The organism is Marinobacter sp. EhC06 (assembly GCF_001650915.1).
Classification (GTDB): Bacteria; Pseudomonadota; Gammaproteobacteria; order Pseudomonadales; family Oleiphilaceae; genus Marinobacter.
Genome location: NZ_LXYO01000012.1, coordinates 115,344 through 173,014 on the forward strand (window position 1 = coordinate 115,344; position 57,671 = coordinate 173,014).

The following is a 57,671-nucleotide window of genomic DNA, read 5'->3' on the forward strand; positions in this document are numbered from 1 at the left end:
TGATACTGCTGGCACTTCTTCTGCTCATCCAGACAACGGAACTGCCCCAACGCCTTGATTACTGGCTGTACGATCAGGCCATTACTTCAAATCCCGTGAAAGCCTCAGACGAGGTTGTGCTGGTAACCATTGACGAGCTCAGCCTGAACCGCCTGGGGCGCTGGCCGTGGCCTCGTAACCTGCACGCCGAGCTTATTGGCAAGCTTGAGCAGGCAGGCGCGAAAACCATTGTCTTCGATATCCTGTTCGCGGAACCGTCACCCGACGATCAGCAACTGGCAGAACAGATGCGCAACCATGGCAACGTAATCCTGCCGGTCTATCTGTCTCCACCCACATCCCAGTACCTGTTAAGTGAACAATTGCCGGTTGGACAGCTGGCGTCAGCGGCCGCGGGACTTGGCCACGCTCACGTGGAACTGGATAGCGACGGTGTCGCTCGTGGTCTTTACCTGTTCAATGGCCTCGGGCATCAGTTGTGGCCGAGTCTTGCCCTGGCCGCCAGCGGGGTCGGGCCACAGAATTCAGCGACTGAAGAAGCCCTTCCCTATGTGAATGTTCGCGATCAATATCGGGCCGTGCCTCTGATCGGTGGCGCGGGTTCCCTGCAGGCTTACCCCTTTGCACAAGTTCTGACACAACCGCCCGCACCGGAACGTTTCAGGGGTAAAACCGTCTTTGTCGGCGCCACGGCCGCAGGTTTTGGAGACATACTACCGACTCCTTTCTCAGGCCTGAGTCGTCCAATGTCCGGCGTTGAATTTCACGCCAACGTGTTTTCGGCCAGGACACAGGGGCTACTGATTCACCCAGCGCCGGAGTGGGCTTCTGCCCTTCTTTCGATTACAACCATTCTGATACTCGCGCTGGCGCTGCCTAAGATGCGCCCGGCCCGCACCCTGCTGGCCTGTGCAGCGGCCCTGATCGGGCTGGCCGGCCTCTATCTGTTTATGCTTCTGGCGATGAAATGGTGGATCCCCCTGGCGAACGCTTTGCTGGTGCCGCTCCTGGCATTTCCGGTTTCGAGCGGCCTTCGACTCGCCATGACCAACCGATTTCTGAACCGGCAGCTGGACGATCTTGCCAGGAGCCCCCAGGTTGCCCTACCCGCGCCCTCGGGAAGGAACCCAACGCAACTTCTGGAGCACTTCCAGGCGCTTTTCCGACCCACTGGGTGGATTTTGACAGAGGAGAGCGAGATTCTTTCGGCCCGAGGTTTGTCGCGGGGCGATATTCCGGCTGATCTGACCCCAGGCCACTGGTTCCACGACAGCAACCGCAGCTGGATTCAGCTCTTGCGCTCCGGCACCCGCTATCACCTGGGCCTGATGCTGCCCAATGACCTCGGTCGCGAGGCCATTCAGCGCTATTTGCGCAGACTTCATCTAGAGCAGACTGTACCAGCGGATTCAGCCGCAAGACCCAGCGAAAATATTTCAGCACGAATTGAGCGGGTCCGCATTGCCACAGATCGACTGAATCATATGCAACAGTTTATTCGCAGAAGCTTCGAGCGCATGCCAGACGGTATCATCGTGACCGATGAGCTGGGCGTTATCCGCTTTGCCAACGGCCATATTGAGGAATGGTTCCGTGAACCCATGCCCAGCCTCGCAGGCCTGCCCCTGGTAAGACTGCTCGAAGGACACGACCCTCGGGAAACGCCGCCCTGGCACGAAACTGTTTCCGATACCTTGACCCTGCAGCAGAGCCGGACCGTGGACCTGAGAATCCGTGACAAGGATTTCCTGATCCACTTCGCGCCGTTCTCACTGCCCGACAGTGACCAGCAAGGCATCATCGCCAACATTTCGGACATTTCAGAATTGCGGGAGCAGCAACGCCAGCATCGCGAAGCCATCGACTTTATTTCCCACGACGTGCGTTCGCCACTGGTGTCCCAGCTTGCCCTGATTGAACAGTTGAAACGGGACCCAAGCCACATTGAACAGGAACAACTGGAACAGCTGGGCCGACTGGCCCGGAGGAGCTACCACTTGGCCGAGGAATTCGTGCAGCTGGCACGGGCCGAACAGCTAACGGAAACCCGGTTCTATGAATGTGAATTTCTTGCCATTGTCGAAAACGCCCGGGACAGCGTCAGTGAGCAAGCCATCGAGAAACAAATACAACTACAGTTACAGGGCACCGAGGACCTTTGGCTGAAAGGCAATGCGGAGCTTCTGGAGCGGGCCGTTATTAACCTGCTGACCAATGCTGTTCAATACAGCCCGAGTGGATCAGACGTCAGCATTCAGGTATTCCGCGCTGGCCATCAGGCCTGTTTGACGATCGCCGATGAAGGCACAGGAATCGATCCGGAAGAACTGCCGCATCTGTTTGACCGCTACCGACGCCAGAAGAGCACTGAACTGGCCGGAGTGCACGGCACCGGGCTCGGACTATCCTTCGTGAAGACTGTTGTGGAAAAACACAGGGGAGAGATTTCGGTGTCGTCAACACCGGGAGAAGGCTCTGCTTTCACTCTCAAACTTCCGATTGCAGATCCTCTGGCCTGAGACTTCAGACTTCAGGCCGGGGATTCCCTTCTCAGGACCGGATTGATTTGCTCACAACATCAGAGGGCTCACTGATCAGCCCGTTGGTATCCTGAACCTGAATGGTGAAATACCAGGTGCCAGTGTCCAGACCGCTTACTTCGTAGGACATTTCCGCCTCGGCCTGGGCATTGGTGACGACAACCTCTTCGCTCAGCTCGTCAGCATCCTGGCCATAACGGATTACGTATCTATCCAGCTCGCCCATCGGGATGCTCTCGCCGTTAACGCGAGTCAGGGGTGCACTCCAGCTCAATACAGCGGACCGCTCTGGAGAAGAAGTCTCTCCGCTGGAACCGGTTTGTGTACCTGCAGACTCGGAAGAACCACCACCGCCACACCCTGTGAGTAGTGCTCCCAAAATAAACGCGGCAATCCATGCCTGTGACACTTTGATGACGCGCTTCATGTGTATTTAGCACCATTTTTTCGTCGACTTTGTGAAATTGTATAAAACGGGGCTGATTATCGATGTGAAGCCTGTCATTTCCCTAGTTACGAAATTGTCAATTTCCCGTCAGGGATCGGTAATGAAGTAAGGGAAGTTACTGATTAGGCGAGCAAAATTTTGCCTGGGGAAGGTGATAGAAGCGGACGGTACTGTAAAAAGGTCTAAGCCCGGAAAGAGATAGGAGGGGGGGGGGTATATAGCAATAAAGCCCGCAAAAGCGGGCTTTATTTGAATAATGGTAGCGGGGGCTGGATTCGAACCAACGACCTTCGGGTTATGAGCCCGACGAGCTACCAGACTGCTCCACCCCGCATCAAAACTGGTTGTTTACCGGGCTGCCCCGATCAACGTGCGCGTATATTAAGGATTGGACGCACCACTGTCAATCGATATCTTCAAAAAGGTCGCCTCTATACTGGAGTTGCTCAGGCTCTTTAGTCACATCCTCTCGATAGAAACCCACCTGCTCAATCACCTCCTGAACCGGGCGGAAGGAGCGACGGTGCTCAGGGGTTGCACCCAGCCGGCGCAAGGCTTCCAGATGGATGGGCGTTGGGTATCCCTTATGCTGCGCCAGGCCGAATCCGGGGAAGCGCGCTTCGAGCGCTTCCATCTCTCTGTCACGGGTTACTTTGGCAATAATAGAGGCGGCGCTGATGGCTTCTACACGGCTGTCGCCTTTGATGACCGGCTCTGATGGCCAGTGCCACCTGGGGCAGCGATTACCATCCACCAGAACGTATTCAGGCACAATGGCCAACCCCGCAACCGCGCGCTCCATGGCCAGCATTGTGGCCTGATAGATATTCAGCTCGTCGATCTCATAGGCCTCGCAGCGACCGATGCTCCAGGCCTTGGCATGCTCAAGAATCTGCTCATAGAGGGCGCTACGGCGTTTTTCTGTCAGCTTCTTCGAGTCAGCAAGGCCCGCGATCGGCCGATCTGGATCCAGAATCACCGCAGCGGTCACGACAGCCCCGATCAGCGGGCCTCGACCGACCTCGTCCACACCAGCCAGGAGAGAACCGGTGTAGCGACATTCGAAGGGTGGCAACGGAGTCTTTGGCATCAGTGGGCACCCTGCTCCATCAGGTCTGATATCGCCTGGGCAGCTTTTTCATCGGCACCCTGCTTCAGAGTAAGATGCAAGTCGGTAAAGGCTTCTCTGAGCCTCTCACGCTCCTCAGTATTCTCGAGGCGCTCAAGCACCGCTGCCCCCAGACTTTCCGGAGTGGCATCGTCCTGGAGCAGTTCAGGCACCAGCTGGCGCTTGGCGAGCAGATTGGGCAACGCTACGTGAGGAACCTTCACCAGCTTGGACAGGAGCGCATAGCTGAATCCACTCAGGCGGTAACCTACAACCATCGGCTTTTTCAGCAGCATGGCTTCCAGGGTTGCCGTTCCGGAAGCCAGCAGCACCACATCGGAGGCGGCCATCACGTCTCTGGACCGGCCTCGCACAATAGTAACCGGCAGCTTCACATCAAGCGCATCAACCAGATCGCGCACCTGCTTCTCACGTTCCCGGTTTACACAGGGAATCACCAGCTGAAGATCCGGACGTCTTTCCTGGATCCAGCGAGATGCCTCCAGAAACAGAGTGCCCAGCCTGTCCACTTCCCCTGCCCGACTGCCTGGCAGAACCGCCAGCACCGACGCATCAGGATCTATACCCAGCGACTCCCGCATCTTGAGGGTATCAGGCTCCAGGGGAATACGATCCGCCAGGGGGTGACCCACAAATGCCACAGGCACCTGATGCTCCTCATAGAATCTGGCTTCGAACGGGAACAGGGTCAGCATGAGGTTGACGGACTTGGCGATCTTGAAGATCCGCTTCTGCCGCCAGGCCCACACCGACGGACTGACATAATGGACAGAAAGAATGCCGGCCTCGCGGCAGCGCCGCTCGATTGCGAGAGTGAAATCCGGGGAATCGATTCCTATGACCACATCCGGAGGGGTGGTGAAGAAATAGTCCAGCAATCGAGCCCTGATACTGAAAAGCTCGCGGATTCGCCCGAGGACTTCCACCAGCCCCATGACCGACAGGCGCTCCATCTGCACCAGGGAATGAAAACCCTCCGCGACCATCTCTTCACCGCCAATTCCAACGAAACGGGCATGAGGATAGCGTTGACGGAGCGAACGGATCAGACCGGCACCCAGGATATCCCCCGATGCCTCGCCGGCAATAATTCCAAATGTGATTTTGCGTTGGCTGATGGTCGCGTGAGAAAGATCTGTCACCGACAGGCTCCTGCCGGGTTAGCGGATGATGCCGCGGTGTGCTCCACGCAGGGAGTCGATGAGAGGCCGTATCTCCGCCACATCGGAATAAGACTTCTCGAGCTCTTCGACGGCCTGCTCGGTCGTGAGTCCCTGGCGGTAGATGACCTTGTAGGCCCGGCGCAAGGCTAGCAGAACGTCCTTACTGAAACCACGGCGCTTGAGGCCTTCGACGTTCATGCCGTGTGGCTCGGCTGACTGACCACTGGCCATCACATAGGCCGGGATGTCCTTGAGTACGATGCTGCCACCGGCCGCCATACTGTGCGGACCAATATGGCAGAATTGATGCACCATGGTACCGCCACCGAGGATGGCAAAATCACCGACCGAAACATGGCCCGCCAGGGTCGCACAATTGGCCAGGATAGTGTTATCCCCCACGATACAGTCATGGGCGACATGCACGTAGGCCATCAAAAGATTGCCGCTGCCAATTCGGGTTTCACCACGATCCTGGACTGTGCCGCGGTGGATGGTGCAATTCTCGCGAATCACATTATCGTCACCAATCGCCAGTGTGGTGGGCTCGCCCGCGTATTTCTTGTCCTGGCACTCTTCACCGATACTGGAGAACTGGAAAATGCGGTTGTTTCGGCCGATGACCGTAGGCCCCTTAACAACCACATGGGACAGAATCTCGGTACCATCGCCGATTTCCACATCCGGACCAATATAACTCCAGGGCCCAACCGTGACGTTGTCCCCGAGCCTGGCTGACGGGTCTACAATCGCCTGAGGATGGACACCCGACCAGTCATTTGTCGCCATCAAACTTCTCTCTCAGCGGTCAGAATCTCTGCCACGCAAACGACTTCTCCGTCGACCAGGGCGCGACACTCGAATTTGTAAATACCCCGTTTACCGGAGATAAGTTCCGACTCCATGCACAGTTGATCCCCTGGCAATACCGGGCGTTTGAACCGGGCCTTGCTCGAACCGGCGAGGTATTGTACCACGCCGTCAGAAGGTTTCCGGCCCACTGTCACAAAACCAAGGATGCCTGACAGCTGGGCCATGGCCTCAATGATTAATACGCCCGGCATGATCGGATTATTGGGGAAGTGGCCCTGGAAGAACGACTCGTTAAACGAAATATTCTTGTAGCCCTTGATCGATTTTCCTTTTTCGACCTCCGTTACCCGATCCACCAGCAAAAACGGGTATCGGTGCGGCAGGTATTCCAGAATTTCGTCGATGTTCATCATGTTGATCGGCCTCAGCCCTCTAATTTCTTTTCCAGTTCTTTTACCCGTCGCGCCAGAGCATCCAGCTGCCGGAAGCGCACAGCATTTTTGCGCCACTGGCGGTTGGTATCGGCACTGGTGCCTGATGAATAAACCCCTGGCTCCCGGATATCACCGGTTACCAGTGTCATGCCAGTGAGATGGACCTGATCGGCGATCTCCAGGTGGCCAGCCACGCCGGAGGCGCCACCGAAAACACAGTGCCGGCCAATGCGCGTGCTGCCGGCAATGCCAACCATCGCAGCCATGGCGCTGTGATCGCCGATACATACGTTATGGGCAATCTGGATGAGGTTATCGAGCTTCACCCCGTTGCCAATCACGGTATCGTCCAATGCCCCTCGATCGATGGTGGTGTTGGCACCCACTTCCACATCATTCCCGAGAACAACCCGCCCGAGCTGTGCGATACGGTGCCATACGCCCTTTTCATTTGCGAAACCGAATCCGTCGGAGCCTATGACGGCACCGCTGAGTATGTGGCAACGTTCGCCAATCACCACGTCGTGGGCCAGAGTCACCCGGGGTCGGATCAGGGTTCGGGCTCCGATTCTGGCGCGGGCACCGATAATCGAGCCGGCTCCGACAACAACCTTCTCACCAATGTCTGCACCGGCCTCCACCACCACGTTAGGACCGATACTGGCATCCTCAGCGATTGTAGCGGAGGGGTCTACTACTGCAGTTGCGTGAACGCCGGGCGAAGCAACGGGTGCGGGATCAAACCAATGACTCAGTTGAGCATATCCGAGATATGGGTTATCCAGTAACAGGACGTTGGTAGGAGCATCTTTCGCCCCGGCAGGCGAGGCAATAACAGCCGAAGCACGTGTATCCGCAAGGTATTTGCCATAGGACGGATTCGCCAGGAAGCTGATCTGTCCTGGACCAGCCGCCTGCAACGTCGCCAGACCCGATACCTTTACATCAGGATCACCCCGTAGCTCCGCACCCAGGGCATTGGCAATATCCCCAAGGCGATAGGACCTTTCTGTCATTGCGAACTCCCAAGCAACGATCAGGGCACCGGGGTGCCCGTCACAGATTAACGGTTCAGTTTTTCGAGAAGCTGAGAGGTCAGATTCATTTCCGGCTTTACATAAACAACCGCTTCGCTTGGCAGGATCAGATCGAGGTTATTTTCCTCAAGAAGCTCCTTGACCGCTGCGTCCACCTCGGGGCGGGCCTGCTCAAGAAACGCCTGCTTCCGCTGATTCACAGTAGAATCCAGCCGTTGCTTCAGGAAGTTGAATTCCTTCACCTTTTCCTGGAACTCGCCGGCCAGCTTGTTGCGCTCACTCTCGTTCATCATGGCACCGTCTTTTTCCAGGCGCTCCTGAAGTTTTCGCGCTTCTTCCTGCGCTTCACGCACCCGGGCTTCGTCGCCTGCAAAATCTTTCTGAAGCGATTCGCTGAAGGTTTTGGCATCGTCAGACGAGAAAAGTGCCTGGCGCAGATCGACGACACCGATCCGGGTTTCGGCCATCGCCGGAAATGAAAACGCCATGATCACTGCAGCGAACATCAACACAAATCGGGACATTGGTTTTCTCCTGGTTTTCATCCGTAGATTATTATTATCCATTCTTTAGAAGGTCTGGCCCAGTGAGAACTGGAACACCTGGGTATCGTCGCCAGCCTTGTCGTTCAGAGGGTAAGCGAGGCTGAATGCCAATGGACCAACTGCCGTTATCCATTGGAAGCCAACACCGGCTGCCATCCTGATTTCGCTCAATTCCGGATCAAAACCGCGTGCCGTGTCAAATACCTGGCCGGCATCCAGGAAGAATGCCGTCCTCATCGAGCGGGTATCGCCGGCAAATGGCGTCGGGAAAATCAGCTCAAAGCCACCCTCGGTCAGCAGGTTGCCCCCGAACGGATCAGGATCCGACAGGTCGTTGACATTATTGGTCGCTCTTAGGCCCAGGGAATTGGCTTCGTAACCACGAACCGAGCCATAGCCGCCGGTATAGAAATGTTCGTAGAACGGCATCTGGGAACGATCGCCGTAGCCATCCCCATAACCAATCTCGGACCGTGCCCGGAAGACCCAGCGATTGTTGTCAGTCACAGGGTAGTAGAAATCGGTTTTATGAGTGGCTTTGTAAAAGGTCAGGTCACTACCCGGCACCGCCACATCCAGCGACAGCGAGTGGCTGTAACCATCAGTCGGCAGCACGCCACGGTTCAGGGTACTGCGGCGCCAGCTTCCGAACAGGAAGAAGTTGGTGAACGAGTCACCCTCCTCATCAATAAAGTCACTCACCTCCTGTGAGGTGAACAGGCCTTCCTTCAGGTTTGACTGGGTCACACCAGCACCGAAGTTCAGGCGGGTAATACTGTCCGTAGGATAGCCAAAGGTAACGCGGCCACCGTACTCGTCGAGAAGGAATGAGGAAATATCTTCCTCTTCATAGTCAGTCTCCCGGGCGAATAAGCTGAACCCGCGGCTCACTCCATCAACTGTATAGTAGGGGTCCAGGTAGGAGATGTTGGCACTCTTGATGGCATCACTGACATTCACGCCAAACGACACCCGCTTACCGGTACCAAAGAAGTTATTCTCGGAGACATTGGCACCGAGAATCACCCCGGAATCCTGGGAAAAGCCAATAGAGGCGGAAAGACTACCCGTTGGCTGCTCCTCAACGGAGTAATTAACATCCACCAGGTCATCGGTGCCGGGCACTGGAACGGTATCCACATTGACTGTCTGGAAGAAGCCAAGACGCTCAAGCTTGGTCTTGGAAAATTCGATGCGGTCGGAAGACGCAACACCGCCCTCCATCTGCGTCATTTCCTGGCGCAGCACATCATCACGGGTAGAAACGTTGCCGTCGAAATTGATTCTACGCACATAAGCCCGCTTACCAGGCTCCACAAAGAAAGTGACTGCGGCCGTGTTGTTTTCGGCGGGTTCGGGAACGGCGTTGACGTTGGCAAAGGCATAGCCTTCCCGGCCAAGCCGGAATGCCAGGGATTCAGAAATGGCTGTCATGCGGGATCGGGAAAATACGTCGCCTTCCTCTACCGGAATCAGCGAGCGCAACTCCTCTTCACCCACGATCAGCTCACCACGAAGGTTAATCTCGGAAATGGTGTACTGAGGACCTTCATTCAGGGCAATCGCAATGAAGACTTTTTGCTTGTCCGGCGAAATAGAGACCTGACTGGATTCCACATTGAAATCAAGGTAGCCCCGATCGAGATAGAATGAACGCAGCGACTCCAGATCACCACTCAGACGCTCTCTGGCGTACTTGTCTGCATTGGTTATTGAATTCCACCAGCTCGTGGTCTGCAGCTCAAACAGTTCCTGCAGCTCCTCGTCGCTGAAATCCTGGTTGCCAATAAGGTTGATGTGGTGAATCGCGGCGACAGAACCTTCGTTAATATCCAGACGGATCGCAACCCGGTTTCTGGGCAGTTCTTCAGCCGTCGCCTTTACCCGGGCATTGTAGCGCCCCTGAGCAATGTATGAGCGCAGAATTTCCAGCTCCAGACGTTCAAGGGTCGCGCGTCGGAATACCTGGCCTTCCTGAAGCCCGGCACCTGCGAGGGCATCCATCAACATCTCGGTTTCGATGTTCTTGTTGCCCTCAATCTCGATGTCACTGATGGAAGGGCGTTCGCGAACTGTCAGGATAAGTACGCCGGCATCCCGGCTGGCCTCAATATCAGTAAAAAGCCCGGTCCGGAACAGCGATTTGATCGCTTCAGCCAGCTCGGTCTCGTCCACCTGCTCACCAATGTTGACAGGGAACGCGGAAAAAACAGTACCCGCAGATACCCTCTGCAGGCCCTCCACCTCAATATCCGCAACAGTGAACTGATCAGCAAGTGCTGGCTTCAGGCCGGACACGGCTACAGCGAGGCCAACGGCTACACCTAGAAGAGAACGTCTCATTCAAATATTTCGCCTGGTTAATGCGCGTAAGGAGCTCGCAATTCTCACAACCGCATCAGGTCGTTGTAAAGAGCAAACACCATTAATGTGAGGATCATTGCCATACCAATTCGTAATCCAAACGCCTGAGCCTGCTCGGAAAGCGGCTTTCCGCGGAGGGCTTCGATGGTGTAGTAAACGATATGACCACCATCAAGCACCGGCACAGGCAGAAGGTTCAGAATGCCCAGACTCACGCTCAGATAGGCAAGAAAACGCACGAAGTCTTCGAACCCGGAGCTGACACTGGCTTCAGCAACCCGGGCAATGGTAATCGGACCACTGAGATTGGTAGGTGACAAAAGGCCGGTGACCATCTTCTTGATGGCCACCAGTGTCAAGCGGGTATCCGCCCAGGTTTCGCTGAGGGCGACCGGAACGGCGGCGAATGGGCCGTAGCTGACATCACGCAGCACCTCTTCCGGCCATGAGATAGCTTCCACACCGGCACCGACAAAACCGATTGACTCACCACTTTCCTGAGTCTTCGCTTCCGGTGTCACGCTGACAGATTGTTCCTCGCCATTACGCTCGATGGTTACCTGAAGTGTTTGCTCCGGGGCATTGCGAATAAATTCGACCAGCTCAAACCAGCTGCTGATCGGCTCACCGTCCACGGCCACAATGCGATCCCCGGGCTGCAGGCCAGCAGCCTGAGCACGGCCACCATCTGAAATCTGCCCCAATACCGGCGGAACAGCCGGGCGCCATGGCGTAATGCCGAACTCGGCTAACGGATTGGGAGTATCGTCACTCAGGCCCCAACCGGAAAGCTCGCCGCTGACTGTGCCGCGGGCGCCATCCTCTGACACCTCCATGGAAATCACACCATGCTCGCCGGTCCGCTCCAGAATACGCATATTCACATCGCGCCAGGAACTGACACGATGGCCATCCACAGCGTGAATCTCCATGCCTTCCTGCAGCCCTACCCGCTCGGCCACACTCTCGTCAGTAATCTGCCCGACAATGGGCGCAACATGGGTAACGCCTACCACGCTCAACAGCCAGTAGGCGAAAATGGCGAACAGGAAGTTGGCCACGGGGCCGGCCGCGGCAATGGCAATACGCTGGCCGGGAGGCTTGGCGGTAAAGGCCTGGTCTCTTAACTCCTCTGGTACCGGTCCCTCGCGCTCATCCAGCATCTTGACGTAGCCGCCCAGGGGAATGGCCGCGACTGCAAACTCGGTTCCATGCTTGTCATACCAGGAGAACATCGGTTTCCCGAAACCCACGGAAAAGCGAAGCACCTTTACGCCACAGCGCCTGGCAACCCAGAAATGACCGTATTCGTGAAGGGTCACCAGGATGCCCAGGGTAAGCGCAAGTGCGAGGACGGTTTCAATAATCTGCATAGCGTTCCTGATTGAATGGCTTCAGCCGGGCAGCATTCTGCTGCGGCTATCAGACAGTTAACAGACCTATCTGTTCCCGTGCACGGCTCCGTGCTTCTTTATCCTTGGCAAAGATAACGTCAAAGCTGTCGGCTGGCTCAACGGCAGTCGCCGCAAGCGTTCGCTCTATGATAACGGGGATATCCGAAAAACACAGGGTACCGTCCAGAAAAGCGGCAACGGCCACTTCATTGGCGGCATTCAGAACCGCCGGCGCAGTGCCACCTGCCTCAAACGCTTCCGCGGCAAGGCGGAGGCAGGGGAAGCGCACCAGGTCCGGGCGCTCGAAGTGAAAGCGTCCGATGGCGAACAAATCCAATGGTGCAACACCGGCGTCAATGCGCTCCGGCCAGGCCAGGCCATTGGCGATCGGCGTTCTCATATCCGGGCTGCCAAGTTGGGCCAACACAGAGCCGTCCGCATACTCAACCATGGAGTGAACAATGCTCTCGGGGTGAACATGCACCTCGACCTTCTGGGGTGTTGTATTGAACAGCCAGCAGGCTTCAATCAGCTCCAGGCCCTTGTTCATCAGGGTCGCGGAGTCCACGGAAATCTTCTGCCCCATGGACCAGTTCGGATGGGCACAGGCCTGGGCCGGTGTTACCGACCGGAGGTCCTCGGCGGAATGCTCGCGGAAGGGGCCGCCGGACGCTGTCAGCAGTATACGAGTGATACCGGCACCGACAGGATCCCGAACCTTGTCTGCCGGCATACACTGGAAAATCGCGTTGTGCTCGGAGTCGATCGGCAGAAGTTCCGCTCCGGCCTCGGCCACGGCATCCATAAACAGTTTGCCGGACATTACCAGGGCTTCTTTATTGGCAAGCAATACCCGCTTCCCTGCCCTTACCGCCGAGAGCGTCGGCGACAACCCCGCCGCCCCGACTATGGCTGCCATTACGGTATCAACCGCAGGAGCCGAGGCTACCTGGCATAACCCATCCAGGCCAGCAAGCACCTCGGTATCTGGCAAGTCGGCCAGCAGCTCAGAGAGTTCATTGGCAGCCGCAGGATCAGCCATAACAGCCACCCTGGGACGAAATTCGCGGCACAATACCGCCAGCTCCTCGGCCCGGGTGCTGGCCGTCAATGCATAAACCGAGAAACGTTCCGGGTGACGCCGAACAACATCCAGGGTGCTGAGACCGATGGAACCTGTGGCTCCGAGAACACTGATAGAGCGGGTTAACATAGTCACCAGTGCCCGGTTGTCAGCCAACCAAGTTGGGTAATGATCAACGCAAATACCGGAATGGCCGCTGTCAGGCTGTCGATCCGATCCATAATCCCGCCGTGCCCCGGAAGCAACTGGCTACTGTCCTTGATGCCACGGTGCCGCTTGAGCATGCTTTCCAGCAGATCACCCAACACGGAAACCAGGCCTGTGGCAAGACTGGCAACGATCAAGAGCAGTGTCTGGCCAGAGCCTGCCGAAGCCAGGAAGCTGACCACCAGGGCAAAAGCTCCTACGGCTACCAGACCACCCCAGACACCTGCCCAGGACTTACCAGGACTGACCCGGGGCGCCAGCTTCGCTTTACCGAAGGCCCGACCGGCAAAGTAAGCGCCGATATCGGCGACCCAGACCACACAGAACACATAAAGAATGAGCAAAAGGTTATTGGTGCTATCCCCAAACTGGAAGCCACCGGTGCGCAAATGATTAAGGCCCACCCAGGCGGGCACCAGCACAAACAGCCCCATCACCGCCCTTGCGGGCAGACTGCCCCATTTCTCGGAGCCGGCGGGGTAACTACGTACCAGAAGAAAGCACACGCACCACCAGAGCAGCGACAGCCAGAGCACTGCCACAAAGGGGACGTTCAGCAAACCGTAAAGAATTAGCGCGGTAGCCAGGGCGTAGCCAATCCTGCCGGCAGGATTGCCAATACCGGACATGTTCGCCCATTCCCAGGCACCCACAGTGATAATGGCCCCGGTAAAGAGCGCGAACCCCAGCGGCGGGAGAAAGAAGATCCCGCCAATGGCGATAGGGGCGAGGATCAGTGCGGTGATAATTCGGGTTTTTAACACGGTTGACGTCGCTATCGTTCGTTATTGTTGTAGAGCCTTGGCCGCAATCTGATCATCTGTCTGGCCAAAACGACGCTGTCGACCGGCATATGCCTGCAGGGCCTTGAGCATCTCTTCCTGCTGGAAATCAGGCCAGTACACCGGGGAAAAGTAGAGCTCTGTATAAGCCAGGTGCCACAGCATGAAATTGCTGATTCTCTGTTCACCCGCGGTACGAATCATGAGATCAGGCATTGGCAGGTCGCCAATACTCAGGTGCTGCTGAATCAGGTCATCGGTAATATCAGATGGAGCCAACTGCCCGGTACGAACCTGCTCAGCAACCTTGCGCGTGGCCTGAGTGATATCCCAGTGACCGCCGTAATTGGCTGCAATTACCAGTGTCATCCGGGAATTGTTACGGGTCAGCTCTTCAGCCGCTTCCATATGCTCGCGAAGCGCAGAACTGAATGCAGACCGGTCACCAATAATGCGCAGCCGGATGTCATTTCTATGAAGCTTGCGCACCTCCCGCTCCAGCGCGAACAGGAATAGCTTCATCAGTGCCGACACCTCGTCCTTGGGCCGGCGCCAGTTTTCACTGGAAAAGGCAAACAGGGTGAGGACTTCCACACCTTCGCGGGCACAGGTTTCCACCACTGCCCTGACCGCATCCACACCGGCCTTGTGGCCAGCCACTCCCTTTAGACGACGGGCCTTGGCCCATCGGTTATTCCCGTCCATGATGATGGCCACATGCCGGGGCCGGCTGTCTGCCGACACCGGAATCTCTGCGGATACAGTTCCCGTCATGAAATCCCCTGTGCGGCCGGAGCGCTTCAGTGCCGCGGCCTTTCAATTCGCTTGCAAGTGAACCCGAACGGTTAAACCGCCATCAGGTCCTCTTCTTTGGCCTTGAGCATCTTCTCGACTTCGGCAATGTAGCGGTCGGTCAGCTTCTGGATATCGTCTTCGCCCTTGCGCTCATCGTCTTCGGTGATTTCCTTTTCCTTCAATAGATCCTTGATCATGCTGTTAGCGTCACGACGGGCATTACGGATGGAAACACGACCATGCTCGGCATCGGCTTTCGCCTGCTTGACCATTTCCCTACGGGTTTCTTCGGTCAGCATGGGCATCGGAATGCGGATGATATCGCCGCTGGTAGCCGGGTTCAGACCCAGGTCTGACGCCATGATGGCCTTCTCGATGGTCGGCATCAGGTTTTTCTCCCAGGGGGAGACCGTCAGCGTGCGGTTATCCTCGACGTTGACACTCGCCACCTGCTTCAGCGGTGTCTCCTGGCCGTAGTAGTTCACCATGACACTATCCAGGATAGAGGGGTGGGCCCGGCCGGTGCGAATCTTGTTGAACGCGGAGTTCAGGGACTCCAGGCTCTTTTTCATTTTCTTTTCGGCTTCTGCTTTGATGTCGTTGATCACTTCAGCATCCTCAATTCGTTCGTCATGTCATTCTGTAATCTGGCCCCAATATCCTATGGGGCCGGGACAGCGGTTCATTCAATCAGTGTACCTTCTTTCTCGCCGGTTACGATGCGAGTCAGCGCGCCTGCGCGGTTCATATCGAATACCCGCAACGGCATGCCATGATCCCGAGCGAGACAGATGGCTGTCAGATCCATCACGCCCAGCTTCTTGTCCAGAACCTCATCATAGGTGAGGTAATCGTATTTCTCTGCACTGCTGTCCAGGTGTGGATCTGCTGAGTATACGCCATCCACCTTGGTGGCTTTGAGCACGGCATCGGCCTCGATCTCAATACCACGCAGACAGGCAGCGGAATCGGTCGTGAAGAAGGGGTTGCCGGTACCGGCACAGAAGATCACGACATCGCCGTCCTTGAGATCCCGCACCGCGCGACGGCGATCGTAATGCTCGACGATTCCACTCATCGGGATTGCCGACATCACGCGGGTCCGGATATTCGAGCGCTCAAGGGCATCACGCATGGCCAGACCGTTCATAACGGTGGCCAGCATTCCCATATGATCACCGGTCACCCGGTCCATGCCGGCAGCATTCAGGGCTGCTCCACGGAACAGGTTACCGCCGCCAATCACCAAGCCAACCTGTACGCCAATACCAATCAGCGCACCGATTTCCAGTGCCATGCGGTCAAGAACTTTGGGATCAATACCGAAATCGTGCTCTCCCATCAGGGCCTCGCCGCTGAGTTTGAGCAGAACACGCTTGTATCTGGGCTGGGTTTTCGATGATGTCGGCATGATGATCCCCTTGTCGTCTGTTGGCTGCTATCCGGCGTGATACCCGTTGCAGGCTTGTATCTGACATACTCCTCGCGAAAAGGGGTATCTCAGATACAAGCCCGCCACGAGAGCCGGGAATTCCCGGCTAACGTGGCAGACTCAGGTGATGCAGAGGCTAAATGCCGGCTGCATCAAACGAAGGATCAGGCCTTGCCTGTGCCGGCTGCAGCAGCAACCTCGGCAGCAAAGTCCACTTCTTCCTTCTCAATGCCTTCACCCACTTCCAGGCGAACAAAACCAACCAGCTCGCCACCGTTGGACTTGATCAACTCGCCCACGGTCTGATCCGGGTTCTTGACGAAAGGCTGCTCAACAAGGCTGTTTTCCTTGAGGAACTTCTTGATGCGGCCACCCATCATCTTCTCGACGATCTCGGCGGGCTTGCCTTCCATGTCCGGCTGAGCCTTGATCACTTCCTTCTCTTTCTCAAGCTCTTCTGCCGGCATATCTTCCGGCTTGCCAACGCGCGGGTTAACGGCAGCGGCGTGCATGGCAATGTCACGTGCGACTTCAGGATCGCCGGCAGTCAGGGCGACAACCGAAGCAATCTTGTTGTTGCTGTGGACATAACCACCAACAACCGGACCTTCAACCTTGACGATACGACGAACAGTGATGTTCTCGCCGATCTTCTGAACCAACGCTTCACGCTTGGCTTCCAGATCGCCTTCCATCAGCTTGGCTACGTCGGTTTCGCCTTTTTCAAATGCAACGCTCAGCACGTCGTTGGCAAAGTTCAGGAAGTTGTCATCGCGAGCGACGAAGTCGGTCTCGGAGTTCACTTCCAGAATGTAGGCAACGGTGTTGTCGTCAGAAATCTTGATCAGTGAAGCGCCTTCAGCAGCGGTACGGCCTGCTTTCTTGGCAGCTTTCAGACCAGAAGACTTTCGCAGCTCTTCGATTGCAGCGTCTACACTGCCTTCGGCTTCAACGAGCGCCTTCTTGCACTCCATCATGCCAAGGCCGGTACGCTCACGCAGCTCTTTGACCATTGCAGCGGTAATTGCAGCCATGTTCAATCCTCTCAACTGTTCCGAATTCGGTGGGGAGGTGTGCCCGGGGCAACCCGGGGCACACCTTACATCTCAAACGTGAAGGTAAAGCGTCACTCAGCGGCTGGAGCAGCGCCTTCAGCGTCTTCGCTGACTTCAACAAACTCGTCAGCGCCGGCACCGGCAGACTGGGCGGCTTCCATGCAGGTGTCAGCAACAGCTTTCACGTAAATCTGGATCGCGCGAATGGCGTCATCGTTGCCCGGGATCACGTAATCAACACCGTCAGGATCACTGTTGGTGTCCACAACGCCGATTACAGGAATGCCCAGCTTGTTGGCTTCCTTGATAGCGATACGCTCGTGGTCAACGTCGATCACGAACATGGCGTCCGGCAGGCCGCCCATGTCCTTGATACCACCGATGGAGCGCTCAAGGCGGTCCATTTCACGGGTGCGATCCAGGGCTTCTTTCTTGGTCAGCTTGTCGAAAGTACCGTCCTGGCTCTGGGTTTCCAGATCACGGTAGCGACGGATAGACTGACGGATGGTCTTGTAGTTGGTCAGCATGCCACCGAGCCAGCGGTGATTGACGAACGGCTGACCGGCACGCTCGGCTTCTTCCTTGATGATCTTGGCCGCGGCACGCTTGGTACCAACGAACAGGATCTTGTTCTTGTTCTCTGCCAGCTGCTGAACGAATTTCAGCGCATCGTTCATGGCAGGAACAGTCTGCTCAAGGTTGATGATATGAATCTTGTTACGGGCGCCGAAGATAAACTTCGACATTTTCGGGTTCCAGTAGCGGGTCTGGTGACCGAAGTGAGCACCTGCCTTCAGCAGGTCACGCATATTTACCTGAGCCATGATAGTTACCTTTTTAGCTTCGGGTTAGTCCTCCACGTATCCGATTACCCCAACCTGGCTCCTTGAAAAGCAGAAGCAGGCACCCTGGGATAACGTGCCGACACGTGTGTGAATTTGCCGGATTCGTTTCCAGCGGGCGCGTTTATACCATATTCGAGTCGGTGAACGCCATTATTTTTGACGACCCGCTTCCTTGTACCCGGGCGGCAGGCCCCTTAAAATGCCGGTTTGATACAAATCAACGGGAAGCCCAATGCAGGTATCGATCAAGACTCCGGAAGAAATCGAAAAGATGCGCGTCGCTGGCCGTTTGGCGGCCGAAGTGCTCGAGATGATTGGCGACTACGTCAAACCGGGCGTTTCCACCGAAGAACTCGACCGAATTTGCCACGACTACATTGTTAACGAGCAGAAGTGCATTCCGGCGCCGCTCAATTACAAAGGTTTTCCGAAGTCGATCTGCACCTCGGTCAACCACGTTATCTGTCATGGAATACCGTCTGAGAAGAAAATATTGAAGGATGGGGACATCCTTAATATTGATGTCACCGTAATAAAGGATGGCTACCACGGCGATACCAGCAAGATGTGGATCGTCGGCAAACCGAAACCAGGTACAGAGCGACTGATTCAGATCACTCAGGAGTGCCTCTATAAGGGTATCGAACTGGTGAAGCCGGGGACCCGCCTTGGCGATATTGGCCACGTCATTCAGCAGCATGCCGAGAAACACCGTTATTCCGTGGTTCGTGACTATTGTGGCCATGGCATCGGCGCGGTGTTTCACGAAGAGCCACAGGTGATGCATTACGGCAAACCCGGCACTGGTCTGGAGCTACAGGAAGGCATGACCTTTACCATTGAGCCGATGATCAACCAGGGCAAGTACCAGACCAAACTTCTGCCAGATGGCTGGACAGTGGTTACCAAGGACCACAAGCTCTCTGCACAATGGGAGCACACCATCCTTGTGACTGCGGACGGCCATGAGGTTCTGACCAAGCGAAAGGAAGAGTCCTTCTAAGTGGACCAAAGCGAGCTGGAATCCCGCATCAGTAACGACCCCTCTCCGGTCAGGGCGGCCCGGGAGCTGTTAAAGGGGAGGTATGACGCCGATGCCGAGGCCTTCCGACAGGGCGCCGATGTTCGCGCCCTTGTTCATTCCCGGGCCGACACCGTCGATACCGTTCTCAGACTTATCTGGAACCGTTACCCGTTTGCCGACTCACCGGACATTGCCCTGATAGCCGTTGGCGGCTACGGGCGCGGTGAGCTTCACCCCCACTCCGACATTGACCTGCTCATCCTTACACGCAATGGCATTGAAGACAGCTGGCACGAAGACCTGGGCGCCTTCGTTACCCTCCTGTGGGATCTAAGACTGGATATCGGTCATAGCGTTCGCAGTATTGAAGAGAGCAAAGCGGCGGCCCGTGAAGACATCACCATACTGACCAACCTGCTGGAAACCCGCACCATTGCAGGCCCGGATGAACTGCGTTCGGAACTGAGCGAGCAGGTCTACTCCGACAATGTCAGCACCGATCGCGACTACTTTATTGCCAAACGCGAAGAGCAGCAGCAACGGCACCAGAAATACGGCGATACCGAATATAACCTTGAGCCCAACGTCAAAGGGTCGCCGGGCGCCCTCCGCGACATACAGACCATTGGCTGGATTACCAAGCGGCATTTCGGACTCCAGAACATTGCGGACCTGACCCGATTCAGCATTCTTACCGAGGAAGAACACCAGATTCTTTTCCAGGGTGAAACCTTCCTGTGGCAGCTGCGCTATGGCTTACAACTGCTGGCCGACCGGAATGAAAACCGCCTGCTGTTTGACCACCAGCGAGCCCTGGCCCAGATGCTCGGCTACAAGGACGAAGGTAAGCGACTCGGCGTTGAACTGATGATGCAGTCCTACTACCGGACAGTACTGGCACTCGCCGAGCTGGCCGATGTGATTCTGCAATATTATGACGAGGCCATTCTCGGCAGCGCGTCGGAAGACGCCATCCAGCCAATAAACAAACGCTTCCAGATTCGCAACTATTATATCGAAGCGGTTAACAATCAGGTGTTTGCCTACGCGCCGTACGCCATTATGGAAATCTTTGTGCTGATGGCCCAGCACCCGGAGATCAAGGGCATACGGGCCACCACGATCCGGTCTCTACGGGCACACCGGCACCTGATTGACGATGCGTTCCGGTCCGACCTGGCCGTGACCACACTGTTCATGGAGCTGCTCAGAACGCCCCATGCGCTGGATCAGACGCTGTCTGCCATGAAAAAGTACAATGTGCTGGGCCGCTACCTTCCGGAATTCGGCCAGATAATTGGCCAGATGCAGCACGATCTTTTCCACATCTATACCGTGGATGCCCACACCATGCGGGTCATCCGCAACATGGTAAGACTCAGCGGCGCCGACGCCCGAACTGAATACCCCCTCGCCTCACGCTTGATCCATCGGCTACCAAAACTGGAAACCCTCTATATTGCTGGCATATACCACGATGTCGCCAAAGGCCGGGGCGGTGACCATTCGGAACTGGGCGCCATAGACGCCGAGGCTTTCTGCCAAAGGCACCATCTGAGTGAGCGGGACACCCAACTGATTTCATGGCTCGTGGAAAACCATCTGCTGATGTCCATGACTGCGCAGCGCAAAGACATTTCCGACCCGGACATCATTCATGCATTTGCCAGGGCGGTACCGAGCCAGGCGCATCTCGACTACCTCTACGTGCTGACCGTGTGCGACATCAGTGCCACCAACCCCAAACTCTGGAACACCTGGCGCGCCTCGCTGTTGCGCCAACTGTACATTGAAGCCAAACGGGCCCTGCGCCGGGGCACGGAAACCCCCATCGACCGGCAGGAATGGGTTCGCGCTACCCAGTCGGAAGCGCGGGAGATCCTGCACGCCCAGAACATGACCGATGAACAGATCGACGCCATCTGGGACACCGTAGACGAGGATTATTTCCTCCAGGACTCTACCGTTGATATCGCCTGGCAGACCGCTGCCATTATCCGCCATGGCGACAACCCCGACCCACTGGTGCTTATTCGCGACACCCGGGGCGGCCCCACGGACGGCTACTCCCAGATCATTATCTACATGAAGGACCGGGTGGCGCTGTTTGCTGCAACCACCGCCGTCCTCGAGCAACTGAACCTGAACATCGTGGACGCCCGGATCAGCTCCAGCGAAGGCCCCTACTCCATCAGTTCGTACGTGGTTCTGGATGAAAAGGGCCAGCCACTGGGCATCGACCCCGCGCGCAAGGAACGAGTGCGTTTACGCCTGATCGAAGAGCTGGATGATCCGGAGGACTACCCGGACATCATCCACCGGCGCACACCACGGCAACTGAAGCATTTCGCCTTCCCGACGGAAGTGACTTTCTCTAATGACACCATCAATCAGCGCACTGTGATGGAAGTGATCACACCCGACCGTCCCGGCCTGCTGGCGCGAGTCGGCCAGGTATTGCTGGAGCATCGGGTACGCCTGAGCAACGCCAAGATTGCTACCCTGGGCGAACGCGTAGAGGACGTTTTCTTTGTGACCGACGAGCACGGCGAAGCCATCCGGGACCCGGCCGTGTGCCAGGCCCTGCAGCACGATCTCTGTAAAATGCTGGACGACATTCAATGAATCCAAATCTGGACAGACTCCACCCCTACCCGTTTGAAAAGCTCGCCAAACTGAAGGCCGGCATTAGCGTGCCAGATCACCTCCGGCCGATTTCTCTCGGGATTGGGGAGCCAAAGCACCCCTCGCCGGAATTCGTCAAACAGGTCATTGCGAACAATCTGGACAAGCTTGCCAATTACCCGACGACCCGAGGCACGGACGAACTGCGCGAAACCATCAGCCAGTGGGCGACGCGCCGATTCAACCTGACACCTGGCAGCCTCAGCCCGGCCAGCAATATCGTGCCGGTGAACGGCACACGCGAAGCGATCTTCTCCCTGGTCCAGGCGGTGGTGGATTCCAGCAAGCCTGCCACAGTGGTCAGCCCCAACCCGTTTTACCAGGTTTATGAAGGTGCCGCCTTCCTGGCCGGCGCCACCCCGGTATACCTTCCCTGCGACGGCTCCAATGGCTTTATTCCCGATTTTGATTCGGTGCCAGAATCCATCTGGCAGGAGTGTCAGGTACTGTTCCTTTGCTCACCAGGCAACCCCAGTGGTGCGGTGATCCCCCGGGAAACGCTGGCCAGGGTGATTGCTCTCGCCGACAAATACGACTTTGTTGTTGCCTCTGACGAATGCTATTCCGAGCTGTATCCGGACGAGAGCAATCCGCCGGAAGGCTTGCTGCAAACATGCGCTGCCATTGGCCGTGATGACTACGCCCGCTGCGTGGTGTTTCACAGCCTGTCCAAACGCAGCAACCTGCCCGGATTGCGATCTGGCTTTGTCGCCGGCGATGCCAGAATTCTGGAAGGCTACCTCAAGTACCGCACCTACCACGGCTGCGCCATGCCCATCCACAACCAGCTAGCCAGCATTGCCGCCTGGAATGATGAAGACCATGTGCGCGAAAACCGCGCCGCTTACCGGGCCAAGTTTGAGGCCGTCGTGCCCATACTGCGGGAAGTGATGAACGTCGACTTTCCCGATGCCGGCTTCTACCTCTGGCCGGAAACCCCGATGGACGACGAGACCTTCGCCCGGGAACTTTCCGCCCAACAGAACGTTCACGTTCTGCCCGGCCGCTACCTCTCCCGCACCGTGAATGGCCACAACCCTGGGGAAAACCGGGTCCGCATGGCGCTGGTAGCGCCACTGGAAGAGTGCGTTGAGGCGGCAAACCGCATTGTTGAATTTGTTAAGGCGAATCAGGCATGAAACTGTACGGCATAAAAAACTGCGACACGGTGAAAAAAGCCCGGAAGTGGCTGGATGAAAACGGTGTCGATTACCAGTTTCACGATTTCAAGAAGGACGGTCTCGACGACCCGCTGCTGTCACGCTGGGAAAAAGCGTTAGGCTGGGAAGCCCTCGTCAACCGCCGTGGCACCACCTGGCGCAAACTTCCCGAAGAGGTTCGTGATACCATTAGCGCCCAGAGCGCCCATTCAATCATGCTGGAAAATCCATCCATCATTAAGCGCCCTGTCGTAGAACGCGGCGATGAAGTGCGCGTGGGTTTCAATGCAGCCGAATGGGCCGCGTGGCTGACCTGAATCTCAGGTAAACCAGACTCAAACTTTAACTCCGGGGTCCGAAAGCGCGTGCTTTTGACCCCACATTCAAAACAGGAGCAACCATCAGATGAGCTTTGCATTCGGTATCGGTATCGGCACCCAGAACAACCAGGGCGAATGGCTGGAAGTCTTTTACCAGCAGCCGGTCATGACACCCGATAACACCCTGATGGACGTCATCTCCAACGCCCTGGATTACAAGGGTGGCAACCAGGCGATCAGTGCCACTCCCGAGCAACTCAGCCAACTCGCCAACGCCCTTCGCCAGATCGGCCAGACCGACCAGGCGGCACTGGCGGACAAAGCAGCCACAAGCAAACGCCCGGTAGCTGTTACCGTACTCGAAACAGATGACACAGCGTCCAGCACGCCCGAGGTTTACCTCAAGCTTCACCTGATTTCCCATCGCATGGCGAAACCCCACGGCCTGAAGCTGGACGGTATTTTTGGTTTGCTGCCGAACCTGGCCTGGACCAACGAAGGCGCGATCGATCTGAACGAGCTCTCCGACCGCCAGCTCCAGGCCCGCCTGGACGGCCGCACGCTGGAAGTGAAATCCGTGGATAAATTCCCGCAGATGACCGATTACGTGGTACCGAAAGGTGTTCGTATTGCCGACACCGCGCGGGTTCGTCTTGGAGCCTATGTAGGCGAAGGCACCACAGTCATGCACGAAGGCTTCATCAACTTCAACGCCGGCACCGAGGGCACCAGCATGATTGAAGGCCGAATTTCTGCTGGCGTCATGGTTGGCAAGGGCTCTGACCTGGGCGGCGGCTGTTCCACCATGGGCACCCTGTCCGGTGGTGGCAACATCATCATTGCCGTTGGCGAGAACTGCCTCATCGGTGCCAATGCCGGTATCGGCATCCCCCTGGGCGATCGCTGCAAGGTTGAAGCCGGCTTGTACATCACAGCCGGCACCAAAGTTGCGCTGCTCGATGACAACAATGAACTGGTAGAGGTTATCAAGGCTCGCGACCTGGCTAATCAGACAGACCTGCTGTTCCGTCGTAACAGCCAGACCGGCGCCGTGGAGTGCAAAACCAACAAGACCGCCATCGAGCTGAATGAAGAGCTGCATGCAAACAACTGATTCCCCGACCCTCGAACTCGCGATCGACCTGATCCGCCGGCAGTCCGTTACACCGGACGACGCCGGCTGCCAGGAACTGATGATGTCGCGGCTGGCCCCCCTGGGCTTTACCGGCGAGAACCTGCGGTTTGGCGATACCGATAACCTCTGGGCCCGAAAGGGCTCCGAAGGGCCGGTGCTGGCCTTTGCCGGCCATACCGATGTGGTTCCAACCGGACCTGAGAAAAACTGGGCTCACCCTCCCTTTGACCCTGTGATCAGAGACGGGTACCTCCTCGGCCGAGGCGCTGCAGACATGAAAGGCAGCCTGGCGGCCTTTGTGACCGCCTGCGAACGCTTCGTAGCGAAATACCCTGACCACCGGGGTTCCATTGCCCTGCTGATCACCAGCGACGAAGAGGGGCCAGCCCAGCACGGCACTGTTAAAGTGGTGGAGACCCTCGAAGCCAGGAACGAGAAGATCGACTGGTGCCTGATTGGCGAGCCCTCCAGCACCCATGAAGTGGGCGATGTGATCAAGAACGGCCGTAGGGGCTCCCTACATGGCTACCTGACGGTGCACGGAGTTCAGGGCCATGTTGCCTATCCGCATCTGGCCGAGAACCCGGTTCACTCCGTGGCTCCTGCACTGGACGCGCTGGCAAAGGAATTCTGGGATAACGGCAACGACTTCTTCCCGCCGACCACTTTCCAGATCACCAAAATGGAAGCGGGCACCGGCAGTAACATTATCCCCGGCGAATGCCTGGTGCACTTCAACTTCCGCTACTGCACGGAGAACACGGCAGAAAGCCTTGAGGAACGTGTGGTAGCCATCCTGGACCGCCACAACCTGAAGTACGACCTGCAGTGGCATCTGAGCGGACGCCCCTTCCTGACCGACAACGGCGCCCTCGTGTCCGCCAGCCAGGAGGCAATACGCACGGTAACGGGCCGGGAAACCGAGCTTTCAACCTCTGGAGGTACTTCGGATGGCCGGTTCATTGCGCCAACCGGCGCACAGGTAGTCGAGCTTGGCCCTATCAACGCTACCATTCACAAAGTGGATGAATGTGTGAAAGCCGAGGATCTCAACACCCTGTCGGACATCTACGAACAGATTCTGATCGAACTTCTGGCATAGAGGTCGAAAACGGAATCCCCAAAAAAGGGTCAGATGAAACCTTCATCTGACCCTTTTTCATTGCGCGATCGTCAGTAATGAGGAGGAGGTGTTTCGTCCTGCTCCGACTTGATATTGGACGGAGAAACATCCTTGAGCTGTTTGTGCAGCAGCCGTTTGGCCTCCCACAATTCCCGAATGTCCATTTCCTGCCTGGCCACCTGTTCGCTCAGGGTATTGATAACGTCGTCCTGAAAGGCCAGCCGCGTTTCCAGCTCGTCCAGTCGGGTTTCCAGATCGTTCTGGCTCATTAGGTATTGGCACTCCCTGGGTGGATCTATAAAGAATGTGATTGATGACACTGCTTACCCCGTTGCTTGGTCAGCGCTCGGGATAATCTGGTATCATGCCGCTTTTGCCCGCCTGCGCTCCCGTTTTCCGGGGAACTGGCGGTTTTCACCGGCCGGATGTGCGATTTTACCCGATATCCGGTTTTTATCGTTAGCGTTACAAGAATGGAGAAATTTCAGTCAATGCGTAATCCATCCAAAGCGATCCTTTTTGCTCTCCTGATCGCCATCCCCGCGCCTTTGGTGCTTGCCCTGTTGCTGTCGTTTACACCAGAGCCACTTCGCCTGATCGCTGCAGGCCAACTTGTAGAGGCACTGGGTAGCACTCGTGGTATCGCCGCGTACATCATCACGCTGATCGTTTTCGGCGTTGCGGGCTTCCTGGCCATTGCGTTATCCGTCAAGAAACCAGCCGAACAGCGCAGCACTTCCCGGCCGAACAATCGTGCCCCCAGCCAGAGCTATAACGACGACGATGATGATGGCTATGACGAAAGCAGCCCTGAGGGAGATGAGGAAGGCACCGTCAAATGGTTCAACGTCAAGAAAGGCTTTGGCTTTATTGTGCGCGACAGTGGCGACGAGGTTTTTGTGCACTTTCGCGCGATCCGCGGCCGCGGTCGTCGGGTTCTGCGCCAGGGTCAACTGGTTCGTTTTAATGTTGTTGAGGCAGACAAAGGTCTTCAGGCCGACAACGTGTCCATCCTGAGCGAGTAATCAGCCACTGAAAACAAAGAGGCAGCCCTTGGGCTGCCTCTTTCAGTTCCAGACGACCTGTTGCTCGCCCCGGTGGTCCAGGCGCCACCATTTTTCATCCTCTACCGGCTCGCCCTCTTTCCAGTCTCCCGGACTGCAGCGAATCTCGGTATCCATGGCGCGCCAGGCGCTGCGCGCGCAATCCAGATCACTGTTCCAGGGCACCCTGGGACCTTCAATAACCAATGAGGTAAAACGCTTTCCGAAAGCTCCGGGATAAAGCGATATCCGCAGCCTTTCGCTCTTGTAGCGGGCCACGCCCTTGATTACTCTCGTTACCTCAACGTCATCCAGTTCCAGTTCGTCCAGATGGTTCACTAGCCACCCCGAAACCGCACCTGGCTCCAGATCACGAATGTAAATTTCCAGATCCTGCACCCGCTGAATCTCCGTCCTGCTGATTACAATGAAGCACATAGTGAACCGGCCCGGGCCGCGCTGCAACCCAGCGCTCCAGTTCCTGCCGCAAATCTTCAGCACACAACCGACGCAACGTGCCTGCAGCCTTACGCTCATGCCAGGCCACTTCTGCTGCAACCCGATGGAGCTGGATTTCGCCAAGCGACGCCTCGATATCATCGAGCGGCTCCTGCCGCGCCAGCGCCACCAGGGACTGACGCCTCAAGGTGTCGGCCTGCCCTGCCAGGGCCACCGCCTCGGCCGGCCCTCTTCGCGCAAAGAGATTAAGCCTCGCAGCAGCCCGTTCCAGCCATTGAAGCATTCCTCCTGGCGTGCTCACGCAACGACTTTGGCGAGAGGCGGCAAACCGGATCGCAGAGCGGGAAATCTGGACATTCCATTGCTTCTCGATAGCCGCCTGATGCGCGGTTAAAATGGCCCGGCGCTGAACCACGCTTGAAACCGGCATATCAAAGATGTCCAGGGTTCGGCCAAGACGATGCTGAATTGAGGCGGCTGCACGGCTTTTAATGGGCTCATCAGGACCCAGCAGAAGAATTGGACCAGCCCATTGCAGTACGAGCGCTGACGCCAGCCCATCCGGAAGATCCATCAGCTCAATCAGGTCCGCAGGCGAGATATTGTCCAGTACCAGTACCGGCCAGCGAGGCCCGTCCTCGCTCGGACCGCCCTCAGATGAGAGCTCCGGAAGAACCGGAAGATCACTGGCCATGATCTCCGTTTCCCTCCTGAGATCCAACTCGACGTAATCCTGCTCCAGTGCTGGAAGCAGCGATTGCAGCCAGGCGGTCTTGCCCGCTCCACGCTCGCCACGCACCCAGATCATGGCTGACGGAGACGCCGCCAGACTGATTGCGACATCCTCAGCCAGCTCAACCCATGGGGAATCAGTCACTACCACGGGCGCTCTCTGGAAGTTATCAATCGGCGCCGGATCCCGCTCCTCGGAAGGATCGGGCCAGCGTGGGACCAACTCAAAAACCGCCACATAGGCCTTTTCCTGCAGCCGCTCCGCGTGGCGAACCAGTGCCTCCAGCAGTTGCGACCATCCAAGCCATGGCGAATCGCCGGTTTCCCGGGCCGCCGCGAACCAATAAATCAGTTGGGAAGACAATTGCCCTTCGCCACCAACTTCCGTCACGATCGGTTGTTCGCATTGAATGGTGCGGGTAAGTTCATCCATATCCACGCCGCAGCCGCGCAGAAAGCGGGCTATAGCAGGCGCGGAGTCCAGCAGGGCAAGCAGGTAGTCTTCAACGGTAATCACCGAGCCACCGCGGCGTTCAACACTTTCCCGGGCTCGTAATAATGCGGTCTGGCACTGGGGATCCAGGCATCCTTGCCAATCGTCCATCAAACTTCTCCATGTTTTGAATGCATCATCCTGATGCGAAAGCTATGTTGCAGAGATCTATTGTATCACGCTCAAGCCCCTTGCGGCGGCCCGCCTGCGGGCTCACCAGGTACCAGTGTTTTCCATGCTGGCCCAGGGTTCCTTCGGTGGCAGCGCCTCGCCTTTCTGCAGAAGCTCAATCGAGATGTTATCCGGCGTGCGAATAAAGGCCATATGGCCATCACGGGGCGGACGATTGATCGTTACCCCATTGGCTTTAAGGTGCTCACAAAGGGCATAAATATCATCCACCCGGTAGGCAAGATGGCCGAAATTACGCCCGCCGGTATACTCTTCCGGATCCCAGTTGTAAGTGAGCTCGATCATCGGCGCCCGGTCTTCACGGGCACGGGCTTCGTCATCGGGCGCGGCCAGAAACACCAGGGTAAATCGCCCTTTGTCGCTACTCTTGCGACTGATCTCAACCATTCCCAGCAGATCGCAAAAGAAATGCAGTGTCTCATCCAGGTTGCTCACCCGGATCATGGTGTGAAGATATTGCATGAAGCCTCCTTCAGAACTGTATTGATCATCGTGCCTTGCGGACAGTTTACGGTATTCTGGCCATATGGATTCAAAAACAACCCCCTACTCAACTCCAGAGCTGACCACGCCGGCGATCAGGCACCTTGCCTGGCTGTGCCGGGCGCCCCAACTGCTGCAGTCACCACTGACGTTTGAGCCTGGGCGCTACTTTTCTGACGACGTTCCCGAAAAACTCAAGGCCTGGGACCAACATCCCGAAACAGCCCCGGCGCTGCTGACAGAGGCACCCCAGAAAAGGCTGGGGTTCTACTTCGAGCGACTTTACCGGGTATTGCTCGAAGACCTTCTGGGCTGGGATATTCTGATTCAAAACCAGCAAATCCAGTCGAACGGCCGAACCATCGGAGAGATGGATTTCGTGGTGCACAACCGCTCTGAAGATCGAATAGAACACCACGAAATTGCTATCAAATACTACCTGGGGGTTCCGGAGCCTGGGGGAAAAGCTCTGTGGTACGGCCCGAACGCCCGGGACCGGCTGGACCTGAAAACCGATCGCCTGCTGCACCAGCAAAGCCAGCGGACCCAGCTGCCCGAGGCCCAAACATTGCTGGCAGACGCCGGAATCACCGGGCCAGTCACACCGCGCATCTTCATGCCCGGATACCTGTTCCATCCAGCCGCCGCAGACGTTAGCGTCCCCGAGTATGTACCAGCCAACCATCTGCGCGGACGGTGGCGCTATCTTTCCCAGGTAAGTCCGTCAGAGATTTCCGGCTGGGTGGTCCTGAACAAGCCCCACTGGATTGGCCCATGGCATCAGAGCGAGCCGCCCGAACCAGGGGTAATTGCCGCAGCGCTGAACACGATTGAGCACCACAGCGTTCCGCTTCTTTTCGCAAAACTCGAACTGGACACCATCAACGGTTTCTGGCAGGAAACCGCCCGCTTATTTGTAGTGCCGGACAGCTGGCCATAGTTCTCGATCAGGCATCAATAAGATCGGCTGCCCACTGAGGCAAGGCCTCGTGACAGGTACGCCACCGCCCCGCCTCCCAGACCGCAATACGTACGTAGGGTTGATCGAGGCTGGAGTTATCAACGAGGTGCATTTCGTCCGCCAGCCCGATGCATTCGCGAAGGTTGGCAAGGGTCCGTGGAATTCTGGACTCAACCTTGGCCTCGGGCACATGATGGCCGCCGGACTTTACCCGGGACGCCACCCGGGCGTTGTTCAACGCAGCGAATTCCAGGTGGAAATAAAACAGCCGAATGCGAAACCCCGCAGCCTTGGCGACCCCGACAAAATCAACTTTGGAGGGATGGGAAAAGACAGTTTCAAAACAGAAACTCTGGCGTTCTTCAAGCAGTCGGAACCGTTCCCGTTCGGCAATCAGCGCCGCCTCATAACTGTGTTTCTCGGGCGCGTCCGGCCACACACTGCGGGCGATGTTATCGGCATTCACCAGAGGAATCTTCCGGCGGGCCAGGAACCGCTCATAGAATGTGGTCTTGCCGGCACCGTTGCCGCCAATCAGCAGCCAGAGTTCAGGCTGCGTTGTCACGGTCACTCAGTGCTTCAAAACGCCCGTTGCGAAACTGACCGACTTCCCGGGTGCCATCCGGATAAATCGCCTCCAGATAGCCGGGCTTGTCTCCAGACGCCTGATACACCGTACGACCTCTGGCAATCGAACGCCCCAGATCACCGCTTTCCCGGGCCTGATCTACTTCAGCCCAGAGGTCATCACTGGAAACAGACTCAGCCACCACCGGCTCAACCCGCACCTGGCGGATACCTTGGAGAATGGCAATCAGATCTTCCGCACTCACGTCCCCGGCAACAGCACGCCCTATCTCGGCCCAGTACTCAATCTGCTTGGGTGTCGAACGCCGATGAACCGCGCCCTCTGCGGCGGCGTGGCGGACCAGAGTCTCGTCGAGACGGACAGCGGTTGTCATGGTGACCTCCTGAGTAGGGCTAAGTGTTAGCAACAGATTACCACAGGTGTTGCAATATGCAACAAACGAGATTTGGCCTCTCGGTAGGCATTAAATTGGCCAGGCACCAGCAGGCCGCAGCTTCCGATATTCCTCCATCGAGATCTTGCCCAATTGAGGCGTCAGCTTGCAGGTTCGGCTTGCCCACGGGTATGAATTCTGGCGCTGATGCACCTTCGTCCAGCCCTCTCCCTCCTTCCAGGATTCCAGATCCAGATCCCGCCAGTACCTCGGGTTCCTCCCGGTTTTTCTGTCATGCTCAGCGGTTATCGGGTCCAGATGACGGAAAGGTTCCAGGCGTGGCGTGTCGGGCAGAGGCTGGGAGACATCCATATAGCGCTGCAACATATCCCACAATGCCAAGACTTCAGACTTTTCCGACTCGATGGTGCTGAAGCCGGTTTTGTTGAACGTTTTCTGGGTGTAGCGGTGCACCAGCATCAGGCGGTAGAACACCCCGCTTTGCTGAATTACCCGCTCAATGTAGGCGTCAAATTCCACGAACGGGGCTTCAAAGAAGCGACCGCGACCAAGCGCAATGCGGACCTGACCCGTGAGGCGGTTGAATTCGCTGCATCCATCTTCAAGCGTCGCATCCAGCTTTTTGTTGATGTTTTTTTCGAACGGCTTAAGGAGGAATCCGACGCCGGTGCTCATAATCCAGTTTGTGGTTATCGGCGTGACCCAGATCGCGAACCCATACCACCCAATCGTTAGGACAATAGAGCACAATCCAATAACTAATGCCGGGAGCTCCTTCAAGACATCTACTTCGGCAATCATCCAAACCATAACTGCCGGACCAGCCAACCACAGGGAAAGCACCCAGATCAGTGGAATAATCAGCAACAGGAACTTTAGCCCCATCTTCCCGTTCAAAAATCGAATCCGCTGATGATCTGACCACCAATCACTATCTTTGAATTCAGGGTCAGTTTTGTCGTGCTCTTGCAGCGCCTCCACATCTTGAATCGTTCGAAGATAAGGAATGACTGCAGCGTATGTACCGATTGGCTGCAGTTCCTCGCCAATACGCGTGCGTTTGTTTGGGCTCTCGGGCAGCGGCTGAATAGCAACAGTTCTGAAGGCTGTGGCCGCATACTCAGTCTTCATCTGCGCGTTTGTCATGCACTAACCTCGGTAAAATACCAATAGGGTGACTTGGGCTGAGCGTATGCACCCCAAGGACGCCGCTTCAGCAATTGCTCAAAAGAGCCGTCCTTTGATGCCCAGCATAGGACCCTCCTACAACGATGAAAGCCATACCCAAAATCGCCCCTCCCCAGCCCGGGATTGCCAACATGGTCACCAGTAAAAGATACGCCAGAAAAACCAGCCCACCCGCCATCGCTATTGCATACCCAGTCGCGGCATCAAAATCCTTATTAGAGAGGCTGATCCGCATTTCCCGGGGAACGATGATCGGCTCTTTCTGCCCCTCCGGCACGAAACACACTTCGCGGCGTTGGCGGTTAAACGGGCGGGCGTTACGTTCTTTAATTTGGAATAAGCCTGCCAGCGAGGAAGGGAGAGTGTGAACAAGCCCAAAGAGCCACCTAACGTCATTTGCCAACCGAACACCGATGTCGCCCCTGCCCAAAAAGTCCAGGTATCCGTCATTCACTTCCCCCACCGCATGGCCATGATCCACCGGCGGCAGGCCGGTTGGCAGGGGTTTGGGGGATAAAAGAGTCAGCCGGCCACTCGGGAAAGGCTCGGAACGCCCCGCGTGTAGAGGCTGTTCGAACTGAGTACTTTTTGAGTTCATGAGAGACCGTCCATCGTCTGGCATTGACTGCAGACTAGGGTTTCCGATCTTCCAAGCTGATCAAGCTCGGCTTGTGACAGCTGAATGACGCCATAAAGCCTGTGCGGTTTGCGTTTACAATGTTTGTCATCATTTCCTCCTTGAAATGGCTTTACTACTTCATCAATTGGTTGATGCCAGCGGCAGACGGTCCTCCTCGGCATACACTTCCGCAAAGACTTCATAGGGCAACCGCCCCGGACGGGCCTTTTGCTTCTCACGAACCTTCTGGCTTAAGCGCTTGAAGGTCTCGCTGGGCTTGGCCCACTCGCTCTCAGATAACGGTTCAGACCACTCCGCCATGGCCTTGGGCAGCGTTTTTCGGGTCATGCGTTTGATCTTCCTGACTTCCCACTCCACCAGTCGGTTGGGCAGGGTCCAAAAGGTCATCAGGTGGTACAGGTACCAGCCGGTCAGGTAGTGCACTCCCCGTTTGCCTTCCCGGTATTCCTCATGAAGACGTTTGCGGGCATTGCGGAAAACATGGACGCCCTCCCAGGGCGGATCATCCGGGCCCTGAAGTTCCAATGGATCCTGGATCTCTTTCAGGGTGTGGACTTCGTATTCCATGTAGGCCCGGATGGCCTCCCAGTTGCTGATGGCCTGGGGCAAACCGTAAGTCTGGAATTCCAGCGTGTATTTCTCGCCGGTTTGTGGGTGGAGGAAGCCTACACCGAAGCCGTACTGGCGCTGTACACCGTACTCGGTCACCCCCTGGGCCTCGGTCACCCAGGCCACCAGTTCCTCCCAGGGTACGAAAATGGGCTCCCGGTGACCATTGGGCACGAAGCACACCTCGCGGCGCTGGCGGTTGAAGCGGGTGGGGATGACCTGGGATTTTTTCTTGAGTTCTATTACGGACGCAACTAGCCACCAAAGCATTAAACCTCCCCCTCCCCAAAAGCCAATCCAGAAGCTGATCTCTATCACTCCCCAAAAAGCATGAATGGCATCGGGCAGACCATTGCCGAGCCAGTAAAGCATTAAAAAGGCAATCGCCGGAAAAACCAAGGCCACCATAACGAATAAGCCAAAAGGGCCGCCAAGAGTCACCTGCCAGCCAAACACCGAAGGCAACCCCACCCCGAAGTCCAGATAGCGTTCGTTCACCTCACCCACTGCGTGCCCGTGGTCCGTGGGCGGCAAACCAGTGGGCAGGGGCAACGGTGACAGGTACGTCACCGTTCCGCTGGGGAACTTGTCACTTCGCCCGGCCCTGGGGGCATTCGCTATATCCGCCTTGGGCGTTTCCTGTGTCATTCGAAGATATCCAGTTCCATAAAGGGATTGCGTACCTGGTACCAGAAGGTCCTGCCTTCGTTATCCTGGGGAGGTTCCTGGACAGGCGTCACCGGCCAGTCACTGTCAGGCGTTACCTTGAGCATGTACACCTCCTGGGTGTAGCGGTCCTCCGAATGGTGGGTGTCCAGCCGGACCATCAGCGCCAGGTCACGGGTTTCGGGATACGGATCGCTCTTGCTGTGGTCCGGGGGCGAGAACGCCAGTTGCAGATGTCCGCCCCCTTCCCGGATGGCCAGGCTCGTCAGGATATCATGGGAACAGCGCACCCAGGTTTCCGGGGTGTCACGGAACCAGCCCGAGCGTTCTGGCCGGATGCGCCAGGCACTCAGCCACACTCGCCGGGGCGCCGGCTGGTCCAGGGGCTCTATCAACCCCGCCGCCGTCAGAGCATGGCAGTTCAGCACCAGTTGGTCCTTACCGTCTTGCTCTTCCGCCGGGACCTTCTCCAGGGACAGGCTGTTGCCGAGCTGGGCGAAGGCCTGCTCGTACTCCTCCAGCGATCCGTTGTGGATCTGGCCGGGTTCCCGCGACCAGGGGGTGGTCTGCAGCCACTGATCCCGCTCGCTCAAATTGTAGCGGTTGTACAGCCAGGTGCCCCCCAGCTCGAACACGGTAAACACCAGCCCGGCAATGTTCAGGCGGACGAACAGGCTGGACAGACGGGTGCCTGCGGTGGCCCAGGCACCTGCCTTGTCGGCGGCTCGCCATACCTCCATCGCAGCTATTCGTGTCTGGTTTAGGCCATATAGATTTGTCGCCGTCAGCCCGCCGCTGCCCACCATGCCAAGGGTCGCCCCCAATTGCGCCTGCGCATTACCGGTCCGTACGGCTTCCAGCCAGTTGCTGGCATGCTTGTAGGTGCCGATGGCGGCGCTGATAACACCCGCGCCGTATGCAAATATTCCCAACCCAACATGCAAGCGGCCCATCTGGATATGGACCGACTGCACGGCGCTGCGCTGCCAAGAGTTTGCCAGGGTCTGGGCCCTGGAGGACAGAGCGGTGTCCGCCAGGCTTTGGGCGGCCAGGAAACCGGCGCCGGACGTAGCAGACAGACTTTCGATAAGTTTGCCATAGCTCCTGGCGTCTGGTGACTGAGCTTTAACTTCGGAAACAGCGTGAAAAAAGTTCACCAACTGCGCCGCAAACACCATCACACCCAGCCCATCCCCCAGCAGGTTCACCCGTGGCGCAGAGGTCAGGCCCTGGCGGAGGTGCCCCATCAGTGTGCCCATCTGCTGCTGGCCCGCGGCAGGCAGCAGCAGGGAGATACCCGCCCTGCCCGTGGTTGCGGGCTCGAGCCGCAGGCCGGTATTGGTTTCCTCCACCGGGCTGAGGGCGCCGGCCAGACGCCGGCCCAGGGCCCGCTGTTCCTCCCGGGTGGCCTTGAACTCGTTGACGATGCTTTGCGCCCGCTCGGATTTGTGGCCGTGGGTGGCCTTGGCCACGTCGTGGTCGTGGGCCAGGGATTCCAGCCGTTCGTTCAGCGACAGCAGTTGTTCCAGGTTCTGGCGGAAGGTGGCCAGCTCCGGTTCCGAGGCAACGCGGAACTCTACCTCACCGCCTTGGATGACCTTGAGCATCTTGCCCTTGAAAAAATACGGCAGGTCCCGGAACAGGTCGTCCAGGGGCGGTATCCGGTTTGCCTCAATGCCTTGGTAAAGCTGTTCCATAGCCCGGGCGATACCTTTTGACACCGCCGGTGCCAGGGTGTCGCCAATGGCGGCTGCCTTTGCCTGGATTTCCTGGGAGCGTAACTCAAGGTCCGGCAGGTGTCCGGCCTCCGCCTCGGCCAGGCGCCGCGCCCACTCGGCAGCCCTGGTCACCAGGCTGTAGCCGGCCCCTGCGATACCAAAGTAGGTGGTCGATGGCTCTGCATCCGGCGCCTGGGCGGCCTTGGGCAAGGTGTGGAACAAGGGGTGACTGTACTGGGGGTTCTCCTCCAGCCAGGCCAGTACCTTTTCCGCCGCCTCGTCGGTGCGGCAAAAATCCTTCACGCAGGCATAGTTCAGGTCCAGGGCCGCCTCCAGTTGCTTCTCATCCGCCACGTCGAAATACCAGGCGGCCTGGTGGAAGCGGGAATCACACAACAGGGTGGCCCGGTCATCGGTGATGTCCGCCAGCAACCCTTGCCACCGTGCCAGCTTGGCCCGCTGCGCCGCCATGAAGGCATCCATACGGGGGCGGTCGATCAGTTCATTGATGCCGCGCTGGCCCAGTTTGGCCCCGTTAAGCTGGTAATAGTTCTGCAGGTTGAGCTGATTGATGGTGTCCCGGTGCTGCTCGTAGTTCGCCTGCCCCAGGGCATCAATCATGGCCAATTGTGCCCGGACCAGGGGATTATCCCCGTGGTGCTCGCGCAGGTAGGTTTCGGGGCCCATCGGTTGCGGGCCACGGTAATCCCTGCGCACCTCCAGGTAGTCGTAGATGGACTGGCGTTGTGCTTCGTCGGTACTCTCGTACAGCGACTGGAAAGGTTCGCCTCCCGGTCTTTCGCCAGCCGTCTCCAGAGCGTGATCGTTGATCAGTGTCATGGACTCTATCCATGCACCCAGCATATAGTCCCGCTCGGTGTGCCCCGGCTCGTCACCACCTTCCGCCCAGTCGCCGATCCAGCCCACCACATCATCCTGATGCTGAGCCAGGTCCAGCATCACGCCCACGTCGTCCCTCAGCACCAGGCACAGGCAATTGTCCGGGTCTTCCACGGCCTGCTGCTTGATCAACTTGCCAAATCGGCTCTTGTGGTAATAGGGCTGATTCTCCCATTGGTAGGGCTCGCTTTCCTGGGGGTGGCCGTTTTCGGGGGCATCCGGCGTATAGTCTTCGCCAAATTCAGCCACCCATTGTTTGGCCTGTTCAGGCGTCAGCAGGTGCTCACCGCCGCTGACCGGCGAGGCACTGGCCAGGTCGATTTCCTGCATGAAGTGCGCACGCTCCTCCTGGCTGTCGAGTATCTGAGCTTTCTTGCGTTCGGTGAGGGGCACATCGGCGAAGCAAACGTAGAGGGTGTGCTGCTTCGGGTATTCCAGCTTGCCACCGTTGTGGCCGGTCAGTTCACCATTTTCATGCAGGTACTCGTGGAGCTCCCCGGTATCTGCGTCCAATACATAAAGATAGCCATACCTAAGAAGGCGGTAGCCAAGCGGGCGGGAGGTCAGTGAGTAGGGGTACCCCGGGTCTGTATCGGCGGGCGCAACTTCTACCCTGCCGTACCGAATAGGCAGCAGGTGCACGGTTTTCAGCAGTGGGCATGAAGCGGGTTCATCAATGAGGGTGCCTGATTGTTCCCAGCACAAAAGATCGTTGCTTGCCCGGTCGTCAGTGGGGCGTTGTATCCGTGTCATTGTTCATCCTTGATTCAATGGAGGCGCCGTTTCCGTCACGGCATTGCTATCGGCTTGTGATGGCAAGGTTACGAACAGGAATTGCATAATCTCCCGCAAGTTGTTGCATCCGTTGCCAAGGGCCTCTTCCAGTATTCTGCCAAGTGCCGGGTAGGCATCCCTCAAATCAGGACCACCCAACTGTTTGCGCACCGACTCATGCAGGTTGCTCCATATGTGCAGTGCGCCTTTGCGCCGATTAAAGGCATCGAAAGCGCCCTTCAAGTCCCGCGAGGCCATCATTTTTTCGGGTTGGTCACCTATGTCGCCAGACTGAACAGCCGGGGGCTCGACAAGGTGCCACTGCTCGCTGATACGATCCGGAACAATCAACCGGTCCACGGCCCTGGTGGGGAAACGCGGCAAATTGCCCCCGATCACCGTGGCGGCCAGTGCCGGATGGGCAATCCGCACCAGTTCTTCACAGCCCGGCGCCACTTCTACCTGCAGGTGGGAGCGCATCCAACAGGCACAGCTAGCATGGTCTGTGGCCGAGATCAGCAGGTAACCCTGCTCTTGCCTGGGCCCCTGCTCCAGGAACCCTTCCAGCACCGGGTCTTCTGGCCCACTGAGCCATACAAGCCAGGGGGACAAGTCCGAAACCGCCTCCCAGCGGGTTGCAACGTACAGGCACTCTGCATTAATGGTTTGTCCGCCGGCCCACTGGTAGATTTGCTCACCGAGTTCGGGGATAGCAACACCATCCAGGACAAGCCCAACAGGTTGATGGCCAGGCCAGGGAACATGGGTAAAGGGCGACTCCCGCAACGACCAGGAATCCTGATTCATGAGTTTTGCTCCTCACAAACCGGGCAGGTTGCATTCCCCTTCCTGAGTGCCGCAACTTGGGATTCTACATTGATGGCCGGAGCGTTCTTCCGTTGTTCAACTTCCGCCAGTGCCTCCTGCTCGGGCTCGTGGGGCTGATCACCCTCAATAACCCTTGGCATTTGCGCCATCACCACACTCTGTCCCGAACCGCTCCCCGGCGAACCACCGGAATTGATCTTGATGCCTGGCCCGGATAGCGTCACGCCGCTTGGGTCCAGTTTCAAAAAACTGCCACCCGCCGAAATGGTGATTTCAGCGCCGGCATCCAGCACCACTTTGGTTCCCGCCTTGTGATGTACTTCAGTACCCGCTTCGCTAAATGTTCCCTGAGAGGATTTCTGGTGGAATGTGCCGCCTATGTTCTGGCTGCAGTCGCCACCGATGGATTCCCGCTGCTCCCCATCGACTGTTCGATGCTCATTGCCTTTTACATGACTGAAATTGTGGTTCTCCACGGTTCGGTGGCTGTCGTTCCGAATCACCTCCGTGCGGTTGTTCTCGGTGAGCAGGTCCAGATCTTTCTGGGCGTGAACGTAGATCTGTTCCTGGCCCGCTTCGTCCTCGAACCGCAGTTCGTTACTGCCCTCGCCTTTGTGGGTCTTGGTTTTCAGGGTGGTGCGGGTTTTGTGTTCCGGTAGCGCATAAGGCGGCGTGTTGGTGACGTGATGGGTTCGGCCGGTGATGATGGGCTGGTCCGGATCGCCATCCAGGAAAGAGACAATCACTTCGTGGCCGATCCGGGGCAGTGCCATAAAGCCATACTGGCCGCCAGCCCAACCCTGGCTGACTCTCAGCCAGGCGCTGCTGTGTTCGTTATTTTTCGAGTAGCGATCCCATGGAAATCGAACTTTGACTCGCCCATGCTCATCGCAGTGGATCTCCTCGCCCTCCGGGCCGGTGACGATCGCAATTTGTGGGCCGTCCATCAGGGGACGATGCTGGATGTGCGGGCGCCAGGTGAGATCGGCGGGTATGGCGCTGAACCGGTTGTGATAAGTGGTCGGCTCACTACCGCCCTCTTCTTCCAGGGCCTGGGGCTGGGTGCCGGTGTGGGTGATGGTCGTCAGCAGCCATTCCCGGTTCAGGGCGGCGCTGTCGTGCTCCGTAAGCTCTACTTTGGCACCGGCGCTGAAATCCGGGCGGTTGCTCTGCCCGGATGCGGTGCTGGCGTCGTTACGCAGGGACTGAAGTCTGGCTTCGTTGAAGGGCTGGCCGCTGGCGTCGGCCTTGAAGCGGCCGGGGTAGTCGTAGTGCTGGTAGTCTTCCCGGTGCTTCAATCCGCTGGAGGCGTTTTCATGCATCAGAGCGTAGGCCGGGTTTTTGAAGGTGTAATCCTTCATGGCTACGGAAGCCACCCGCACCCGCTCCTCGTAACGGAATCGATACACCGCCGGGCGGCGGGCGCTGCCGCCGGCTTTGGCGTTGTACTCGGCCGGCTGCAGTTTCGGGGCATCGCCGTGGTGGTCTGCGATGACCAGGGCCGGCTGGGTGTCGCCATCCACGCTCCCGTGTTCATAGCGGTAATGCCAGCCCTCTTCAGCCGCGAGGCGTTCGAGAAAGGCCAGATCGCTTTCCCGGTGCTGAACACAGTATTCCCGCTGCTCCGGGGAGCGCTTGAGATCGAAGACCGAATCGATAATGCCCCGCTCTTCCAACAGAGTGCGCACAATGGTGTCGGTGCCCTGAGTCTGGAAAATCCGGCTGTTGTGCATCAGTCCCAGACGCCAGAGCGGCGACTGAATAATCAGCTCGTAGCGGGTACGCCGGTGGCCGGCATCGCCTCGAACGAATTCGTTGACCACGCCGGTAAAGCGCCTGAGTGGCTCACCATCCTGCCAGATAACGAGAACAACCGGTTGCTCCAGAATCTCCGATGCCTGAATGGAGGGGTCGGTACTGGCCAGCTCAAGGTGACCCTGGAACACCTCGGAAAGACGCTCGGTCAGTGTGAAGCCAACCACTGAGAAAAGATCAGAGGGGAGTCCGCCAACACGGGCGGTAAACTGCAATCCACTTGCCTGGGGCATATCTTCATTCCTTGAAGAGCAATCGGTTTTTGAACTCGTCCTGAGCAGGCTTCCGATTATAGCCATCAAGCCGGAGAATGAAACCCCGGGCCAGTCTTGTGTCGGCATGATGAGAGGTTGACCGGAAATCCATTCTGCTGCACCCTAATCTGGTTTCATTATGCAACCGGAGAGACAAGTGAGCGAATATAAGAACCGAGCCGTTGTGCTCAAGCAGCGCCCCCAGGGTGAAATTCAGCAAGGTGATCTGGTGCTGGAAGAGCGCCCCGTACGCTCCCCTGGTGAGGGCGAGGTGGTTGCCCAGGTGCTCTGGCTTTCGCTGGACCCTTACATGCGTCCCCGCATGAACGATGCCAAGGGTTACATGGACCCCATCGGCATTGACGAGCCCATTGTCGGCGAGAGCGTTGCCCGGGTGGTGGAATCACGTTCAGACGATCTGAAAGTCGGCGACCTGGTCACTTGCTATTCCGGCTGGCAGGAATACGTAACCTTTCCGGCCGATGCGCCGATGGTTTACAAAATTCAGCAACGAGACAACGTGCCCCTGCAAGCCTACCTCGGCGTTGCCGGCATGCCCGGGCGCACTGGTTATTGCGGCCTGATGTACGTGGGCAAGCCGAAAGCAGGCGAAACCGTGGTTGTCTCGGCGGCTTCGGGACCAGTGGGCACCGTCGTTGGCCAGACTGCCAAATCAGTAGGTTGCAGGGCCGTTGGCGTTGCCGGCGGGCCTGAGAAGTGCGATTACGTGGTCAATGAACTGGGTTTCGACGCTTGTATTGATTACAAGGCCGGCAATCTGGAAGAGGACCTGAAGGCAGCCTGCCCAGACGGCATCGACGTTTACTTCGAAAACGTCGGTGGTGCCGTGACGCGCGCCGTTGCCCCGTTACTCAACAAAGGCGCCCGCGTGCCCATCTGCGGTTTTGTCTCTGCCTACAATGCAAAAGATATGGCCAGCGTGGAAACTCCCTTCCACGTGCTCGGGGCGCTTGATCCGGCTCCCGAGCATCGTTTTTTCCTCGTGACAGAATGGCAGGACCAGCATCAGGAAATCACGGACATTCTGGCCTCCCGGGTCGCCTCTGGTGAACTCAAGTACCGGGAGACCGTCGCCGAAGGTCTGGAAAACGCCGTTGATGCGTTCAAGGGCATGCTCAAGGGCCAGAACTTCGGCAAGCAGCTGGTTCATATCGCAGACTGATTTCAGCCCGGGAGACGCGAGGGGCTGTGTGATCAGTCGGAGATTTTCAGGAGCACCTTACCGGTGTTCCTGTTCTCGGCCACATAGGCCATCGCATCTTCCACCTGCTCTATCGGCCATGTGCTATCAATCAGAGGCTCAATCTGGCCGGCTGCGAGCAGTGGCCAGACGTGCCGGTACAGTGCCTGCATCACTTCGCCCTTGTCCTCGACCGTTCGGGAACGGAGGGTGGAACCGATCAGGCGCTGGCGTTTGATCAGCATGATGCCCAGGTCCACCTCGGCCATCCGGCCGCCCATCAGTCCGATCAGTACGATCCGGCCATCGACATTCAGAACCCGCTGATCCTCAGCAATATATTTGCCTCCGACCGGATCCAGAACCATATCCACGCCGCCCCATGCAGTGACAGCATCAATAAAGGAACCCTCGTTCCGGTTCCAGACGCCACTGGCTCCCAGATTGCGACAAACCTCCAGCTTGGCCTTATCACCAGCGGTGGCAAAGACCGGGTTACCAAAGGCCGTCGCCAGCTGGATAACCGCGGTTCCAAGGCCGCTGGCACCCGCATGCAGCAGCACCCGCTCGCCCGGTTTCAAGGCCGCTTCGTGATAGAGATTCAGCCAGGCCGTGGCGAAAACTTCCGGTATGGCCGCGGCCTTTTCCAGCGCTAACCCTTTGGGAATGGGCAACACCTGCACCGCCGGTACCACCACGCGGGTGGCGTAACCGCCTCCGGTCAGCAGGGCGCAGACTTCATCGCCGGGCTTGAACTGGGTAACATCCGGTCCAACCGAGGCGATCCGACCACTGACTTCCAGCCCCAGAATGTCAGACGCTCCCGGCGGGGGTGGATAGACACCAGCCCGTTGCATCAGGTCGGCACGGTTAATGGCGGTCCAGACCACCTCGATCTCGACGTGATCCGCCGGAGGCTCCCCCGGCCCTTCCCAGGAATCCCAACTGAGGTTGCCCCCGGTTACCTTGATTGCTTTGATCATGTATGACGTCTCGGCCTTGCTCATATGGCCACAGGATACCCTATGTTTTTCGAGCATTGCACAAATGACGTTGTCAGATGATCAGACGGTAACTTCCAGGTTGGACAGCCATACGCTCTGGTAGGGTTTCAGGGTAATCGAGCCGGACAGGTCATCAATGGTCATTCCGGAAATCAGGTCCTGCCAATGATCGGTACCAATCAGATTGATGTCGCTCAGGGCTACCTGCTGCACTTCGTTGCTGATGTTATGAATGCAGAAGATGGACTGATCCCTGCGCATACTCTGGCGCCAGAAACCAAACAGCTGAAGCCCGAGATGCAGGGTGAACTGGGTCGCGTTCGGATGAAACGCCGGCTGTTTACGCCGAATGGCGATCAGGCGTTTCAGCTCCTGGAACGCCTTGCTGTGGTGGCTCAGGGGGTCCGCGAGCTTCTGCTCCAGATCATCCAGTTGCCACTGACTGCGGTTAATGGACCTCAGACGACCGGTATGTTCCACCCGCTCCAGATCGTTCTCGGTGGCCAGCAGACTGTGGATGTAGATCGCGGGAATCCCCTCCAGCGCCAGCATCACAGTATGGGCGCAGACAAAGCGCTGCAGCTGCCAGTGGTCCCGGCCCGACTCTGCCGTGCCCTGGAGTGCATCGTAAAGGGCGATATTGATCTCGTAAGGCTGGTCGCGGCCATCCGGCGTGCGCCGGTATGATACCTTGCCACCAAAGGAATCCATGGTGTTGATCAGCCGGCGCTTCTCTTCCTCAGTCAGCAGGCCATCCGTCGGCCGCATGCCGACGCCATCGTGGGACGCAATAAAGTTCAGATAGGTGGTGCCCATCTGCGCCGGCGGCATGCTCATCAGCCAGGTTTTCAGGTGTTTGCAGTCACCGGTCACCAGGGTATTGATCAACAGAGGCGGCAGGGAAAAGTTATAGATCACATGGGCTTCGTTGGCGTTGCCGAAATAAGTGAGGTTTTCACGGTTGGGCACGTTGGTTTCGGTAATCACCACCGCATCCGGGCTGTGATGCTCAATCAGAAGGCGCAGTATCTTGATCAGTTCATGGGTCTGCTGCAAATGAATGCAGGGCGTGCCCGGTTCCTTCCAGAGAAAGGCGACGGCATCGAGGCGAAAGATGATAATGCCACGCTCCAAGTAGCGCCGGATGATGGCAACGAATTCGATGAGCACCTTCGGGTTGGCAAAATTCAGATCGACCTGATCCTCACTGAAGGTGCACCAGACATACCGTTCGCCATCATCGGTCTGAACCGGGTTCAGCAGTGGCGAGGTTCGGGGTCGCACGACGGCGCTCAGATCATCTCTCGGATTACCTTCAAAGAAATAGTCCTTGCCCGGGTCGACCCGTTTGCGGAAATTCTCGAACCAGCGGCTGCGGGCTGACATATGGTTGATCACCAGGTCCGCCATCAGCTTGTAATCCCGGGCGATGGCCTCGATATCCTCCCAGTTTCCGTGGGACTCGTTCACCGCCAGATAGTCCATGACCGAGAATCCGTCGTCGGAGCTGTAGGGAAAAAACGGCAGTATATGCACCGACGAGACAGTATCTGAGAGGCAATCGCTCAGAAAACGATGCAGCGTTTGCAGCGGTTTTTCGTCCGCCCGCTGAACCGTATCGGCATAGGTGATCAGCACCACATCCGATTCGTCCCAGTTATTCTGGTGCGCAGGCGGCGGGGCCTGGTTGGGCTCCAGACCCATGGTGGTCAGCAACTGTTCGGCCAGAAAGTCACAGTCCAGCTCTGGATAGACGACATCCAGCATGGAAACCAGCTTCGCTTTCAGAGCCTGGGTCATGGCCGGAATTCCTCGTTATCCAGTTCCACCGCCTCCAGCAACTGCTCCTTGATGTCGGGAATCGCGCTTGTTACCCGGTTCCAGCTGGGAATAAAAGGGGTGTCCATCGGGTTATCAAGGAAATAGGCGCCGGCCCGCATCACATTCTGGGCGAAGAGTTCCACGGCCTTCTCCTCCTTGTGCCGATCAAACGTCAGGCCGTTAATAATGGCGTCGTTCTGGTAGGTCTCCACGAAATCCAGGGCAATGCGAAAATACGTGGCCTTGATCGTCCGGAATTTCTCATTGGAGAAAATTTCGCCATTCGTTGCCAGCTTTCGGAACAAGGCCTTGGCGATATCCATGCTCATTTTGGACAGCCCCTTGCTGGCATCCTCCGGCGAAAGCTCCTGGTGCTTGTGGTCATAGACATCGGCTATATCCACCTGGCAAAGGCGGTTGGTCGCGTAGTTACGCTTCATCTCCGACAGCACACCGATCTCCAGACCCCAATCGCTGGGAATGCGCAGATCATTGATCACATCCGTGCGGAACGAGAACTCCCCGGCCAGGGGGTACCGGTAACTGTCCAGGTAGTCCAGGAAATCGTTGGGACCGCAGACTTTCTTCAGAGCGCGGATCAGCGGTGTCACCAGCAGGCGGCTCACCCGTCCGTTCATTTTCCCGTCCGCCACCCGCGCGTAGTAGCCTTTGCAGAACATGTAGTTGAAGCCGGGGTTGGCCACAGGATAGATAAGGCGGGCCACGAGGTCCCGGGAATATGTGAGGATGTCGCAGTCGTGCAGGGCAACGGACTTGCTGACACCGGAGGCCAATACATAGCCAAAGCAATACCAGACATTTCGCCCTTTGCCCATTTCAGTCGGTGCCAGATTCTGCTCCCGAAGTTTCAGGTCAATGTTCCTGAGTCGGGGCCCGTCGTTCCAGAGCACCTTGAAGTTCTGGGGCAGGCCCGAGAAATACTCCAGGGCATGGCGGTATTGTTCCTCGTTGGCGCGGTCCAGGCCAATAACCACCTGATCCAGATACGGCACTTTGCCCAGCTCGTGCACAATATTTTTCAGGGCCGGCCCTTCCAGCTCCGAATAGAGCGACGGCAGCACCAACGACATGGGCCGGGCTTTGCGAAAACTCATCAGCTCTGCTTCCAGGTCCTCCACCGGACGCCGAACAAGGTTATGAAGGGTTGTGATAATGCCATTCTGGTAAAAGTCGCCCATGGCGGCTCTCCTTCTTGATACCCGCACTCGAACGGGTCAGTACCCGTACTCAACCAGGAGGTTGAGTACGCACTCATTCCAGCCTTCGGGGCCGGGCTTGAGGGAGCGCATGGCGTGCCTGGTCGAGGGCAACTGCACCTCTTCGCTTTTTACGCCCCGGATCACCACCGGTATGTCCGCCGATTCCAGCATCTGCTGATCGTTGGGGCTGTCACCCAGGGCAATGGCCAACACAGGCTCATCGCCATGCTGCTCCCGGTATTGCTCTTTATATTTGTTTAGCAAGAACCGGGCCCCATCGGCTTTATCAAAAATTCCCATGGCATGGAGAAAACGTCCGCCGGCCACCAGACGAAGCTGTTCGGCACCGAGAGCCTCCTCGAAGTGGACCAACTCCTCGTCGGTGCCCTGCCAGATCAATGGTTCGGTCCCCAGCCGCTCTTTGGCACGCTCGGCCGCCGCCGGTTCCAGGCCGGTCTCTGCTGCCAGCTCGTCTGCGGACATGTCGGCAAAACCCTTGAACCGCGCGCCCGTCTTCCGTTGGGCGCCCAGCACTTCAAGGACCCGATCCCGGGTTGCACCAAAATTCACCACTTCTTCTTCAGCATTGCCCAGGGCGTGGGGCGGAATAACGACGGCTGCACCGTTTTCGACAATGAATGGATCGGTATTTCCAAGCTCTTCCCTCAATGCACGGATTTCAGGCATGGTCTTGCTGGAGTTAAGCACCAGGGGAATATTGGCCGCCGTCAGCCTGGCCAGCGCCGGGCCTGCCGCATGCCACCGGTAATCGTCATGATCAAGCAGGGTGCCATCAAGATCCGAAAAGAGGATCAAATGAGGTCTGGCCATGGCTGGTCTCCGTTATGCCTTTCGGAACTGCGGAAGACCGAGGGAATGGTCCTCGGCCACGTTGATCAGAACATCGGCCCTCCCCGGCATTTCAGCGAGGCAGGCCCGGGTCACACGCTCATAGTGCATAACGAAACGGCCGACTTCTTCGTCGGTCATAATGCGCAAATCCTGTGCGCCTCCACGGAGCGTGCCACTTTCTGGTGCATTGCGGATTTTGTTCGCCAGCTTTTGCTCCTGGAGTCGACGCCATTCAAGAACACACTCCATAGAGGGGGCCTCCAACATGACCAGAAAATCGATTTCATCAAAAAACTGCCGGTATTCCCCTTTCAACTGATCGTTAACATAGCTGCGCCAGACACCGTCCGGGTCCTCGTTCTTCTCCAAAAGATTCATCGGCTGGGCGAGCGCACGGTCTTTCTCCGGTCGCGCATCCAGGCACCAGCCCTCCAGAAGAATGACCTCCGCCCTTCCGCCGAAGACAGGCCACTGATCCCGAGGAACCCGGTCGTCCCTGGATTTGTCGAAGGCAGGAATCGGGGTGACATATTCAGACGCTGCACTGCGCAAGCGGTTCAAGACCTGTTGCCCGAGCGCCACGTCGTGTGTTCCCGGCACGCCACGGGTTTTAAACAACGGGTGTACCCGTTCGGCAAGGTCCTGACGCTCGGCTCTGGTAAGGTAAATGTCATCCAGAGAAAAATTGGCCGCAGACCGGTTGCGGTGCCGGAGCAGAATTTCTCGTAAAAAGAGCGTCAACGTAGACTTACCCGTACCCTGGGCTCCGTGAATACCAACCACAATGGGTTGCTTTTCCGTATCATGGAGCGCACAGATTCGGTCTGCCAGCGGCAGAATGGTCTTTTCCACCGTTTCGGCGTAGGAGTCGGGCAGGCCCTCCTGTTGAATCAGGGCACTGACGGTTTGTTCGAGCGAGCGATCAGACACGTTGGATTTCCGGTTTAATAGATTATTGAAGAGAGACGGCAGCAGAATTCATACCAATGGGAGTATAGGCGTTTTATGAGTGGCAACGATTTTCGAATAGAGCATCGCTACCTGGAGCTCCCGGACAGCTTTTATACCCGGGTTCAGCCCTCACCACTAAAAGACGCAAAGATGGTGTGCTTCAACCACAAGCTCGCCGAACAGATGGGCTTTCGCGCAGATTCCGAATCCGACTGGACCGGCGTGGGTGCGGGATCTGAGTTACTCGAGGGCATGGACCCGGTGGCCATGAAATACACCGGCCACCAGTTCGGCGCCTACAATCCGGAACTCGGCGACGGCCGTGGCCTGCTGCTGTGGGAAACCGTTGGCCCCGATGGACGACGTTGGGACTGGCACCTCAAAGGCGCCGGCATGACTCCCTACTCGCGCTTTGGCGATGGCCGCGCCGTGCTTCGCTCCACCGTTCGCGAGTACCTGTGCAGCGAAGCCATGCATGGACTTGGCATCCCGACCACCCGGGGACTGTTCATGGTGAGCGCCAAAGACCCGGTCCGCCGGGAATCCATCGAAACAGCAGCGGCGCTCGTGCGAGTGGCCGAAACGCATATTCGCTTCGGGCATTTCGAGTTCGCTGCCCACCACGAAGGGCCTGAAACCGTCAAGACGCTGCTCGAACACGTGATCTCGCTGCACTTCCCCCACCTGATCAACCTACCCGATGACGAGCGATACAGCCGTTGGTTCGAGGAAGTTGTCGAACGCACGGCACGAACGATTGCCGACTGGCAGGCGGTGGGCTTCTGCCACGGGGTGATGAACAGCGACAACATGTCCATCATCGGCGACACCTTTGATTATGGCCCTTTCGCATTCCTCGATGATTTCGATGCCGGCTATATAAGCAACCATACCGACCAGGGCGGGCGCTACGCCTACAACCGTCAACCACAAGTCGGGTTTGAAAATTGCCGCTACCTGGCCACAGCCCTGCTCCCGGTAATGGAGGAGGACGACGTGCGCCGGGGGCTTCGCCGCTATGAAGTGGCCTACAACGAGCGCTTCCTCCAGAACATGCGAGACAAGCTTGGCCTCGCCATCGAAGATGAAGCGGACCTGAGCCTGATCATGGATACCTTCAGCATGATGCACGAGCACCATATCGACTACACCGCCTTCTTCCGGGCGCTCTCGAATCTGCACAGCCATGGCCATGGGCCGGTGCGGGATCTGTTTGTAGATCGCAGCGTGGCAGACCAGTGGCTGGAGCGCTATGAGGAGAGACTCCTGAACGAAACCCGCGCTCACGATGAGCGGGAGTACGCCATGCGTCGCGTGAATCCAAAGTATGTGCTGAGGAACTACCTGGCCCAGCAGGTCATCCAGGAAGCGCAGAACGGGGACTACGAACCGATGAAAGAACTGCTGAAGGTGCTTCAGCGGCCCTATGACGAGCAACCGGAGAACGAGGCTTATGCGGCATTGCCGCCGGATTGGGGCAAGCATCTGAATATCAGCTGTTCAAGCTGACGGGTTAAAGCAAACAAAAAAGGGCCGGACGATCTACTCGTACGGCCCTTTTCATTTTTTAAGCACCTACCGGAGATCAGACCGCCTTTGCAGCAATGATCTTCTCGTGCCATTCGGCAGGACCTGTCTGGTGCACAGAAGAGCCACGGGAATCAACAGCGACTGTAACCGGCATGTCCTCTACCTCGAACTCGTAAATGGCTTCCATACCCAGTTCCGGGAAGGCAACCACTTCCGCGTTCTTGATGGCTTTGGAGACCAGGTAGGCGGAACCGCCCACGGCCATCAGGTATACCGCACCGAATTCCTTGATGGCGTCGATGGCCACCTGACCGCGCTCGGCTTTACCGATCATGCCGGTAAGGCCAGTCTTCTCAAGCATGGTGTGGGTAAACTTGTCCATACGTGTGGCAGTCGTCGGGCCTGCGGGTCCAACCACCTCTTCACGCACCGGATCAACGGGGCCCACGTAGTAAATGAACCGTCCCTTCAGATCAACCGGCAGCTCCTCGCCTTTTTCGATCATGTCCACCATCTTCTTGTGGGCAGCATCGCGGCCGGTCAGCATCTTGCCGGAGAGCAGGACTGTTTCGCCCGGCTGCCAGTCCTTCACGTCTTCCGGTGTGACGGTATCCAGATTCACGCGACGGACGTTCTCACCCACTTCCCAGGTAATTTCCGGCCAGTCGTCCAGGCTCGGCGGGGTCTGCAGGGAGGGCCCGGTACCGTCCAGGGTAAAGTGGGCGTGACGGGTGGCCGCACAGTTCGGAATGATCGCAACCGGTTTATTGGCCGCGTGGGTGGGATAGTCTTTCACCTTCACATCCAGAACCGTGGTGAGACCGCCCAGGCCCTGGGCGCCGATGCCCAGTTCATTGACCTTGTCAAAAAGCTCAAGACGAAGCTCTTCGGAACGATTGGAGGCGCCACGGGCTTTCAGATCGTGAATATCGATCGGGTCCAGCAGGGATTCCTTGGCCAGCTCCATCGCCTTTTCCGCGGTGCCACCGATACCAATACCCAGCATGCCCGGCGGGCACCAGCCGGCACCCATCTGCGGAACCATCTTCAGCACCCAGTCGACGACCGAGTCAGAGGGGTTCAGCATTGCGAACTTGGACTTGGCTTCAGACCCGCCGCCCTTGGCAGCGACGTGCACCTCTACCGTGTCACCCGGAACAATCTTGTAATGGATGATAGCTGGGGTGTTGTCCTTGGTGTTCTGGCGCTTGCCATCCGGATCGGCCAGTACCGAAGCCCGGAGCACGTTGTCCGGATGGGTGTAGGCACGGCGAACGCCTTCATTGATCACGTCGTCCAGCGGCATATCGCAGTCCCACTGGACATTCATGCCGACATTCACGAATACCGTCACGATGCCGGTGTCCTGGCAGATCGGGCGGTGGCCCTGGGCACACATGCGCGAGTTGATCAGGATCTGGGCCATGGCATCCTTGGCCGCCCGGGATTCTTCCTTCTGGTAGGCCTCGTAGACGCCCTGGATAAAATCCTTCGGGTGATAGTAGGAAATGAACTGCAGCGCGTCCGCTACGCTTTCAATCAGGTCGTCCTGGCGGATTACGGTGGTCATAGGCGCCTCATCAGCTTGATATCGTTATGTCGTGTCATCAAAAATCGGGAGGCGAGAGTTTACCAGAAAATCGGCTTGGCGAGTGATTCGACAGATGGCGAAGCAAGGATTAAAACCCGTGAAAAACGCCTGCAGAAAAAGGTATCATCCTAACCAAACTAGAATAACACCGCAGGAGACACCGTGACTGACCTCGTCCTCACCGAAATCAAAGACCGGATTCTCATCGTTCGACTGAACCGGCCAGAGCGCAAGAACGCCCTCACCCACGCCATGTACACCGCCATGGGGGACGCCCTGGAACAGGCCCGGGATGACACCAACATCCGGTGCGTACTCTTCACCGGTACAAGCGAGTGTTTCACTGCAGGCAACGACCTGGGAGAATTTGCCGCCGGCTTGCCCGGTGATTTCGAACAAACCCCAGTCGGCCGCTTTCTTTTATTACTGGCCAGTGCAACCAAACCTGTGGTGGCTTCAGTCAATGGCGCGGCCGTCGGCATTGGCACCACCATGTTGCTGCATTGCGATCTGGTGTTCGCTGGCAACAACACGGCGTTCCAGATGCCCTTTGCCAGCCTCGGCCTGTGCCCCGAGGGCGGCTCCAGCCTGCTACTTCCCTCCTGGATTGGCAGGGTGCGCACCGCCGAACTCCTGATGCTTGGCGGCGCCTTCACCGCCGAAGAGGCCGTCCGGCTTGGCCTCATCAACCGGGTTTGCGAGCCAGAGCAAACCGAGGCCAGTGCCTTCGAGGCCTGCCAGCGGCTGGCCGAAAAAGCGCCAGCTGCGATTCGAGCCACCAAAGCCCTTTTGAATCAGCCAACCATGGCGGCACTTCGGGAGACCATGCTCGAAGAGGGTCAGCTGTTTGCCGAGCGCCTGAAATCCCCAGAAGCCGCCGAAGCCTTCCGGGCCTTTATGGAAAAACGCGCACCGGATTTCTCGCGCTTCGAGTAAACCTCGACTGCGCCTCAATTTCCCTGTTGCCGGACCTCGACAAACCGTTATCCGGCAACTATTTTTCTCAAAGGCCGAACTCCAATCGTGCGGGAAGGATTCAAACACCAGAATCACACTTTTGGCTGATCAACACTTGCCATACTGTCGCTATAGTCAGAGATACAGAAATTGGCTTACAGCGCTGGCTACAATTTCAGACAACAGTTTAAGCAGAACAGGCCACTGACAACGGGCTTACCGGATCAGACCGGCCCCGTCAGCTGCCGAACATAACGACACAACAACAGGAAAAGGTTCCACCCATGTTCAAGAAAACTCTAATAAGTCTTGCCGTGGCGTCTTCCGTTGGACTTACAGGCTGCTTTGATAGCGGCGAGACGGGGGCGAATGCCAATCCGGATTATCAGATTGAAGATACGACGATTGATAAGTCGATTGTTCGTCCGATTTACGATCCCAACCCGATTGCTTCCGATCCGAAATTTCCGATCAATGCCGACCTGATTCTGTTGTTGGGCGCGACTCAGAGCGCTAACTATGACTTTACAGGGCTCTCTGGCGGCACTTCTCCGGCCGATGATGCGGTCAACGATCTTTCCGGCTTCTCTACCTCCGGCGCATTCACACTGAAGTTTGACGGGTCCCTGAACCCCGTATCCGTTCAGGCTGGTGCAACCGTATTCCTGCTGCCGGTCAACGTGAAAGATGCCGTTGAGGGCGTGCCTGAAGCGCTCCCGAATACCAATCCGTCAGGCATTGACCAGGCGAATCCTTTCGATCTGGCGTCAATTCCCAATTTCCGAGCCGACGTTGTAAGTATTGATGGTGGCAGCGACAACGCCATAAGAATCGTTCCCCTGGAGCCTCTCGCAGAAGGTCAGAAATACTTGGTCGTGGCCACGAATAACATTGTTGGCGCTGACGGACAGCCAATTGAGCGGTCTGTTCAGGACGTTAATCTTGCGGATGGTGTATTGGGTAACCCAGCCCTAGCTAACGTGAAATCGATCCTGCAGGCCTCAGATACACTGGCGAACGCTTTCCTCGCTCAGGCGATTCCGCAGGATACCCCCAAGTCGGCACTGGCATACACTTTCACTACCAACTCAGATACTGACGTGTTGCGCGCTATGATGGCACCTGCAGCATTCGGAAGCGCACTGGGCCAAAAAGTTGGCTTTACTGCGCAATTGAAAGCGGTGAGAGACAACTATCCGACGCTCAACTTTTCCCAGCTGACAACGAAACTTGGTGAAATTGCAGAGCTTGCTGCGGACCTACAAGCGGGCGATATTGATCCAAGCGATTTGGATGCCCAAGAGCTGGCAGCAATAACCGCGTTGGCTACAGTTCGGCCCCTCACTGAACCAGGTGACCTTCAAGCTGCGATCGGCGCAGAAATCGGTGACACGCTTCACCTTCCGGTTCCGCGCCCGTCTTTCTTTAATGCACCAGAACCCGCAACTGATCTAGCCACAATTCAGGTATTGGCAGCGGATCCAACCAATGCTATAGCGAATGCAGCGCAGCAGGTTCAGGTTTCCCAAGGTGCCATCGCTCTGCCGTACTTCCAGTCGTTGCCGGGTGAAACCGGAGCGGGCATTGTGACCGGCAGTTGGAGCGGTAGCACAAGCCTGGAAGACGACCTTAATGAGAACCTGGCGCCGGGCCAGACGATCTTCTCCTTCTTGCGGGATATCGACGGCACGCTGAATGTGAACGGGTACTTCCCATTCCCAGAACAAAATGCGACCACCACTGTCCCCGTTGTGGTTTTCCAACCTGTTCTGGATGGAAGCGCAGCTCAACCCGCTTCATGCGTCGAAACCAATGGGGCAGGAAAACCTGAAGGGGTTACCATTTTTCAGCATGGCATTACGGTAGATCGGAGCGTTTCCATGCTGCCCGCGATATTGCTGGCTCAGAGCGCGTGCCAGACTGTTGTGGCCATAGATCAGCCACTTCATGGCCTCGCAGGCGCAACTAACGGTACGGTAGCTGGATTATCGCCTCTGGATGCGGATGCCCTCACCACAGATGTGGAAGCCGCAATTGGTCTTCTTAATCCTAATGATGCAAACCAGGCGGCTGTAATCGCTCAACTCAACGCCCTAATCTCGGCAGACTACATCGGCGAGCGTCACTTCGGATACACTGCAAATGCGTCTCTGCAACCGGTAGAAGCTCCGCTGGCTGACATTTCATCAGGTAGCCTGTTTATCAACCCGCTCAATATGATGAACAGCCGTGACAATCTGCGCCAAGGTGTTGTTGACCTGCTAAACGTTGCAGCATCAATCCAGACCTTTGACCTCAACAAGGACTTCGCACCAGGCGATCTGGCTGGCGTACCGGTGAACTTCATCGGGCACTCCCTAGGTGGCATTTCCGGAACGGTATTTGCCTCTCTGGCAAACGACGCGACCTTGAACGCCACTCTCAACGGCACGTATGCGCAGGCCGGAGTTCCTCTTTCGAACTTCACATTCCCGACGCTTAACTCGGTCGTTCTGCACAACACCAGCGGCCAAGTTACTCGCCTGATCGAGAACTCTCCGGCCTTCTCCGGTCAAGTTCTTGGTGGGCTGGCCAATGCAGGTGTCACCCAGGGAACCTCTGATTTCGAGAGCTTCTTCTATGTCTTCCAGTCAATCTCAGATGCTGGCGACCCGGTGAACTTTGCGAAAGGCCTTGGTGCTTCTACCAGCAATCTTTTGGTAACAGAAGTTGTTGGCGACACCACGGTTCCCAACGAAGCCAACGTCAATCCGCTCAGCCCGGCGTTCTCTGCACCGCTAACAGGCACAGAGCCACTGATGGCACTGTTGGATCTGGGAGCAGGCGGCACCAATCTTGCCGATGGTGCTGACCTTAACCTGCTTCAGGGTGAAGACATCTCAGGCTCGGCCACCACACCGGTCGCTGTATTCTTTGATGGCAGTGACCCATGCTCTACCGCAAATCATGGTACTTTTGTAGCGCCTCAAGCGCCAAATGATGCTTGCCCGGGTGGGTTTGCCGTTACCAGTGATGCCTTTACGGTAATGGTCACTCAAACAGCCCAAGCGCTGAGCGGCGGTAACGTGCCAGCCTCCCCCAACAACATTGATGCACTGGGAACCAGTCCGACTCTGGCCAACGCACTTGATCAGGACGAGCAAGCTGCTCCTTAAGGACTAGCTTCTGCCTACCAAGCCCCGGCATTGCCGGGGCTTTTTTTTGGCAAGCCCGACCTGGGTCAGAGACGAACAATCAACATATCGAGGAGCCCCCACACCCGAGGACTCTTGCAGCAATGCAGCCGTTCACATTATTGGGACAACCATAAATTATGAGGATGTTTGACGGCGCTCAGATAGCCAAAGGGGACAGGCGTGTAGCGGAGGAAAGGTGGCTAAAAAGCAGGGATTTTCCCGCTTTACGAGTGGCTAGACGGGCTTCTTGCTTGAGCTAAACGGCATAACTGATAGCAACGAAAAAAACGCCGCACTCGTTAGAGCGCGGCGTTTTCATCCTGGTCTGAGTCTTATTCTGAAGAAATAACAGTCTCGCCCTGCGGCAACAGGTTCGCCTGAATATCTTCCTCAGTAAAGAACAACTGACGGTAGTCCTTATTGGAATACTGCTCGCTCTGATCACTAAAGAATGGTGACATGGCGTCCGTAGACTGGGAATAACTCACAAGGCCATAAGCCTCCGGACCATTGTCCGTGAATTCCAGCCCGAAGTGCCAGCTGGTACCTCTGGCCATCAACCAGCCATCAATGCCGTCCGAGCCATCCGAAAGCCCTGCAGTATTATCAATAGTTGTCGGCGCGATCCGCGGGAACCGGGTATCTTCCAGGAACGGATCTGTCACAACACCGATCGCATTGAAGGCGCCGTCAATATTGCCATCGCCACCGTGCCAGGGGATTGGCTGAGTCTGAAACACCGGTGTCCCGCCGGAGCCAGGAACAACACCGCCAGAAGCTCGATAATATTGCAGGTCGCCCAGTGCATCAGTCGGCAAAATGCCCTGAGACTGCAAAGCAGTCACGCCATCGGCAAGCGCGAGAAGCATGGTGTCGCTAGCTGTCCCTGCATTCTCTTCGGATGGATCCGCAGGCGTGCCTACAGGATCGGCCGGGCTGAAGGGTGTAGTCAGATCTGAATCCAGATCGTTACGGTAGTTAGCCATGAACACCCGGAATATATGGGCACCCACGCTGTCCCGATTGTACAGGCCATCCCAAGTGCTTAGCGATTGGCACCAGGAAGACAGATCGACGCCATTCACTGCCGTAGTGCCAATGGCATCGCAGCGCTGCAGAAGTTCCGGCAGGAATTGCTCTGCATACCATGCGCGGTTGTTCCAGATCACTCCAATCAACTCTTCTGCACTGAACTTTCCGTCCTGTCCAGCCGGAAGCGGCGCATCCGGAAAGCCCGGTTCCATCAGATTCTGCAGCATCTTGATACCAAGGCGGGTACGGGGATTGATTGGCGCCTTTTCATCGCCGAACAGGGGCGAGAAACCTGTCAGGAACTCGTCCGGGTTGGTTGACCAATAGCTACTGTTGGAGTTCTGTACCCAATCCGATCTAACCAGTTTTGGCTTCTGGTCATAAGGCACCAAAGGACCACAAGCGGTCTCCACCCAGTCCTCCTGGGAAAGCCTGCCATCGAGCAAGGTAACGCCCTGGTCAAAGAGGCCAGCGTATGCTGCACTGCCAGCCCTTCTGAAGTTCACAAGCGCGATGGCTTTCTCGGAGAGGTTCGGGACCGAACTGCTGTCGATGTAGAAAGCGTTACCCTGGTCATCCGCGTAGGTGGTGTTGGTCCAGAGGGTTGAGCCGCAGTTTTGGAAGACACTCTGGAACTCTTCAAGATTGCTGGCTCGACTCATGCCCAACCAGGTGTCCAGAAGCCCCCCAGTGTTGGCATTGGCATCACGATAGGTGTGAGCCACCGTCGAGGAAGTGTTCAGCGCACCATTGTCGCCCCAAGCCGGCAGCTGACTACTCACAGCGTTCGCCGCGATCATCGGGCCATACTCGGAGAAATAGAAGGTTCTTTCCAGTACAACTGTCTGTGGCCCCAAATCGACCTCGATTTGATAGGTCTCGGTTGTAATCGGCTTCTCAACCCCGTCTTTCACGTAGGTCAGATTATCTCCATCCTTGAGAACCAGCTCATACCAGGTAAAGCGACGACTGGTCGTTACTGTGTGAGACCAGGCAAGATTCTCATTGAAGTTGATCAACGGGATCGCCGTGCCCAGCAGGCCGGCGCCATGAACATTCAGGTAACCCGGCACGGTCATCTGAACCTCGTAGAGGCGCCGATGTCCTGTGTAAGGGAAGTGGGGGTTCGCCAAGAGAGCGCCCCGGCCCTGCTCGGTCAACTCGCTACCAATACCCCAAGCGTTACTGGCAAGGCCCATATCCGCGAAATTGGTGTGTGATTTCGCGCCAGCCTCTGCGGTAGCCACAACGCTCTTTAGGAGCTTGTTCACTTCCTCAACATTGGTCACCGAGCTTACCGGTGTCGGCGCCGGGCTCTCTCCCGGAGGGACTGCGAGGAAAACCGCCCCTGTGGCGAACAGCGCACCACTGGCGTACTGACCAACGATGCGATAATGAGCCAGCAGATCCACCGGAGTTATCGGCTGCACCCACTCCTGATCAGCACATTCCGCAGGGAACTGAGAAGAATCCGTTTCATTAACGTACCGGTTGTAACCCTCAGTGAAACCCTCAATCAGCGCACGGCTCTCCGGGCTCAGATTGGGGAACTCGGCCTCAGCGCCAGCATATATCTGTTGGGCCTTGTAGCTGAAGTCATTAACGACATTGATACCGACGCCAAATCCCGCATCGGGTCCTGGCCCAAAATACTTCGCTCTCTCGCTGCGGGCCTTAACGACGGCCTCCGCCAGCATACAGACGTTATCCTGCGCCTGAGCATAACCGTGCCCGAAAGCCGCAGATTTCAGGTCGTCAGCGACGATGTGAGGAACGCCGCCCGTAGTTCGACGAATGGTCGCCTCTAGCTGACCATCCGAGGGAAAGAGATTGGGATCCACCTCAGTCTGTGAGGGTCCCGAAGAGTCATTATCGCTATCAAAGCAGCCCGCCAGCAAAGTACTGCCAAGCAGGGCGACGGTGAGACTGAGGGCATGTCTGCCACTCGGGGTTTTCCTGAGCTTCATAGTGTTGTCCTTGTATTTGTTCACTACGGTTCCACCGCTTCCGGTGACATTTATAAAACTAGCAGAGCCCTCCTTTTCAGCCAGATAAAACTGAACACTTATTCACGTTATTTTCTT

At 57.1% G+C, this 57,671-nt stretch carries 48 protein-coding genes and 1 tRNA gene (1 of these 49 only partly in view); 13 read left to right on the forward strand and 36 right to left on the reverse strand.

Going from position 1 to position 57,671, the window contains the following annotated elements; all coding sequences use genetic code 11:
- Nucleotides 1–2,519: the 3' portion of a CHASE2 domain-containing protein gene (locus tag A8B84_RS06940; RefSeq protein ID WP_064227430.1), read on the forward strand. The gene continues 49 nt to the left of window position 1, outside the view; 2,519 of the gene's 2,568 nt are visible here — the last part of the coding sequence; its start codon lies off the left edge, out of view; it ends in the stop codon at nt 2,517–2,519.
- A gap of 31 nt (nt 2,520–2,550) precedes the next feature.
- Here the strand turns inward: A8B84_RS06940 and A8B84_RS21820 are convergent, their stop codons facing one another.
- From A8B84_RS21820 to rpsB, 17 genes are all read right to left on the reverse strand, one after another.
- Nucleotides 2,551–2,967: a fibronectin type III domain-containing protein gene (locus A8B84_RS21820; RefSeq protein WP_227512648.1), complete on the reverse strand. Its 417-nt coding sequence runs from the start codon at nt 2,965–2,967 to the stop codon at nt 2,551–2,553.
- 278 nt (nt 2,968–3,245) lie between these two features.
- Nucleotides 3,246–3,322 (reverse strand) — tRNA-Met (locus A8B84_RS06950).
- Between the two features lie 69 nt (nt 3,323–3,391).
- Nucleotides 3,392–4,078, reverse strand: a complete 687-nt coding sequence (rnhB, locus tag A8B84_RS06955; RefSeq protein ID WP_064227428.1) for a ribonuclease HII — start codon at nt 4,076–4,078, stop codon at nt 3,392–3,394.
- The gene (gene lpxB, locus A8B84_RS06960) at nt 4,078–5,259 is read right to left on the reverse strand and encodes a lipid-A-disaccharide synthase (protein ID WP_064227427.1); all 1,182 of its coding nucleotides are present in this window, start codon (nt 5,257–5,259) and stop codon (nt 4,078–4,080) included. Before lpxB ends, rnhB begins: the two co-directional genes overlap by 1 nt.
- A gap of 18 nt (nt 5,260–5,277) precedes the next feature.
- Complete coding sequence (lpxA, locus tag A8B84_RS06965) at nt 5,278–6,069, reverse strand: acyl-ACP--UDP-N-acetylglucosamine O-acyltransferase (RefSeq protein WP_064227426.1); 792 nt, start codon at nt 6,067–6,069, stop codon at nt 5,278–5,280.
- Nucleotides 6,069–6,506, reverse strand: coding sequence for a 3-hydroxyacyl-ACP dehydratase FabZ (fabZ, locus tag A8B84_RS06970; protein WP_008170365.1), 438 nt, complete (start codon nt 6,504–6,506; stop codon nt 6,069–6,071). Before fabZ ends, lpxA begins: the two co-directional genes overlap by 1 nt.
- An 11-nt stretch (nt 6,507–6,517) precedes the next feature.
- Nucleotides 6,518–7,543 carry a UDP-3-O-(3-hydroxymyristoyl)glucosamine N-acyltransferase gene (gene lpxD, locus A8B84_RS06975; protein WP_064227425.1) on the reverse strand — a complete coding sequence of 342 codons (1,026 nt, stop codon included), beginning with the start codon at nt 7,541–7,543 and terminating at the stop codon, nt 6,518–6,520.
- A 47-nt stretch (nt 7,544–7,590) separates the two neighbouring features.
- The gene (locus A8B84_RS06980) at nt 7,591–8,088 is read right to left on the reverse strand and encodes an OmpH family outer membrane protein (protein WP_064227424.1); all 498 of its coding nucleotides are present in this window, start codon (nt 8,086–8,088) and stop codon (nt 7,591–7,593) included.
- A 45-nt stretch (nt 8,089–8,133) separates the two neighbouring features.
- Nucleotides 8,134–10,452, reverse strand: a complete 2,319-nt coding sequence (gene bamA, locus A8B84_RS06985) for an outer membrane protein assembly factor BamA (RefSeq protein WP_064227423.1) — start codon at nt 10,450–10,452, stop codon at nt 8,134–8,136.
- A 44-nt stretch (nt 10,453–10,496) separates the two neighbouring features.
- Nucleotides 10,497–11,846, reverse strand: coding sequence for an RIP metalloprotease RseP (rseP, locus tag A8B84_RS06990; protein ID WP_064227422.1), 1,350 nt, complete (start codon nt 11,844–11,846; stop codon nt 10,497–10,499).
- 49 nt (nt 11,847–11,895) lie between these two features.
- Nucleotides 11,896–13,080 (reverse strand): 1-deoxy-D-xylulose-5-phosphate reductoisomerase, encoded by a 1,185-nt coding sequence (ispC, locus tag A8B84_RS06995; protein ID WP_064227421.1) that lies wholly within the window; start codon nt 13,078–13,080, stop codon nt 11,896–11,898.
- Between the two features lie 2 nt (nt 13,081–13,082).
- The gene (locus A8B84_RS07000; protein WP_064227420.1) at nt 13,083–13,922 is read right to left on the reverse strand and encodes a phosphatidate cytidylyltransferase; all 840 of its coding nucleotides are present in this window, start codon (nt 13,920–13,922) and stop codon (nt 13,083–13,085) included.
- A 21-nt stretch (nt 13,923–13,943) separates the two neighbouring features.
- Nucleotides 13,944–14,714, reverse strand: coding sequence for a polyprenyl diphosphate synthase (gene uppS, locus A8B84_RS07005; RefSeq protein ID WP_064227419.1), 771 nt, complete (start codon nt 14,712–14,714; stop codon nt 13,944–13,946).
- Nucleotides 14,715–14,785: 71 nt separating this feature from the next.
- The gene (gene frr, locus A8B84_RS07010) at nt 14,786–15,343 is read right to left on the reverse strand and encodes a ribosome recycling factor (protein WP_064227418.1); all 558 of its coding nucleotides are present in this window, start codon (nt 15,341–15,343) and stop codon (nt 14,786–14,788) included.
- A 74-nt stretch (nt 15,344–15,417) separates the two neighbouring features.
- Nucleotides 15,418–16,146 carry a UMP kinase gene (gene pyrH / locus A8B84_RS07015; protein ID WP_008170379.1) on the reverse strand — a complete coding sequence of 243 codons (729 nt, stop codon included), beginning with the start codon at nt 16,144–16,146 and terminating at the stop codon, nt 15,418–15,420.
- A gap of 185 nt (nt 16,147–16,331) precedes the next feature.
- A complete protein-coding gene (gene tsf, locus A8B84_RS07020) occupies nt 16,332–17,201 on the reverse strand; it encodes a translation elongation factor Ts (RefSeq protein ID WP_064227417.1) in 870 nt (289 codons plus the stop codon).
- Nucleotides 17,202–17,293: 92 nt separating this feature from the next.
- Nucleotides 17,294–18,046: a 30S ribosomal protein S2 gene (gene rpsB, locus A8B84_RS07025; protein ID WP_008170383.1), complete on the reverse strand. Its 753-nt coding sequence runs from the start codon at nt 18,044–18,046 to the stop codon at nt 17,294–17,296.
- A gap of 253 nt (nt 18,047–18,299) precedes the next feature.
- Here rpsB and map point away from each other — a divergent pair, with 253 nt between their 5' ends.
- The 6 genes from map to dapE all read left to right on the forward strand — a co-directional run bounded on the left by map (nt 18,300) and on the right by dapE (nt 25,493).
- Nucleotides 18,300–19,070, forward strand: coding sequence for a type I methionyl aminopeptidase (map, locus tag A8B84_RS07030; RefSeq protein ID WP_064227416.1), 771 nt, complete (start codon nt 18,300–18,302; stop codon nt 19,068–19,070).
- Nucleotides 19,071–21,716 (forward strand): [protein-PII] uridylyltransferase, encoded by a 2,646-nt coding sequence (locus A8B84_RS07035; RefSeq protein WP_064227415.1) that lies wholly within the window; start codon nt 19,071–19,073, stop codon nt 21,714–21,716.
- Entirely contained in the window at nt 21,713–22,915 is a 1,203-nt protein-coding gene (dapC, locus tag A8B84_RS07040; protein WP_064227414.1) for a succinyldiaminopimelate transaminase, read from the forward strand. Before A8B84_RS07035 ends, dapC begins: the two co-directional genes overlap by 4 nt.
- Nucleotides 22,912–23,253: an ArsC family reductase gene (locus tag A8B84_RS07045; protein ID WP_064227413.1), complete on the forward strand. Its 342-nt coding sequence runs from the start codon at nt 22,912–22,914 to the stop codon at nt 23,251–23,253. The genes dapC and A8B84_RS07045 overlap by 4 nt, the downstream gene beginning before the upstream one ends.
- 88 nt (nt 23,254–23,341) lie before the next feature.
- Entirely contained in the window at nt 23,342–24,370 is a 1,029-nt protein-coding gene (gene dapD, locus A8B84_RS07050) for a 2,3,4,5-tetrahydropyridine-2,6-dicarboxylate N-succinyltransferase (RefSeq protein WP_064227412.1), read from the forward strand.
- Nucleotides 24,357–25,493 carry a succinyl-diaminopimelate desuccinylase gene (gene dapE / locus A8B84_RS07055; RefSeq protein WP_064227411.1) on the forward strand — a complete coding sequence of 379 codons (1,137 nt, stop codon included), beginning with the start codon at nt 24,357–24,359 and terminating at the stop codon, nt 25,491–25,493. Before dapD ends, dapE begins: the two co-directional genes overlap by 14 nt.
- 71 nt (nt 25,494–25,564) lie before the next feature.
- On the opposite strand, the gene A8B84_RS07060 is transcribed toward dapE, so the two are convergent.
- Nucleotides 25,565–25,783 (reverse strand): SlyX family protein, encoded by a 219-nt coding sequence (locus A8B84_RS07060; protein WP_064227410.1) that lies wholly within the window; start codon nt 25,781–25,783, stop codon nt 25,565–25,567.
- A gap of 222 nt (nt 25,784–26,005) precedes the next feature.
- Here A8B84_RS07060 and A8B84_RS22060 point away from each other — a divergent pair, with 222 nt between their 5' ends.
- Nucleotides 26,006–26,539 carry a cold-shock protein gene (locus A8B84_RS22060; RefSeq protein WP_064227409.1) on the forward strand — a complete coding sequence of 178 codons (534 nt, stop codon included), beginning with the start codon at nt 26,006–26,008 and terminating at the stop codon, nt 26,537–26,539.
- A 42-nt stretch (nt 26,540–26,581) separates the two neighbouring features.
- Here A8B84_RS22060 and A8B84_RS07070 read toward each other — a convergent pair whose 3' ends face one another.
- The 3 genes from A8B84_RS07070 to A8B84_RS07080 form a co-directional block, all read right to left on the reverse strand.
- The gene (locus A8B84_RS07070) at nt 26,582–26,956 is read right to left on the reverse strand and encodes a hypothetical protein (protein WP_064227408.1); all 375 of its coding nucleotides are present in this window, start codon (nt 26,954–26,956) and stop codon (nt 26,582–26,584) included.
- Nucleotides 26,928–28,352 (reverse strand): hypothetical protein, encoded by a 1,425-nt coding sequence (locus A8B84_RS07075; RefSeq protein WP_064227407.1) that lies wholly within the window; start codon nt 28,350–28,352, stop codon nt 26,928–26,930. The genes A8B84_RS07070 and A8B84_RS07075 overlap by 29 nt, the downstream gene beginning before the upstream one ends.
- A gap of 102 nt (nt 28,353–28,454) precedes the next feature.
- Nucleotides 28,455–28,895 carry a VOC family protein gene (locus A8B84_RS07080; RefSeq protein ID WP_064227406.1) on the reverse strand — a complete coding sequence of 147 codons (441 nt, stop codon included), beginning with the start codon at nt 28,893–28,895 and terminating at the stop codon, nt 28,455–28,457.
- A gap of 64 nt (nt 28,896–28,959) precedes the next feature.
- Between A8B84_RS07080 and A8B84_RS07085 the strand changes: the two genes are divergently transcribed.
- Complete coding sequence (locus tag A8B84_RS07085) at nt 28,960–29,856, forward strand: DUF1853 family protein (protein ID WP_064227405.1); 897 nt, start codon at nt 28,960–28,962, stop codon at nt 29,854–29,856.
- Nucleotides 29,857–29,863: 7 nt separating this feature from the next.
- Here A8B84_RS07085 and A8B84_RS07090 read toward each other — a convergent pair whose 3' ends face one another.
- The 8 genes from A8B84_RS07090 to A8B84_RS07125 form a co-directional block, all read right to left on the reverse strand.
- Nucleotides 29,864–30,442, reverse strand: coding sequence for an AAA family ATPase (locus A8B84_RS07090; RefSeq protein ID WP_064227404.1), 579 nt, complete (start codon nt 30,440–30,442; stop codon nt 29,864–29,866).
- Nucleotides 30,426–30,839: a TA system antitoxin ParD family protein gene (locus A8B84_RS07095; protein WP_064227403.1), complete on the reverse strand. Its 414-nt coding sequence runs from the start codon at nt 30,837–30,839 to the stop codon at nt 30,426–30,428. Before A8B84_RS07095 ends, A8B84_RS07090 begins: the two co-directional genes overlap by 17 nt.
- A 90-nt stretch (nt 30,840–30,929) precedes the next feature.
- The gene (locus A8B84_RS07100) at nt 30,930–32,006 is read right to left on the reverse strand and encodes a hypothetical protein (RefSeq protein WP_064227402.1); all 1,077 of its coding nucleotides are present in this window, start codon (nt 32,004–32,006) and stop codon (nt 30,930–30,932) included.
- Between the two features lie 67 nt (nt 32,007–32,073).
- Nucleotides 32,074–32,646 carry a hypothetical protein gene (locus tag A8B84_RS07105; protein ID WP_064227401.1) on the reverse strand — a complete coding sequence of 191 codons (573 nt, stop codon included), beginning with the start codon at nt 32,644–32,646 and terminating at the stop codon, nt 32,074–32,076.
- Nucleotides 32,647–32,808: 162 nt separating this feature from the next.
- Nucleotides 32,809–33,945, reverse strand: coding sequence for a hypothetical protein (locus tag A8B84_RS07110; protein WP_064227400.1), 1,137 nt, complete (start codon nt 33,943–33,945; stop codon nt 32,809–32,811).
- Nucleotides 33,942–37,334 carry a toxin VasX gene (locus A8B84_RS07115; protein WP_064227399.1) on the reverse strand — a complete coding sequence of 1,131 codons (3,393 nt, stop codon included), beginning with the start codon at nt 37,332–37,334 and terminating at the stop codon, nt 33,942–33,944. Before A8B84_RS07115 ends, A8B84_RS07110 begins: the two co-directional genes overlap by 4 nt.
- 3 nt (nt 37,335–37,337) lie before the next feature.
- A complete protein-coding gene (locus A8B84_RS07120) occupies nt 37,338–38,162 on the reverse strand; it encodes a DUF4123 domain-containing protein (protein ID WP_064227398.1) in 825 nt (274 codons plus the stop codon).
- Nucleotides 38,159–40,231 (reverse strand): type VI secretion system Vgr family protein, encoded by a 2,073-nt coding sequence (locus tag A8B84_RS07125; RefSeq protein ID WP_064227397.1) that lies wholly within the window; start codon nt 40,229–40,231, stop codon nt 38,159–38,161. Before A8B84_RS07125 ends, A8B84_RS07120 begins: the two co-directional genes overlap by 4 nt.
- A gap of 178 nt (nt 40,232–40,409) precedes the next feature.
- Here A8B84_RS07125 and A8B84_RS07130 point away from each other — a divergent pair, with 178 nt between their 5' ends.
- Nucleotides 40,410–41,435: an NADP-dependent oxidoreductase gene (locus A8B84_RS07130; RefSeq protein WP_064227396.1), complete on the forward strand. Its 1,026-nt coding sequence runs from the start codon at nt 40,410–40,412 to the stop codon at nt 41,433–41,435.
- Nucleotides 41,436–41,467: 32 nt separating this feature from the next.
- On the opposite strand, the gene A8B84_RS07135 is transcribed toward A8B84_RS07130, so the two are convergent.
- The 5 genes from A8B84_RS07135 to A8B84_RS07155 all read right to left on the reverse strand — a co-directional run bounded on the left by A8B84_RS07135 (nt 41,468) and on the right by A8B84_RS07155 (nt 47,280).
- Nucleotides 41,468–42,436 (reverse strand): NAD(P)H-quinone oxidoreductase, encoded by a 969-nt coding sequence (locus A8B84_RS07135; RefSeq protein ID WP_064227513.1) that lies wholly within the window; start codon nt 42,434–42,436, stop codon nt 41,468–41,470.
- Between the two features lie 81 nt (nt 42,437–42,517).
- On the reverse strand, nt 42,518–44,257 hold the full coding sequence (locus A8B84_RS07140; protein ID WP_064227395.1) for a sugar phosphorylase: 1,740 nt from the start codon (nt 44,255–44,257) through the stop codon (nt 42,518–42,520).
- Nucleotides 44,254–45,477, reverse strand: a complete 1,224-nt coding sequence (locus tag A8B84_RS07145) for a hypothetical protein (protein WP_064227394.1) — start codon at nt 45,475–45,477, stop codon at nt 44,254–44,256. Before A8B84_RS07145 ends, A8B84_RS07140 begins: the two co-directional genes overlap by 4 nt.
- Nucleotides 45,478–45,513: 36 nt before the next feature.
- Nucleotides 45,514–46,329 carry an HAD-IIB family hydrolase gene (locus A8B84_RS07150; RefSeq protein WP_064227393.1) on the reverse strand — a complete coding sequence of 272 codons (816 nt, stop codon included), beginning with the start codon at nt 46,327–46,329 and terminating at the stop codon, nt 45,514–45,516.
- Between the two features lie 12 nt (nt 46,330–46,341).
- Nucleotides 46,342–47,280 (reverse strand): hypothetical protein, encoded by a 939-nt coding sequence (locus tag A8B84_RS07155; protein WP_064227392.1) that lies wholly within the window; start codon nt 47,278–47,280, stop codon nt 46,342–46,344.
- Between the two features lie 75 nt (nt 47,281–47,355).
- On the opposite strand from A8B84_RS07155, the gene A8B84_RS07160 reads away from it, so the two are divergent.
- On the forward strand, nt 47,356–48,810 hold the full coding sequence (locus A8B84_RS07160) for a protein adenylyltransferase SelO (protein ID WP_064227391.1): 1,455 nt from the start codon (nt 47,356–47,358) through the stop codon (nt 48,808–48,810).
- Between the two features lie 76 nt (nt 48,811–48,886).
- Here A8B84_RS07160 and A8B84_RS07165 read toward each other — a convergent pair whose 3' ends face one another.
- The gene (locus A8B84_RS07165; protein WP_064227390.1) at nt 48,887–50,401 is read right to left on the reverse strand and encodes a fumarate hydratase; all 1,515 of its coding nucleotides are present in this window, start codon (nt 50,399–50,401) and stop codon (nt 48,887–48,889) included.
- Between the two features lie 183 nt (nt 50,402–50,584).
- Between A8B84_RS07165 and A8B84_RS07170 the strand changes: the two genes are divergently transcribed.
- On the forward strand, nt 50,585–51,358 hold the full coding sequence (locus A8B84_RS07170) for an enoyl-CoA hydratase (protein WP_064227389.1): 774 nt from the start codon (nt 50,585–50,587) through the stop codon (nt 51,356–51,358).
- A 305-nt stretch (nt 51,359–51,663) separates the two neighbouring features.
- On the forward strand, nt 51,664–54,534 hold the full coding sequence (locus A8B84_RS07175) for an MECDP-synthase (RefSeq protein ID WP_064227388.1): 2,871 nt from the start codon (nt 51,664–51,666) through the stop codon (nt 54,532–54,534).
- A gap of 353 nt (nt 54,535–54,887) precedes the next feature.
- Here the strand turns inward: A8B84_RS07175 and A8B84_RS07180 are convergent, their stop codons facing one another.
- Complete coding sequence (locus tag A8B84_RS07180) at nt 54,888–57,554, reverse strand: penicillin acylase family protein (protein WP_064227387.1); 2,667 nt, start codon at nt 57,552–57,554, stop codon at nt 54,888–54,890.
- Nucleotides 57,555–57,671: the final 117 nt, after the last annotated feature.

Coding starts and splice junctions, on each gene's coding strand:
- A8B84_RS21820 (WP_227512648.1), bottom strand. CDS start 2,967: ATGAAGCGCGTCATCAAAGTGTCACAGGCATGGATTGCCGCGTTTATT.
- rnhB (WP_064227428.1), bottom strand. CDS start 4,078: ATGCCAAAGACTCCGTTGCCACCCTTCGAATGTCGCTACACCGGTTCT.
- lpxA (WP_064227426.1), bottom strand. CDS start 6,069: ATGGCGACAAATGACTGGTCGGGTGTCCATCCTCAGGCGATTGTAGAC.
- fabZ (WP_008170365.1), bottom strand. CDS start 6,506: ATGATGAACATCGACGAAATTCTGGAATACCTGCCGCACCGATACCCG.
- lpxD (WP_064227425.1), bottom strand. CDS start 7,543: ATGACAGAAAGGTCCTATCGCCTTGGGGATATTGCCAATGCCCTGGGT.
- A8B84_RS06980 (WP_064227424.1), bottom strand. CDS start 8,088: ATGTCCCGATTTGTGTTGATGTTCGCTGCAGTGATCATGGCGTTTTCA.
- bamA (WP_064227423.1), bottom strand. CDS start 10,452: ATGAGACGTTCTCTTCTAGGTGTAGCCGTTGGCCTCGCTGTAGCCGTG.
- rseP (WP_064227422.1), bottom strand. CDS start 11,846: ATGCAGATTATTGAAACCGTCCTCGCACTTGCGCTTACCCTGGGCATC.
- ispC (WP_064227421.1), bottom strand. CDS start 13,080: ATGTTAACCCGCTCTATCAGTGTTCTCGGAGCCACAGGTTCCATCGGT.
- uppS (WP_064227419.1), bottom strand. CDS start 14,714: ATGACGGGAACTGTATCCGCAGAGATTCCGGTGTCGGCAGACAGCCGG.
- pyrH (WP_008170379.1), bottom strand. CDS start 16,146: ATGCCGACATCATCGAAAACCCAGCCCAGATACAAGCGTGTTCTGCTC.
- tsf (WP_064227417.1), bottom strand. CDS start 17,201: ATGGCTGCAATTACCGCTGCAATGGTCAAAGAGCTGCGTGAGCGTACC.
- rpsB (WP_008170383.1), bottom strand. CDS start 18,046: ATGGCTCAGGTAAATATGCGTGACCTGCTGAAGGCAGGTGCTCACTTC.
- map (WP_064227416.1), top strand. CDS start 18,300: ATGCAGGTATCGATCAAGACTCCGGAAGAAATCGAAAAGATGCGCGTC.
- dapC (WP_064227414.1), top strand. CDS start 21,713: ATGAATCCAAATCTGGACAGACTCCACCCCTACCCGTTTGAAAAGCTC.
- A8B84_RS07045 (WP_064227413.1), top strand. CDS start 22,912: ATGAAACTGTACGGCATAAAAAACTGCGACACGGTGAAAAAAGCCCGG.
- dapD (WP_064227412.1), top strand. CDS start 23,342: ATGAGCTTTGCATTCGGTATCGGTATCGGCACCCAGAACAACCAGGGC.
- dapE (WP_064227411.1), top strand. CDS start 24,357: ATGCAAACAACTGATTCCCCGACCCTCGAACTCGCGATCGACCTGATC.
- A8B84_RS07060 (WP_064227410.1), bottom strand. CDS start 25,783: ATGAGCCAGAACGATCTGGAAACCCGACTGGACGAGCTGGAAACGCGG.
- A8B84_RS22060 (WP_064227409.1), top strand. CDS start 26,006: ATGCGTAATCCATCCAAAGCGATCCTTTTTGCTCTCCTGATCGCCATC.
- A8B84_RS07075 (WP_064227407.1), bottom strand. CDS start 28,352: ATGGACGATTGGCAAGGATGCCTGGATCCCCAGTGCCAGACCGCATTA.
- A8B84_RS07080 (WP_064227406.1), bottom strand. CDS start 28,895: ATGCAATATCTTCACACCATGATCCGGGTGAGCAACCTGGATGAGACA.
- A8B84_RS07085 (WP_064227405.1), top strand. CDS start 28,960: ATGGATTCAAAAACAACCCCCTACTCAACTCCAGAGCTGACCACGCCG.
- A8B84_RS07095 (WP_064227403.1), bottom strand. CDS start 30,839: ATGACAACCGCTGTCCGTCTCGACGAGACTCTGGTCCGCCACGCCGCC.
- A8B84_RS07100 (WP_064227402.1), bottom strand. CDS start 32,006: ATGACAAACGCGCAGATGAAGACTGAGTATGCGGCCACAGCCTTCAGA.
- A8B84_RS07105 (WP_064227401.1), bottom strand. CDS start 32,646: ATGAACTCAAAAAGTACTCAGTTCGAACAGCCTCTACACGCGGGGCGT.
- A8B84_RS07110 (WP_064227400.1), bottom strand. CDS start 33,945: ATGACACAGGAAACGCCCAAGGCGGATATAGCGAATGCCCCCAGGGCC.
- A8B84_RS07115 (WP_064227399.1), bottom strand. CDS start 37,334: ATGACACGGATACAACGCCCCACTGACGACCGGGCAAGCAACGATCTT.
- A8B84_RS07120 (WP_064227398.1), bottom strand. CDS start 38,162: ATGAATCAGGATTCCTGGTCGTTGCGGGAGTCGCCCTTTACCCATGTT.
- A8B84_RS07125 (WP_064227397.1), bottom strand. CDS start 40,231: ATGCCCCAGGCAAGTGGATTGCAGTTTACCGCCCGTGTTGGCGGACTC.
- A8B84_RS07135 (WP_064227513.1), bottom strand. CDS start 42,436: ATGATCAAAGCAATCAAGGTAACCGGGGGCAACCTCAGTTGGGATTCC.
- A8B84_RS07140 (WP_064227395.1), bottom strand. CDS start 44,257: ATGACCCAGGCTCTGAAAGCGAAGCTGGTTTCCATGCTGGATGTCGTC.
- A8B84_RS07145 (WP_064227394.1), bottom strand. CDS start 45,477: ATGGGCGACTTTTACCAGAATGGCATTATCACAACCCTTCATAACCTT.
- A8B84_RS07150 (WP_064227393.1), bottom strand. CDS start 46,329: ATGGCCAGACCTCATTTGATCCTCTTTTCGGATCTTGATGGCACCCTG.
- A8B84_RS07160 (WP_064227391.1), top strand. CDS start 47,356: ATGAGTGGCAACGATTTTCGAATAGAGCATCGCTACCTGGAGCTCCCG.
- A8B84_RS07165 (WP_064227390.1), bottom strand. CDS start 50,401: ATGACCACCGTAATCCGCCAGGACGACCTGATTGAAAGCGTAGCGGAC.
- A8B84_RS07175 (WP_064227388.1), top strand. CDS start 51,664: ATGTTCAAGAAAACTCTAATAAGTCTTGCCGTGGCGTCTTCCGTTGGA.
- A8B84_RS07180 (WP_064227387.1), bottom strand. CDS start 57,554: ATGAAGCTCAGGAAAACCCCGAGTGGCAGACATGCCCTCAGTCTCACC.